This window comes from Microbacterium proteolyticum, assembly GCF_014192415.1.
Lineage (GTDB): Bacteria > Actinomycetota > Actinomycetes > Actinomycetales > Microbacteriaceae > Microbacterium > Microbacterium proteolyticum.
In genome coordinates this window covers 394,863-452,533 of record NZ_JACHXY010000001.1, presented here as the reverse complement: position 1 = coordinate 452,533, position 57,671 = coordinate 394,863, and the positions used below count along the sequence as shown (strand labels likewise).

Annotated in this window: 46 protein-coding genes (2 of these 46 cut by a window edge); 22 read left to right on the top strand and 24 right to left on the bottom strand. The window is 70.8% G+C overall.

What is annotated here, in order from left to right:
• The 4 genes in view from FHS07_RS02165 to FHS07_RS02150 are tightly spaced (at most 54 nt apart) and all read left to right on the top strand, a layout consistent with a single transcriptional unit that may run on beyond the window.
• Window positions 1–21: the end of an ABC transporter ATP-binding protein gene (locus tag FHS07_RS02165; RefSeq protein ID WP_183418270.1), read on the top strand. 1,188 nt of this gene lie to the left of the window's left edge; only the last 21 of its 1,209 coding nucleotides appear in the window; its start codon lies off the left edge, out of view; the stop codon is at window positions 19–21.
• Between the two features lie 54 nt (window positions 22–75).
• Complete coding sequence (locus tag FHS07_RS02160; RefSeq protein WP_183418269.1) at window positions 76–702, top strand: DapH/DapD/GlmU-related protein; 627 nt, start codon at window positions 76–78, stop codon at window positions 700–702.
• Window positions 695–1,792 (top strand): DegT/DnrJ/EryC1/StrS family aminotransferase, encoded by a 1,098-nt coding sequence (locus FHS07_RS02155; protein ID WP_343054579.1) that lies wholly within the window; start codon window positions 695–697, stop codon window positions 1,790–1,792. The genes FHS07_RS02160 and FHS07_RS02155 overlap by 8 nt, the downstream gene beginning before the upstream one ends.
• Complete coding sequence (locus tag FHS07_RS02150) at window positions 1,789–2,805, top strand: Gfo/Idh/MocA family oxidoreductase (protein ID WP_183418267.1); 1,017 nt, start codon at window positions 1,789–1,791, stop codon at window positions 2,803–2,805. The genes FHS07_RS02155 and FHS07_RS02150 overlap by 4 nt, the downstream gene beginning before the upstream one ends.
• 66 nt (window positions 2,806–2,871) lie before the next feature.
• Here FHS07_RS02150 and FHS07_RS02145 read toward each other — a convergent pair whose 3' ends face one another.
• From FHS07_RS02145 to FHS07_RS02105, 9 genes are all read right to left on the bottom strand, one after another.
• Window positions 2,872–3,834: a glycosyltransferase family 2 protein gene (locus FHS07_RS02145; RefSeq protein WP_183418266.1), complete on the bottom strand. Its 963-nt coding sequence runs from the start codon at window positions 3,832–3,834 to the stop codon at window positions 2,872–2,874.
• A complete protein-coding gene (locus tag FHS07_RS02140) occupies window positions 3,827–4,267 on the bottom strand; it encodes a GtrA family protein (RefSeq protein ID WP_183418265.1) in 441 nt (146 codons plus the stop codon). The genes FHS07_RS02145 and FHS07_RS02140 overlap by 8 nt, the downstream gene beginning before the upstream one ends.
• Before the next feature lie 5 nt (window positions 4,268–4,272).
• The gene (locus FHS07_RS02135; protein WP_183418264.1) at window positions 4,273–6,537 is read right to left on the bottom strand and encodes a glycosyltransferase family protein; all 2,265 of its coding nucleotides are present in this window, start codon (window positions 6,535–6,537) and stop codon (window positions 4,273–4,275) included.
• A gap of 83 nt (window positions 6,538–6,620) precedes the next feature.
• Entirely contained in the window at window positions 6,621–7,508 is an 888-nt protein-coding gene (locus FHS07_RS02130) for a glycosyltransferase family 2 protein (protein WP_183418263.1), read from the bottom strand.
• A complete protein-coding gene (locus FHS07_RS02125; RefSeq protein WP_183418262.1) occupies window positions 7,505–8,743 on the bottom strand; it encodes a lipopolysaccharide biosynthesis protein in 1,239 nt (412 codons plus the stop codon). The genes FHS07_RS02130 and FHS07_RS02125 overlap by 4 nt, the downstream gene beginning before the upstream one ends.
• Entirely contained in the window at window positions 8,736–9,869 is a 1,134-nt protein-coding gene (locus FHS07_RS02120; RefSeq protein WP_183418261.1) for a glycosyltransferase, read from the bottom strand. The genes FHS07_RS02125 and FHS07_RS02120 overlap by 8 nt, the downstream gene beginning before the upstream one ends.
• 4 nt (window positions 9,870–9,873) lie before the next feature.
• Window positions 9,874–11,070: a glycosyltransferase gene (locus FHS07_RS02115; RefSeq protein ID WP_183418260.1), complete on the bottom strand. Its 1,197-nt coding sequence runs from the start codon at window positions 11,068–11,070 to the stop codon at window positions 9,874–9,876.
• A complete protein-coding gene (locus tag FHS07_RS02110; protein ID WP_183418259.1) occupies window positions 11,067–12,263 on the bottom strand; it encodes a glycosyltransferase family 4 protein in 1,197 nt (398 codons plus the stop codon). The genes FHS07_RS02115 and FHS07_RS02110 overlap by 4 nt, the downstream gene beginning before the upstream one ends.
• Window positions 12,263–14,179, bottom strand: a complete 1,917-nt coding sequence (locus FHS07_RS02105) for a DUF6541 family protein (RefSeq protein ID WP_183418258.1) — start codon at window positions 14,177–14,179, stop codon at window positions 12,263–12,265. Before FHS07_RS02105 ends, FHS07_RS02110 begins: the two co-directional genes overlap by 1 nt.
• A 165-nt stretch (window positions 14,180–14,344) precedes the next feature.
• Here FHS07_RS02105 and glf point away from each other — a divergent pair, with 165 nt between their 5' ends.
• Together glf and FHS07_RS02095 are read left to right on the top strand one after the other, a co-directional pair.
• The gene (gene glf / locus FHS07_RS02100; RefSeq protein ID WP_183418257.1) at window positions 14,345–15,481 is read left to right on the top strand and encodes a UDP-galactopyranose mutase; all 1,137 of its coding nucleotides are present in this window, start codon (window positions 14,345–14,347) and stop codon (window positions 15,479–15,481) included.
• A gap of 7 nt (window positions 15,482–15,488) precedes the next feature.
• Entirely contained in the window at window positions 15,489–17,528 is a 2,040-nt protein-coding gene (locus FHS07_RS02095; RefSeq protein ID WP_183418256.1) for an SGNH hydrolase domain-containing protein, read from the top strand.
• A 122-nt stretch (window positions 17,529–17,650) separates the two neighbouring features.
• On the opposite strand, the gene FHS07_RS02090 is transcribed toward FHS07_RS02095, so the two are convergent.
• The 3 genes from FHS07_RS02090 to FHS07_RS02080 all read right to left on the bottom strand — a co-directional run bounded on the left by FHS07_RS02090 (window position 17,651) and on the right by FHS07_RS02080 (window position 22,025).
• On the bottom strand, window positions 17,651–18,616 hold the full coding sequence (locus FHS07_RS02090; RefSeq protein ID WP_183418255.1) for a glycosyltransferase: 966 nt from the start codon (window positions 18,614–18,616) through the stop codon (window positions 17,651–17,653).
• Entirely contained in the window at window positions 18,613–20,526 is a 1,914-nt protein-coding gene (locus FHS07_RS16605) for a glycosyltransferase (RefSeq protein ID WP_183418254.1), read from the bottom strand. The genes FHS07_RS02090 and FHS07_RS16605 overlap by 4 nt, the downstream gene beginning before the upstream one ends.
• A gap of 98 nt (window positions 20,527–20,624) precedes the next feature.
• Window positions 20,625–22,025, bottom strand: a complete 1,401-nt coding sequence (locus FHS07_RS02080; protein ID WP_183418253.1) for an O-antigen ligase family protein — start codon at window positions 22,023–22,025, stop codon at window positions 20,625–20,627.
• 62 nt (window positions 22,026–22,087) lie between these two features.
• On the opposite strand from FHS07_RS02080, the gene manA reads away from it, so the two are divergent.
• The 4 genes from manA to FHS07_RS02060 all read left to right on the top strand — a co-directional run bounded on the left by manA (window position 22,088) and on the right by FHS07_RS02060 (window position 28,043).
• Window positions 22,088–23,248 carry a mannose-6-phosphate isomerase, class I gene (gene manA / locus FHS07_RS02075; RefSeq protein WP_183418252.1) on the top strand — a complete coding sequence of 387 codons (1,161 nt, stop codon included), beginning with the start codon at window positions 22,088–22,090 and terminating at the stop codon, window positions 23,246–23,248.
• Between the two features lie 143 nt (window positions 23,249–23,391).
• Window positions 23,392–23,715, top strand: coding sequence for a WhiB family transcriptional regulator (locus FHS07_RS02070; protein WP_055958404.1), 324 nt, complete (start codon window positions 23,392–23,394; stop codon window positions 23,713–23,715).
• Between the two features lie 93 nt (window positions 23,716–23,808).
• Complete coding sequence (locus FHS07_RS02065; RefSeq protein WP_183418251.1) at window positions 23,809–26,655, top strand: glycosyltransferase; 2,847 nt, start codon at window positions 23,809–23,811, stop codon at window positions 26,653–26,655.
• Window positions 26,652–28,043, top strand: coding sequence for a DUF5719 family protein (locus FHS07_RS02060; RefSeq protein WP_183418250.1), 1,392 nt, complete (start codon window positions 26,652–26,654; stop codon window positions 28,041–28,043). Before FHS07_RS02065 ends, FHS07_RS02060 begins: the two co-directional genes overlap by 4 nt.
• Before the next feature lie 98 nt (window positions 28,044–28,141).
• On the opposite strand, the gene FHS07_RS02055 is transcribed toward FHS07_RS02060, so the two are convergent.
• Entirely contained in the window at window positions 28,142–28,576 is a 435-nt protein-coding gene (locus tag FHS07_RS02055; RefSeq protein ID WP_221189102.1) for a hypothetical protein, read from the bottom strand.
• A 180-nt stretch (window positions 28,577–28,756) separates the two neighbouring features.
• Between FHS07_RS02055 and FHS07_RS02050 the strand changes: the two genes are divergently transcribed.
• The gene (locus FHS07_RS02050; protein WP_055958394.1) at window positions 28,757–28,963 is read left to right on the top strand and encodes a DUF3499 family protein; all 207 of its coding nucleotides are present in this window, start codon (window positions 28,757–28,759) and stop codon (window positions 28,961–28,963) included.
• Window positions 28,964–28,994: 31 nt separating this feature from the next.
• Here FHS07_RS02050 and FHS07_RS02045 read toward each other — a convergent pair whose 3' ends face one another.
• Window positions 28,995–29,825: an RDD family protein gene (locus FHS07_RS02045; RefSeq protein ID WP_246383071.1), complete on the bottom strand. Its 831-nt coding sequence runs from the start codon at window positions 29,823–29,825 to the stop codon at window positions 28,995–28,997.
• 16 nt (window positions 29,826–29,841) lie between these two features.
• On the opposite strand from FHS07_RS02045, the gene FHS07_RS02040 reads away from it, so the two are divergent.
• The 3 genes from FHS07_RS02040 (at window position 29,842) to katG (ending at window position 33,626) form a co-directional block, all read left to right on the top strand.
• Window positions 29,842–30,837 carry a stage II sporulation protein M gene (locus FHS07_RS02040; RefSeq protein WP_183418249.1) on the top strand — a complete coding sequence of 332 codons (996 nt, stop codon included), beginning with the start codon at window positions 29,842–29,844 and terminating at the stop codon, window positions 30,835–30,837.
• A 72-nt stretch (window positions 30,838–30,909) separates the two neighbouring features.
• Window positions 30,910–31,371, top strand: coding sequence for a Fur family transcriptional regulator (locus FHS07_RS02035; RefSeq protein ID WP_183418248.1), 462 nt, complete (start codon window positions 30,910–30,912; stop codon window positions 31,369–31,371).
• On the top strand, window positions 31,368–33,626 hold the full coding sequence (gene katG / locus FHS07_RS02030) for a catalase/peroxidase HPI (RefSeq protein WP_183418247.1): 2,259 nt from the start codon (window positions 31,368–31,370) through the stop codon (window positions 33,624–33,626). The genes FHS07_RS02035 and katG overlap by 4 nt, the downstream gene beginning before the upstream one ends.
• Window positions 33,627–33,836: 210 nt before the next feature.
• On the opposite strand, the gene FHS07_RS02025 is transcribed toward katG, so the two are convergent.
• The 8 genes from FHS07_RS02025 to FHS07_RS01990 all read right to left on the bottom strand — a co-directional run bounded on the left by FHS07_RS02025 (window position 33,837) and on the right by FHS07_RS01990 (window position 44,362).
• Entirely contained in the window at window positions 33,837–34,796 is a 960-nt protein-coding gene (locus FHS07_RS02025; protein WP_183418246.1) for an NAD-dependent epimerase/dehydratase family protein, read from the bottom strand.
• Window positions 34,793–37,507, bottom strand: coding sequence for an alpha/beta fold hydrolase (locus tag FHS07_RS02020; protein ID WP_183418245.1), 2,715 nt, complete (start codon window positions 37,505–37,507; stop codon window positions 34,793–34,795). The genes FHS07_RS02025 and FHS07_RS02020 overlap by 4 nt, the downstream gene beginning before the upstream one ends.
• Window positions 37,504–38,526, bottom strand: coding sequence for a 3-oxoacyl-ACP synthase III (locus FHS07_RS02015; protein WP_183418244.1), 1,023 nt, complete (start codon window positions 38,524–38,526; stop codon window positions 37,504–37,506). The genes FHS07_RS02020 and FHS07_RS02015 overlap by 4 nt, the downstream gene beginning before the upstream one ends.
• Window positions 38,527–38,651: 125 nt before the next feature.
• Entirely contained in the window at window positions 38,652–39,953 is a 1,302-nt protein-coding gene (locus tag FHS07_RS02010) for a DUF58 domain-containing protein (RefSeq protein ID WP_183418243.1), read from the bottom strand.
• A complete protein-coding gene (locus FHS07_RS02005) occupies window positions 39,953–40,882 on the bottom strand; it encodes an AAA family ATPase (protein ID WP_183419365.1) in 930 nt (309 codons plus the stop codon). Before FHS07_RS02005 ends, FHS07_RS02010 begins: the two co-directional genes overlap by 1 nt.
• A 224-nt stretch (window positions 40,883–41,106) precedes the next feature.
• Window positions 41,107–42,261, bottom strand: coding sequence for a DUF4350 domain-containing protein (locus FHS07_RS02000; protein ID WP_343054578.1), 1,155 nt, complete (start codon window positions 42,259–42,261; stop codon window positions 41,107–41,109).
• A gap of 8 nt (window positions 42,262–42,269) precedes the next feature.
• The gene (locus tag FHS07_RS01995; RefSeq protein WP_183418241.1) at window positions 42,270–42,926 is read right to left on the bottom strand and encodes a DUF4129 domain-containing protein; all 657 of its coding nucleotides are present in this window, start codon (window positions 42,924–42,926) and stop codon (window positions 42,270–42,272) included.
• Entirely contained in the window at window positions 42,923–44,362 is a 1,440-nt protein-coding gene (locus tag FHS07_RS01990) for a DUF7847 domain-containing protein (protein WP_183418240.1), read from the bottom strand. The genes FHS07_RS01995 and FHS07_RS01990 overlap by 4 nt, the downstream gene beginning before the upstream one ends.
• Before the next feature lie 161 nt (window positions 44,363–44,523).
• Here FHS07_RS01990 and mtrA point away from each other — a divergent pair, with 161 nt between their 5' ends.
• From mtrA to hpf, 5 genes are all read left to right on the top strand, one after another.
• Window positions 44,524–45,204, top strand: a complete 681-nt coding sequence (mtrA, locus tag FHS07_RS01985) for an MtrAB system response regulator MtrA (protein ID WP_183418239.1) — start codon at window positions 44,524–44,526, stop codon at window positions 45,202–45,204.
• A gap of 7 nt (window positions 45,205–45,211) precedes the next feature.
• Entirely contained in the window at window positions 45,212–46,894 is a 1,683-nt protein-coding gene (gene mtrB, locus FHS07_RS01980; protein WP_183418238.1) for an MtrAB system histidine kinase MtrB, read from the top strand.
• Window positions 46,891–48,549, top strand: coding sequence for an LpqB family beta-propeller domain-containing protein (locus FHS07_RS01975; protein WP_183418237.1), 1,659 nt, complete (start codon window positions 46,891–46,893; stop codon window positions 48,547–48,549). The genes mtrB and FHS07_RS01975 overlap by 4 nt, the downstream gene beginning before the upstream one ends.
• A 79-nt stretch (window positions 48,550–48,628) precedes the next feature.
• Window positions 48,629–49,297 (top strand): ComF family protein, encoded by a 669-nt coding sequence (locus FHS07_RS01970; RefSeq protein ID WP_183418236.1) that lies wholly within the window; start codon window positions 48,629–48,631, stop codon window positions 49,295–49,297.
• Between the two features lie 93 nt (window positions 49,298–49,390).
• Window positions 49,391–50,056: a ribosome hibernation-promoting factor, HPF/YfiA family gene (gene hpf, locus FHS07_RS01965; RefSeq protein WP_183418235.1), complete on the top strand. Its 666-nt coding sequence runs from the start codon at window positions 49,391–49,393 to the stop codon at window positions 50,054–50,056.
• Window positions 50,057–50,133: 77 nt separating this feature from the next.
• On the opposite strand, the gene FHS07_RS01960 is transcribed toward hpf, so the two are convergent.
• Window positions 50,134–51,444 carry a coiled-coil domain-containing protein gene (locus tag FHS07_RS01960; RefSeq protein WP_183418234.1) on the bottom strand — a complete coding sequence of 437 codons (1,311 nt, stop codon included), beginning with the start codon at window positions 51,442–51,444 and terminating at the stop codon, window positions 50,134–50,136.
• Window positions 51,445–51,628: 184 nt separating this feature from the next.
• Between FHS07_RS01960 and secA the strand changes: the two genes are divergently transcribed.
• The gene (secA, locus tag FHS07_RS01955) at window positions 51,629–54,427 is read left to right on the top strand and encodes a preprotein translocase subunit SecA (protein WP_183418233.1); all 2,799 of its coding nucleotides are present in this window, start codon (window positions 51,629–51,631) and stop codon (window positions 54,425–54,427) included.
• A gap of 120 nt (window positions 54,428–54,547) precedes the next feature.
• Entirely contained in the window at window positions 54,548–55,774 is a 1,227-nt protein-coding gene (locus FHS07_RS01950; RefSeq protein ID WP_183418232.1) for a pyridoxal phosphate-dependent aminotransferase, read from the top strand.
• A 181-nt stretch (window positions 55,775–55,955) separates the two neighbouring features.
• Here the strand turns inward: FHS07_RS01950 and FHS07_RS01945 are convergent, their stop codons facing one another.
• Window positions 55,956–56,402 carry an Rv3235 family protein gene (locus FHS07_RS01945; protein ID WP_183418231.1) on the bottom strand — a complete coding sequence of 149 codons (447 nt, stop codon included), beginning with the start codon at window positions 56,400–56,402 and terminating at the stop codon, window positions 55,956–55,958.
• Window positions 56,403–57,004: 602 nt separating this feature from the next.
• Between FHS07_RS01945 and FHS07_RS01940 the strand changes: the two genes are divergently transcribed.
• Window positions 57,005–57,671: the beginning of a histidine kinase N-terminal domain-containing protein gene (locus tag FHS07_RS01940; protein ID WP_183418230.1), read on the top strand. It continues 830 nt past the right edge of the window; 667 of the gene's 1,497 nt are visible here — the first part of the coding sequence; the start codon lies at window positions 57,005–57,007; its stop codon lies off the right edge, out of view.

Genomic DNA, 57,671 nt, shown 5'->3' with positions numbered 1-57,671 from the left:
GCCGGTTCATCGTCGAACTGAGTTCTTCTCCGACCGCACCGAGGGGCGCACCACCCCGCGCTAGGCTGGATTCCCGTGGAACAAGAAACCTCCCCGCTCGCGTCGACGTCTGCGACACGGATCGACCCGTCGGCCGATGTGACAGGCGCGACCATCGGTGCGGGCTCGTCGGTTTGGCATCTTGCGCAGGTGCGAGAGGGAGCGGTCGTCGGCGAGAACTGCGTCATCGGTCGCGGCGTCTATGTCGGCTCGGGCGTCTCCGTGGGCGACGGGTGCAAGATCCAGAACTACGCCCTGGTTTACGAGCCCGCACGCCTGGAGCCGGGGGTCTTCGTCGGGCCCGCGGTCGTCTTCACCAACGACACGTACCCTCGGGCGGTCAACCCAGACGGCAGCCCGAAGTCGGCTTCGGACTGGACCCCGGTGGGCGTGACGGTCCGGGAGGGAGCGTCGATCGGCGCGCGGGCGATCTGCGTCGCCCCCGTCGTGGTCGGGCGGTGGGCGACCGTCGCCGCCGGCGCCGTCGTCACCAAGGACGTCCCCGATTTCGCGCTCGTCGCCGGAGTTCCGGCGCGACGCATCGGGTGGGTCGGCCCCGCCGGCCTGCCCCTCGAGGATCACGGCGACGCGTGGGTGTGCCCGCGCACCGGCGCCCGATTCGTCGAGTCCGATGGCGCACTCAAGGAGGAAACCCGTGCCTGACCTCATTCCCGCTGCCAAGCCCCTCATCGGCGACGACGAGCGGGCTGCCGTCGATCGTGTGCTGCGCAGCGGCATGATCGCCCAAGGCCCCGAGGTGGCAGCCTTCGAGCGCGAATTCGCCGAGCACTTCGTCGAGGGCCGTGAGACGGTCGCCGTGAACTCGGGGACGTCTGGTCTGCACCTGGGCTTGCTTGCCTGCGGTATCGGCCCGGGCGACGAGGTCATCGTGCCGTCGTTCACCTTCGCCGCCACCGGCAACTCGGTCGCCCTCACCGGAGCAACCCCCGTGTTCGCCGACATCGATCCGATCACTTTCACCCTCGACGTCTCCAGCGTCGAGGCGGCCATCACGCCGCGAACGCGCGCGATCATGCCCGTGCATCTCTACGGACACCCTGCCGACATGGTGGGACTTCATGCTCTCGCCGAGCGTCACGATCTGATGTTGTTCGAGGACGCCGCGCAGGCACACGGCGCTGCGTTGCACGGCCGTCCGGTCGGCACCTTCGGCTCCTTCACCATGTTCTCGCTCTATCCGACGAAGAACATGACCAGCGGTGAGGGCGGCATGGTGACGGCCGCGACATCCGAGATCGCCCGCTCGCTGCGCTTGCTGCGCAACCAGGGCATGGAGCGGCAGTACGAGAACGAGATCGTCGGCTTCAACGCCCGCATGACCGATCTGCACGCCGCTATCGGACGCGTGCAGCTGACCAAGGTCGATGCCTGGACGCAGAAGAGGCGAGAGAACGCGGCTTACCTCGACGCGCACCTCGTCGGTGTCATCACCCCGATCGTCGCCGAAGGTGCTCATCACGTGTACCACCAGTACACCGTCCGCATCCCGGAGGATCGCGCCGGCTTCGTGAAGGCCCTGCGGGAGGAGCATCAGGTGGGGAGCGGCGTCTACTACCCCATCCCCAATCACCGGCTGCCGTCACTGGCACGCTACGCGCCCGGGCTCGACCTGCCCGAAACAGAAAGCGCGGCGCGCGAGGTCGTTTCGCTGCCCGTGCACCCGTCATTGAGCCACGATGATCTCGCGCGCATCGTCGCCGCGGTCGAAGCCGTTGCCGGAGCGGGAGCGTGAGCGCCGTGCTGCGTGCCGGGCTCCTGGGACTGGGGATGATGGGGCGTCATCACGCTCGTCTGTTGCGCGAGATCGACGGCGTCCAGTTGGTCGCCGTGGCGGACCCGGCAGGAGACGCGCATGGTGTCGCGGGCGACCTCACGGTGCTGCCTGATGTCGAGGCCCTTGCATCCGCCGGGCTCGACATCGCGGTGGTGGCCGTCCCGACGCGCTTCCACGCCGCGGCGGCCGGAATCCTGGCGGATGCGGACGTGAACGTCCTCGTCGAGAAGCCCATCGCCGACAGTTCGAAAGAGGGACAGGCGCTCGCCGACCTCTTCGAGTCGCGCGGTCTGATAGGTGCCGTCGGACACGTCGAGCGCTTCAATCCCGCTCTGCAGCAGTTGCGCGCCCGGCTCGCGGACGGGGAGATCGGTCAGGTCTACCAGATCGCCACGCGCCGCCAGAGCACGTTCCCGGCCCGCATCGGCGACGTCGGCGTGGCGAAGGACCTCGCCACCCACGACATCGATCTCACCGCGTGGGTCGCGCAGTCGCGGTATGCCGCCGTGTCCGCCCAGACGGCGTTCCAGAGCGGTCGATCTTTCGAAGACATGATCGCCATCTCAGGACGTCTCACCGACGGCGCCGTGGTGAACCACCTCATCAACTGGCTGAGCCCGATGAAAGAGCGCGTCACCGTCGTCACCGGTGAGCGCGGAACCTTCATCGCCGACACCGCGACCGCAGACCTGACCCTCCATCGCAACGGCACCGCGGCACTGGAGTGGGAGTCGGTCTCCACGTTCCGGGGAGTCTCCGAAGGGGACGTCACGCGGTTCGCCTTCCCCAAGCGCGAGCCGCTGCGCGCGGAATTGGAGGCGTTCCGCGATGCGGTGAACGGCGAAGTCACGACGCTGTCCACGATGCGCGAGGCCGTGCACGTGCTGCGCGTCGTCGAGGCGTCGCTGCAGTCCGCAGGCGATGAGGGCCGTCTCGTTCGCACCGCGGAGACAGCCGCAACCCTCGTCTGATCAGTACGAACGAAGAGGCCTCCGAAGCGCGACAAGCGCCCGGAGGCCTCTTCATTCATTTCGACGTCACCGTGGGACGAAAGGCGCGTGTTCCGGTGTCGAGGGAGTGGCCTGGATGTCGAGCTGCAGAGCGCTGATGAGCAGCTGCGTTCCCAACATCAGCGGCAACGCCGCCAACATGACCGTGGCGGCCGTAGCGATGACTGAGCCCAGGATCTGGAAGAAGAGCCAGATCGTGACGACGAGTCCGAACCCGAGGAAGAGCAGTCCGAGGAACAGAAGCAGGGCGATGGGGGAGAACGACCACAGCACGTAGCGGTACCAGATGCGGTGCCAGAAACCGACCGTGAGGCGGTGGACGAGTTCCGGGACGACCTTTCGAAGCCGGATGCTGGACACCTCGTCGCCGTACACGGCCGGGATGGGGACGTCGACGGCGGACACCTGGAGGATGTTGAGGTGGATCAGCAGGTCGTTCTCGAAGCTGTATCGCTTGGCCACGCGTTCGAGGGGGACCCGCCGCAGTGCCTCGGAGCGGATCGCGGTGTATCCGTTCTGCGGGTCGAAAAGGTTCCAGTAACCCGACGAGAGCTTGGTGATGAAAGACAGGGCGATGTTGCCGAACACACGATATCCGGGCATTCCGGTGAAGGACTCGGGGGAGTAGAAGCGGTTCGCCTTCGCGAAGCCGTAACCGTCCTCCACGACCCTGTCGAGCAGGGCGGGGAGGTACTCCGGGTCCATCTGCGCGTCTCCGGCCATGATGACGTTGACGTCGCTGCCGAGCTCGAGCGCGGTGCGGTGGCCGGTGATGATCGCTCCTCCGACGCCCTGGTTGACCTCGTGGCGGATGAGCGTGACGCGGCCGTCGTCCGCACGATTGACGGCGCCGCTGGTGTCGTCGGGACTGCAGTCGTCGACGATGACGATGTGGTCGACGAACGCCGGCATGGTCTCGATGACCCGGGCGATCATCTTCTCTTCCTTGTACGCGGGGACGACCGCGGCGACGATTGCGCCTTTATACATGCGTTGGGGAACCTTTCGGACGGGCGAACACCCAATGGCGGTAGGCGAAGTAATTGCCCACGGTGGTGATGGCGACGGCGACGATCTTTCCCACCACCCACGACCACCCGATCGAGTCGGCGAGGGCGACGACCCCGGTGGTGAGGACGGTGTTGGCGGCCACGAGGAGGGCGTAACGGACGACGCTGGGGGCGACGGCGTCGCTCGCGCGGAAGGCGAAGAGACGCTGGAGCGTGTACGTCACCACGAAGCTGGCGAGGAACGCCGTGGGCGTTGCGATGGTGAGGGGGACACCCGCGACGTCGTAAAGCAGGAAGAGGAGTCCGAAGTCGAACGCGAACGACAATCCGCCCATGACGAGATAGCGGACGAGGCTCGACGACCAGAGACCGGAGAGGACACCGCCGCGTGACGAGGGAGTCTCCGAGGGCATGGATTCTATTCTGCCAGCCTCGTCGTGTCGTCAGAAACGCTGCCCAGACGCGTCCGGCGAGCTTCCAGCGCAGCGTCGAGGAGCGCGCGGGCGCGAGCGTCGAAGGAGTGCTCGGCACGGATGCGAGCCGCGATGGCTTCGAGTCGCGGTGGCGGGGGGAATGCGTCGTCCAGATCGCCGGAAAGGATGCCGATGAGCTCAGGGACGGTGCCCCACGTGCGCACGGCTCCCGCGAAGAGGTCGTCGATCCCCTCGACGCGGTCGCTGATCGCGCGACCGCCGGCTGCCACCACATCGAACAGGCGGTTGCCGACGAAGCCGCGCTTCTGCATGGCGGGCCAATGATCGTTGAGCACCACGTCCGCAGCCTCGTACAGCGCGGGGAGCTCCTGATTGGCGATCCCCGTCGCGCGGATGCGGGATGCCGGTATCCATCCGCGCCAGTCCGGTCCGATCACATCGACCGGAATGCCCGCGCGGATGGGCTCCACGATGGAGGGGCGAAGGATTCCGCGCGCCGTTCCGACGAAGAGGATCCCGCCGTTCCTTTCGCGACCGGTCGGACGGAAGCGGGTGGCATCCGTGCACTGGAGGAGAGGATCGATGCGTGTGCCGAATTCGGCGCCGGCGGTCCGGGCCCACGGAGCGGAGGCGGCGAAGACGCGGTCGAAGCCCTGGGTGTCGGCGGCGACGATTTCGTCGGGGTGGCTGATGATCCACAGCAGTGAGACGCCGTGAGGAGAGGCGTCGAGCGGCTCGGGACCGCGGAGGGCGACGGTGACGTCGTCGAGATGGCGCGTCGAGCGGTTGCGCGCGGCGTAGGAGTCGATCACGACCTCCTGGCCGAGGCGGCGCAGCGCCGCGGCGAGAGCGCGAGCGAAGTGGGTGTCGCCCCACCCCTCGGCGCGGGGACCGACCGGTGTCGCGGTGCGCAATGCCCACCTGAGAACCGGGACCGTGCTTCCGTCCGCGAGGAGGAACGACCGCCGCGGGCGCCGCAGGCGCGGCTGAGGCCCGTGTGTGACGCGTTCCCATCCCGCGCGCCGCACCAGGTCCTCGGCGTCGACATCGGCTTCGACGTCGGGACGCGCGAGAGACGGGGCGGTCACCATCGACCGAGTACGGGACTCGACGTCGAGCGCGACCACGGCGGAGCCGGTCAGCGCGGAGGCGGGATCCGCACCCACGAGCGCTGCGTCGATGTCGGCGCGGCGGGTCGCGAAGGTGGAACCTGCGAGTGCCGGCACCCCCAGTGACACCTCATCGCCGAACGGTGCGAGGTCCTCGATGGGGTGGCCGGCGAGAAAGCGTTCCCCTAGGACTGCTCCGACCGCGGCGAGTGTTCCGTCTCCGTCTCGCCATACCGGGCCGACGTGCGTGCGGGCGGGCGCTGACTCCACACGGGCGGCGAGGCGTTCGGCACCCTCGGCGGTGAGGGTCTCGTTCGGTCCGCGGACGACGACGACCTCGGCCAGGGAGGTGCGGACGAGCTCGTCGATCGCGCGGCTGGCGTCGTCGTGACGGCGCCGGCTGACGCGAACGCGCGGGGTCCCCGCCGACAGCAGAGACGCCAGCATCCAATCCTCGGTGCGGTCGTCCATGACGGCGATCGCGACGCCCTGACCGGGGGCGGCGGCGAAGGCGACTGCTTCCGCGAGGGACTCATCGAAGTCCCATTCCCCAGGACCGAGGGCGACGATCATCTCGCGCGCGAGCGGGATCCTTGCTGGCGCGGCCGCCACTTCTCCCCCTCGTCGAGCGTGGGCGGTCGCCTCGACGATGGCCTGCGCCAGCCTCGGCCAGGCGGCGGCGGACGGTGTGGCATCAGGGCCGAAGGGGAGGGAGTGCGTGTGGCGAGCGCGCCATGCGTGTCCGAGGGGCCCGCCAGGACTCTCCCACGCGTCGGGGTGCGCTTCGCCGTAGACGGCGGCGTTCCACAGGGGACTCACCTGGAGCCCGCGGGGGTCTGCCACAAGGTAGGCGTAGAGCGCCGGCACCCGCCAGGCCTCGGGGAGGTGGTCGCCGACCGCTGTGTCGACGAAGAGCGGCGAGAGCCGCAGGCCGCGTCGATAGCCCCCGCGGACGTAAAGCCGCACGGCGGCGGCTTCGCTCAGCGGGCGACCGACCTGGGCGCTCACATAGTCGAGGTCGACCACGCCTGCCCGGCGGATGACGCGAGCCCACCAGACCAGGTCGGCGCGGGCGACGAGGGGCCGAAGGAGCGGGAGGTCGCGCGCGGCACGCACGCGCGAACGAAGAGCCGACAGCACCATTCGACTATAGGCAGAGCACACTACCCGCGACATCCCGGTGTCACGCCGTAGAGACGGTCTGAATGCTCGGCTTGCCGATGTCAGCGCCGCACCGCGGTCGCGCGGGACCCGCCGAACGTGCGTCCGAGCACGCCTTCGAGACGTCCGAGAAGGGCTGCGGGCCCGTCAGCGAGGCCGTACTCCCCGCCGCGCCGCACCCCGACGAGAAGACCTGCGGCCACGAATCCCCACCGGTGCCACCACGGGAACGGGTGGAGTGCCAACACCCGGCCCACACCGCGTCCGTAGGCGCGCAGCTTCCAACGGCGTTCGCGGGGATCGAGGCCGGCGGTCTCGGCGATGCCGCCCACGGTGACGTCGGCGGCATCCGTCCAGACGAAATCAGTGCCGATGGAGGGTTCCCCATCGAGGGTCCGCATCAACAGGTCGGTCACCTCACCCGCCTGCCATGGGCTGGCGGCGCCCGTTCCGATCTCGACGTCGAACCCCCCGACGCGACGGAGGATGTCGAGGCGGATGACGAGGCTCATCTCGATGACCTGCCACACCGTCGAGGCGTCGAGCGGTGTACCGGGGGCGGGCAGCGAGAAACGCGGTCCGATCTCGGTCTCGACGGTGACGGCGCCCGCGGGAGCATCCCCCAACGCACGGCGGATCTTCTCGATGGCACCTTCCGGGAACCACGTCGTGTCGTTCGGGAACATCACCAGACTGTCGTCGTCGGCCGATGACAGCGCGTCGATGCCGGTGTTGCGGCCCAGAGAGGCCCCGCGCGCGGACGTGAGAACGCTCACCCGGTCGGCGTGGCCGGCGGTGGTCACCAGGTCTCGAACCGCATCTGCGTTCTCTTGCGCGACGATGATGAGACGGTCTCGGGGGCCGAGCTGGTCCGCGACGGAGCCCAGGAGGCGCTCCAACGCGGTGAGGCGCCCGAGCGTGGTCACCACGAACAGCATCGGGTGGGTCATGCGATCGTCTCCTCCGACAGTGCGCGCATGCGCGAAAGAGTGCGGGCCGAGAGCATGACGGTCGAGACGGTCTCTGTGAGGCCGTAGCCGATGGCCACTCCGAGGGGGCCGAGCGTGATTCCGCAGGCGATCATGAGGGGGATGCCGATGACGGTGGCCACGAGTGTGGCCCGCATCACCGCGGCCTGCTCGCCCGCCGGGAACAGGACGTGGCGTGTCATCGAGGTGCGCAACGAGTACATGGCGAACGCGAGGCCGAGCGCGAAGCAGACGCCGACGGGCGCTGCGGCGGCCTCGCCGAACATGACGGAACTGACGAGGGGGCCGAGCACTCCCAGCACGATCATGCCGAGCACCCCGAAGCCGCCGTGCATGCCGAGGGCGATGCGCAGCCGGCGCAGGCGTGCCGCGCCGGTCGCCTCGGCGGACCAGGACTGGAGAGCGTTCGCAAGGGTCAGTGGCAGGAACTGTCCGAGCTTGGACATCTTGTCTGCCGACGCGAATCCGGCGGCGGCGGTCCCCGTCGTCAGGACGTTGACCAACGGCGTCGGCACCGACGAATAGGCACCCAGCGCCGCGTCGTTCAGGGCGACGGGCGCACCCACCCGGAACAACCCGGGGATTTCGCGGCGCGGCGGCCACGGCGAGGGGTAGCGCCGAAGGAGGCGCAGCGAGAAGAGGGTCGTGCCCACGATCGTGACGAGGATGCCGGCGAGCGGATAGACCTCGACGGGCAGGCCCGAGATGATCGCCACCATCGACAGCACGGCCACGACGAGTCGCGGGAGGGCGTCGTAGAACAGGATCGATCGTGGGTCGCCCACACCGACCGAGAACCAGGTGAACGACAGGCCGATCAGCGCGCCCTGCAGCCCCATGAGCGCTGCCAGCAGGCCGTACCCGGGGGCGGCGACGAGAACGCAGACCAGCCACAGCAGCGGAAGGGCCAAGGCGGAGGTCAGAAGGCGCACCACGATCGCATCGCGGTAGAGGCGTCCGCGCCGGACGTCGTCGGGAGCGATCGCGATCAGAGCCGGCCCGACGGTCGTCCACCCGTAGGCGACGGCGATCGCCGCGAAGGTTCCGATGGACTCGCCGGCGATGGCGCTCGCCCACCCGTCGGGGCCGGCGGAGCGCGAAACGGCCGGAAGGACGAGCAGCGGCGAAACCGCCGCCACGGCGGGGATGAGCGTGAAGCCGAAGAGTCGGGATCGCAGCGAGGTCGGTTCAGCCATGGGTCGGCCCCTGGGCCGCAGCTCGTCGCAAGACGACCGACAGCGCGATGGCGGCCGACGTCCACGTGAATCGGGAGGCCCACGCGCGACCGAGTTCGCTGCGGGTGGCGCGCGTCGCATCATCGAGTGAGATGACCGCGGTGATGGCCGCAGCGAACGCGCCGGGCACGGTGGCATCCGCATATCGTGCGTGATCGCCGCCGACCTCGCGCAGTACCGCGGTGTCGTGGGCGACGACCGGAACGCCCGCGCCGAGGGCGTCGACGACCGGGAGTCCGAAGCCCTCGGTCAGCGAAGGACACGCGTAGGCAGACGCCACCTGGTACAGCGCCCTCAGCTGGTCATCATCCACCCACCCGGGCAGGACGACGTCGTCGCCAAGTCGGAGCCTCGCGACATCGGAGCGAAGCGGATCGTCGGCTCCGCCGCCGGCGATGACGGTCAGCGGGCGGTGAGAGACGGGGATCTCGGCGATGGCATTCAAGAGCCCCACGAAGTTCTTGTGCGGCATGCGGTTGCCGGTCGACAGCAGGAGGGGTCGCCCGGAACGGATGCCGAGAGGTGCCAGCAGCCGCCAGGGGTCGTCGACCGCCACGATCTCCGACCCTCCGTTGTGCACGACCGTGATGCGCTCGCGCGGGACGCCGAGATGGCGGGAGATCGCGTCCGCCGCGGTCGCGGACACGGTCACGACGGCGCGGGCGGTGCGGGCCGTGCGCGCCATCAGCCAGGCCGTCACGCCGCGGCTGAGGCGCGCGAGACCCTCGCCGCGGACCTCGTGATAGATCACGTCGTGCACCGAGACCACACGCGGCACCGCGCCCGCGGTCAGCGGGCCGAAGTTGGCGGGACTCCACACCAGGTCGGCGGCCACGGCCTTCGCCGCTCGTCCGACCGCGAGGATCTCTCCCGCCGCCCACGATGCCCGCCCGTCGCCGACCCACCGGACCGTGCGGACATCGCCGGGGAAGAAACGACGCACGCCCTCGGCGCCGGACGACCCCGTCAGCGCGACGAACTCGGCGTCCGGCATTTCCGAGGCGAGGCGGGGGAGCAGCTCACGGACGTACGTCTCCGTTCCGCCGCGACCTCCCGTGTATCCCAGAAGATCGACGAGGATCCGCACCGGCTCAACTCTCGATGACGGCTTCGGGGCGCTGTTCGCGCCGGGGCGTGGTCAGCACGCCCGAGAAGAAGCTCATCATCACCGTCTGGAAGCCGAGGATGATCAGCAGTGCGCTCGGAACGGCGATCCGCACCGCCTGAGCGGCGTTCTGAGTGCCGAAGTCGATGGCGCCCCACACGATCACCTGCACGATCCCGATGACCACGCCGAGGAAGAACAGTCCGACGCCGATCAGCAGGCCGCGCTCGGCCGACCACTTGGCCACGATCCGTCGGTATCTCTCACTCGTCGGGAGGAAACCTTCCTGCGTGGCGTAGAGCTTCGTCAACCAGAAGAAGAGGAGGGATTGGAACCCGATCACGCACAGCGCGCTGGCGTACACCATCGTCGTCACGTCGAAGCCGACGCCGCCGATGTTCACACCGCCGAACGCGAGCACTCCGACGATTAGAGCACCGAGGAAGAAGGCGACCAGGCCCGGGTAGACGAAGAGCCAGCGGGGGGCGAACAGCAGCAGGAATCGCAGGTGGCGCCAGCCGTCGTGCCAGCTGCGCAGGTGCGGCGGGCGGGAGCGCCCGTCTTTCTTGAGCGTGGTGGGCACCTCTTCGATGCGGTAGCGCGCGAGGGAGGCGCGCACGACCATCTCGGAAGCGAATTCCATACCGGTCGTCTGCAGGTCGAGCTCGCGGATGCGGGCGCGGTTGAAGCCGCGCAGGCCGCAGTGGAAGTCGCGGATGCCGGGACGGAAGAACAGCTCGCCGATGAACGACAGCACCGGGTTGCCGAGGTACTTGTGCAGCGGGGGCATGGCACCGGGCTCGATGCCGCCGCGGAAGCGGTTGCCCATCACGAGGTCGGCGCCGGCGCGGAGGCGTTCCACGAACGGCTCGAGGTTCTCGAAGTCGTAGCTGTCGTCGGCATCCGCCATGATGACGAACCGGCCGTGGGCGGTGTCGATGCCGTTGATGAGCGCGGCGCCGTACCCGCGGCGGGGGGCGTGCGAGACGCGCGCGCCGAGACGCTCGGCGATGGCCTGCGACCCGTCGGTGCTGCCGTTGTCGGAGATGAGGACTTCACCCCGGATGCCGCTGCGCCGCAGGAAGCCCTGCGCCTTGCGGATGCAGACCTCCAGTGTCTCGGCCTCGTTCAGGCAGGGCATGAGGATCGTCAGTTCGACGTCCGTGGGGGCGGGAGTGGTCACGGGCTGTCTTCTTTCGTCTTCACCGGGGTGGGGGTCGGCAGCGGCAGTGCCGAGAGGATCCCTTCCACGGTGCGGCGGATGGTGCGGGTGCCGACGGCGGTGTCGTACCACGCGCGCGAGGAGCGACGTAGGTCGTCACCGCCGTCGACGACGTCCCGGATGGCCCGGGCGAGGTCGGCGGGTCGGGTGGTGGGCGAGACGACGCCGTTGACGCCGTCGTCGATGAGTTCGGTGGCGGCGTTGCCCTCGTCGGCGACGAGGACGACCGGAGTGCCGTGGGCGTTGGCTTCGACGACGACGAGACCGTAGCCCTCGCGGCGGGACGGGTTGGCCAGGGCGACGGCTCCGTGCAGGAGCCGAGCGAGCTCGGCATCCGAGACGAATCCCGGGAAGTCTGTCCAGGACTCGCCACGGACGCGCCGGACCTCGGCCCGGACGGCGTCCGAACTCGGCCCGGTGCCCAGGATGACCAGGCGGAGGCCGGGGATCTGCTCCCGTGCGGCGGCGACGGCGGCGGGGAGCACCTCGACGCGCTTGTCGGGGATGTGCCGGCCGGCATACAGGACGTACGGCGGATCGGCCGCGGGGGCGGGCGGGGCGACCTCGACCGCCCCGTCGATCAGTCCGGGGCTCACCAGGGGCGGGCGCCGCAGCCCCTCGCGGCGCAGGCGGGTCGCCGACAGCTGCGAGTGACACGTCGCCAGCGGGGTGATCGCGATGGCGAGCCGCTGGAGGGCCCAGGCGATCGTGCCCGTGACGACGCCCGAATACTCGACCCACTGCGGGCGGTGCCAGACCTCGAGGTAGTCGACGACGAGCTTCGTCCGTGAGCCCAGCAGAGCGAGGCGGGCGGCGAAGACGTTGAAGATCGGAAGACCGCTGACGATGACCGCGGCATAACGGCGACGACGACGCAGAAGGGCGCCGAAGAGCGACCCGGCGTAGCGGAGGGCCGCCGGGATGCGTCGAACCCCGCCGGCGTCGTACAACGACAGGCGGGGGGTGATGGGCACGATCCGGAAGTGGTCCTGCGTCGGAGTCGGGCCGTCCCATTGCACGGACGTCAGGTAGTCGACGTCGAAGCCGAGGTCGCCCAGCACATCTGCCGAGGCGCGGTACTGACGTTCACCGCCGCCCGTCGTGAACGGGAACAGGCAGTCGTAGGCGACGGCGACCGTCGATGAGCGCTCCATCAGCATCCCTCGATGCGGAACAGGCGCGCGTCGGGGCCTTGGGAGTCGACGAGCACGAGATGTGCGCCGGGTGCGAGGTCCTGGATGCCGTCGTACGCCACGGCGCCGGAGGGGTCGATGACGTCCTGCCGGCCGAAGTCGAGGACATAGTCGACGCCGAGCTCATCGACCGTGTTGCACACGGCGGGATCCGAGTCGATGTCGCGGAGGTGGCCGTTGAGGAACAGCAACTCCGGAGAGGGGGAGCCGAAGACGTGCTTCTGCGTCACCTGCCGGTCCGCGAGCGCGAGCGCGAGAGACGTGCCGGTGCGCGGGCTTCCGATGATGAGGGCATCGGGAGGGGTCTCGTCATCGAGTCGCTCGAGGAGGTTGCGTTCGTCGGAGGAGAGGATGAGAGAACTGTCGGTATAGGCGTACGCCTCGTGCACCTGCCCGAGCGCAATGCGCACGTTCGAGCCCACCGCCACCGAGAAGATGGCGACGATGCCCACCGCGGCGGCCGCCACGCCGGTCCATCTCGGGAGTTTGCGCGAGGCCGACCATCCACGCAGAGCGTCGACGACGGCGAGGGCGCCGAGGGTCGCGAGGGGGATCGCGACGAGCGGGAGGAGGGCTGCGAGACGGTTGGAGTCGTTGTACCAGGGGTTGGTGAGGAACTGGCGCAGGGGGTGGTCGATGCGCAGACCGGAGGAGATGACGAACAGCAGCACAGCCGTTGCGAAGGGCGCCAGGACGGTGAGGTACCGAGGGCGCCGGGCAACCACGAGTGTTCCGACGATGAGCAGCGCGGAGACGAGTACCGTCGGTGTGTACCCGCGGGGGGAAGCGAGGAAGCCCTCTCCGAACGACTGGGCCATCTGCTGCCACGGGGACCAGCCGGAGTGCTCCGCACCCGTGCGGAAGATGACGACAGTCGCTACGACGGCGAGACCGGATGCCACGACGGCGATGAGCAGAGAGACCACGGCGGTGCGTGTGCGTCGGGCGACCGCACGAATGGCGAAGGAAGCCACGACGACGGCCGCGGCGAAGAACAGCACGCTCAGGAAGGCATTCGGGTGGCCCAGGAACGTGCCGCCTGCGAGCAGGCAGATCAAGAGTCCGGAGCGAACCAGCGCGGGCGCTCCGCGATCGTCGAGGGTCGTGACGACGACGGCGAGCGCGGCGGGCACCATCGCGTACCCGACGAGGTTGGGGTACAGCACGCCCCAGTTGAAGAAGAGGGCGGGGAAGGCGCCGAAGCTCGTCGACAGGGCGGCGGCCACGACGTAGGCCGTGCGCCGCTGGGCGAAGAACGCTCCGGCCAGCGCCAGCGTCGAGGCCGGCCAGAGGATGGACACGATCGCCAGGTTCGCCCCGTTGACCGCGACCGGGACGGCAGCCCCCGACAACTCGGCCCCGAGGGTGGTGAGAGCGTGCCACGCGTTCGGGTAGAAGCCGATGTCGGACGTCGCGCCGATCTGGAACGGCGAGGCGTTGCCGTTCTGCAGCGCGAGGCCGATGGCGTTCAAATGGACGATGTTGTCGAAGCGCTGAGCGATGTTGTCGGGCGAGCCGAACGCGCGGGCGAACAGGGCCACGTTGACCACGGCGGCCGCGCCGAGGGAGAGCAGTGCGGTGAGGCCCGACCGTCGTCCGGCCGGAGCGGCGTCGACGCCGGCGGCGCGGCGCAGCAGGAGCGCGATGCCCATCACGAGCAGCGTCACCACCGCGAGGGGCACGAGGTTCCACCTCAGACCGACGAGTGGCGCGAGCACGGTCGCGACGGCGGCGATCGTCGTCGAGATCGCCGGCGCGAGCAAGAGGCGCTGCGGGCTGCGCCAGCCCCAGCCGGCGATGACGACCGCGGCGCCGGGGATGATCAGAACGGCCGCGACCACGAGGTACGACGGAAGCACACTGATCCATTCACCCATGCAGTTTCGTCCCCGTCCGCGGCTTTTTCGACACGTCATCGTATCGGACGCGCACTGCGCGGCCGCTGAGCGCCGCCCCGGGCCTTCGCAGGCACCGTGGGTACAATCGAGGGCGCTCCCGGTGGGCCATCCCCTTCTCTCTGACGCGAAAGTCGTGTGCTCTGTATGGATCTCCTCATCGTCGGCTCCGGTTTCTTCGGTCTCACGATCGCCGAGCGCGCAGCCGCCGCCGGCCGCAAGGTGACCGTCATCGACCGCCGCCACCACATCGGTGGCAACGCCTACTCGGCCGACGAGCCCGAGACCGGCATCGAGGTGCACAAGTACGGGGCGCACCTGTTCCACACCTCCAACCCGACCGTGTGGGAGTACGTCAACCGCTTCACGCAGTTCACGAACTACGTGCACCGCGTCTACACGACGCACAAGAACGTGGTGTTCCCGCTGCCGATCAACCTCGGCACGATCAACCAGTTCTTCCAGGCGGCCTACACGCCCGACCAGGCGAAGGCCCTCGTGCACGAGCTCGCGGGGGAGTTCGACACCAAGGATGCCGCGAACCTCGAGGAGAAGGGCATCGCCCTCATCGGCCGCCCGCTGTACGAGGCGTTCATCCGCGACTACACCGCGAAGCAGTGGCAGACCGACCCGAAAGACCTGCCGGCCGAGGTCATCTCCCGTCTGCCCGTGCGGTACACGTACGACAACCGCTACTTCAACGACACGTGGGAGGGTCTGCCCGTCGACGGGTACACCGCGTGGCTGGAGCGGATGGCCGACCACCCGAACATCGAGGTGAAGCTGTCGACGGACTACTTCGACGAGTCGCAGCCGCTGAACAAGAAGGCGACCGTCGGCCAGGTACCCGTGGTCTACACCGGAGCGGTCGACCGGTACTTCGACTACGCCGAGGGCGAGCTGTCCTGGCGCACGCTCGACTTCGAGCAGGAGGTGCTGCCGATCGGCGACTTCCAGGGCACGAGCGTGATGAACTACGCCGATGCCGACGTGCCGTACACCCGTATCCATGAGTTCAAGCACTTCCACCCCGAGCGGGCCGACCGCTACCCGACCGACAAGACGGTCGTGGTGCGCGAGTACTCGCGTTTCGCCACGCGTGCCGACGAGCCCTACTACCCGGTGAACACCGCCGACGACCGCACCGGGCTGCTCGCGTACCGCGAGCTCGCCAAGGGCGAGCGCGACGTGCACTTCGGGGGGCGTCTGGGCACGTATCAGTACCTCGACATGCACATGGCCATCGGTGCCGCCCTGTCGATGTGGAACAACCAGCTCGCGTGATGCTCCCGTGCATCTGACCCTCGGGTCGCACACCCTGTCGGCGAGGGCTGACCGGGCGGACGAGGGGCGCTGGGCGTATCGGCCCGACGTCGACGGCCTGCGTGCCGTGGCCATCCTCCTGGTCGTTTCTTACCACGTGTGGTTCGGGAGGGTTTCGGGCGGGGTCGACGTCTTCCTGATGCTGTCGGCGTTCTTCCTGACGCGGGGCTTCGTCAGGCGGATGACGGGACCGACGCCCGTTCGCCCTGTGACGCACCTCCTGGGGGTCTTCCGCCGGCTGCTCCCCGCGGCATCCGTCACGCTCATCGGCGTTCTGGTCGTCGTCTGGGCCCTGTACCCCGAGACGTCGTGGCGCGGCGTGTGGGAGCAGACGTGGGCCTCGCTCACGTACACGCAGAACTGGCTGCTCGCCGCGGATGCCGTGGACTACTACGCCCGCTCCGAGGTGCCCAGTCCGCTCCAGCACTTCTGGTCGATGTCGGTGCAGGGGCAGGCCTTCGTCCTGTGGATCGCGCTGCTGGGCTTGTGTCAGCTCGTCGTCCGGCGGCGGGGCCTGTCGCCGGACCGGGTCGTCGGCGTGGTGTTCGGAGCCGTCTTCACCCTTTCGTTCATCTACTCGGTGGTGCGCACCGCGACCGCGCAGCAAGTGGCCTACTTCGACACCGGCGCGCGCCTCTGGGAGTTCGCGGCCGGTTCCCTGCTCGTCGTGGCACTTCCCCACCTGCGTCTGGGCGCGGTCTCTCGCGCCGTCCTCGGCTGGGCGGGGATGGTGGGGCTCCTCGTCTTGGGGATGGTGCTCGACGTCCGCGGGGGGTTCCCCGGATTCCTCGCTCTGTGGCCGGTGCTGTGCGCAGCCGCCATCGTCGCCTCCGGCACGGGCGAGAGCCGCCACGGACCCGCCCGGTTCCTGGCATCCCGTCCCCTCCGGGCCGTGGGCCGCGACGCCCACGCGCTCTACCTCGTGCACTGGCCGATCCTCGTGACGTTCCTCGTCGTCAACGACCGCACCGAGGTCGGACTCGTCGGCGGCCTCGGCATCGTCGTGCTCTCCCTCGTGCTCGCCCGCGCGCTGACGTGGGCCGTCGACCAGCCGGTCCGGTCCTGGCGCCGGGCGGACGCCTCGCCACTCGTGCCGGTCGCCGTGCTCACCACCGCCGCCGTCGCGGTCGCTCTGCCGGTCGGCGCCTGGCAGACGACGAGTTGGGTGCACGAAAGGGCCGTCGAAGCGCGCGCCCAGCTCACCAATCCCGGAGCCGCGGTCCTGCGCGACCCCGCCCTCGCGGAGATCCCGACCGATGCGACGCTCCTGCCGCTGCCGACGCTGCTCGAAGCCGAGTGGACCCAGCTCGAACGCGAATGCACGGGGGAGTGGGCCACAGGCGCCGAGGAGCTGCGCGGCACCTGTCACGAGACCGCGCACACCGCGCGGGCACGTCACACCGTGGTGGTCATCGGCGACTCGCACGCCCAGCAGATCACGGCCGCTCTGCTTCCCTGGGCCCAGGAGAACGGGTGGGGCGTCGTCCACCTCATCAAGGGCGGATGCTCGATGGGGCTCGACGAACCCGGCATGGACGAGTTGTGCGACTCCTGGCGGGAGGCGGCCGTCGGCCTCGTCGAACAGGTGAAACCCGACGCCGTCATGACGGTGGTCACGCGCTCCGACGCCGGCGAAGACGACGAGAAGGTGCGTGCGGGCATCCACCGCTTCGTCGACCGGATGAGCGACGCGGGAATCGAGGTGCTGGGCGTGCGGGACAATCCGCGCTTCGCCTTCGACATGTTCGGGTGCGTGGCCGACGCCGCCGATCCTCTCGACTGCGCCGTGCCCCGGTCCGCCTCCCTCGCCGACAGCAACCCCGCCGACGTGCTCGCCCGACCCGGGGTGCATCTCGTGGATCTCACGCCGTGGATCTGTCCCGACGACCTCTGCGTCGGCGTCATCGGCAATGTCGCGGTGTATCGCGACGACAACCACCTCACGCGGATCTATGCGCGCACGCTCGGTCGCTCGCTGGCGGAGCAACTCCCGGCGCAATGGGACTGACACCGCGCGCTCGCGCCGGCCGCTGAACGCGACCGGGTTGCCGGATCACGCCGTGACATAGGGCGCGCCAAGGTCGGGCGGGAGGCAGCGCCGTCGGGCGGCGGCCCGGGATGCGGTCGCGGTCAGGCGACAGGACGAGCCGGCTCCAGCGGAGGCATCGGCTGCCACGAGTCGTCCCGCGAGATCGCACGACCGTCACGCAGGCCGCGGAACAGGTGGCTGGTGCCGCTGATCTTGCGCTCCACGACGACGAGGCGGATGAGCTCCTTCACGAACGTCAAGGCCGTCCCCGCGGTGAAGGGCAGGGCGCGGTACTCGCCGAGCGCGCGGTAGTACTTCTGCAGGTATGCCCGATTCCGCATGATGTAGTAGCGGTACGCGTCGCTCGAGGCGTTCATGTGGCGGATGCCCATGTCCCACTGCTTGATCTCGCGGGTGCGGCGCAGCACGAACTCGTCGACGATGACCGATGGCGTCTCGCGCGAGGCGAGCCAGCCATAAAGCTGGTCGTCCCAGTAGATGAAGAAGCGGGGGTCGGGCAGACCGATCTTCGCCACGATGTCGCGGTGGATGAACATGCCCTCGAAGCAGCCCGAGTTCATCGGTTTGAAGCCCGAGTCGTCGAAGGCCGCGGGCGCGTAGGGGATCGGGATCGCCATCGATTCGGCGATGCGGTACTGCCAGTAGAACTCGCTGCCGTCGTAGTCGTACCGGCGTCCCTGGATGCTGCGGAACCGCGGGGCCCATTTCCCCATGCGCGCGAGACCGTCGGAGACGACCTCCACGTCGTCGTCCATCAGCCACATCCACTCGGAACCGAGGTCGTAGGCGACGCGCATGCCCTCGCTGAATCCGCCGGAGCCGCCGGTGTTGGTCTCGAGGCGACGGTAGACGAGCTCGGTGGGCAAACGGTCACGAAACGACTCCACGACGGCGGTGGTGTCGTCGGTCGAGGCGTTGTCGATGATCACCAGATGCCCCGGGGCGGGCGACATGCGCTCGATGCTCTCCAGCAGACGAGTCAGCAGATGCGTGCGGTTGTACGTGACGACGACGATCGTCGCGGTCGTGGCGTCGAACCTGCTCACGAGAGCTCCTCGAAGGTCGCGCGCCACTGCTGCTCGGAGACGAGGTCGGGCAGTGCGCTGCGGTACTGGCGGGACAGCCGCGGCCAGTCGCGTTGAAGGCGCCTGTGCAGACGCCAGCTGTCGACGAGCATGCGGCGGAACATCGCGCGGTCGCGCGTGTAGATGTTCTTGCCCGAGCCATCGGCGGCGCTGACCAGGGCGCTGTCGTAGAGGGGCACCCGCCACCAGTGTGCGTCGCCCTTGCCGAACTCGACCTCGGGTTGCGCGACGTTCTCGGGCCGCGGGGAGTGGATCCAGTGCGCGATGAGGGTGCGCAGGGTGAAGGTGCGCAGGGCCAGGCCCGTCGGGCTGTCGAACTCGTTCTTCTTCAGGCGCTTGAAGACCTGACGGCCGTGCCGCGACCGCAGCGGCACCCCCGAGTCCTTGTGTACGACCGTCTCGGGATGCTTCTTAGCCACGGTGCGCGCTTCGGGCATAGCCGTGGCGAGCCCCCGGCGCATGTGGTCGGGTCCTGACAGGATGTCCCGCAGAGCGCGGTGGCGGAGCTCGACGGGGTAGTACTGCATCATCATCAGGTGCTTCAGGTCGACGCGTCGACTGTGGCGGATGAGGGTGCCCCCCAGCGGCGAGCGGGAGTGCAGCAAGGCGGCCACGATGCGGTTGCGGGCGTGGAAGTAGGCCTGCCAGTCGATCGAGTCGTCCTTGCCGATCCACGACACGTGCCAGAGTGCGACACCGGGCATGGAGACGGTCGGGTAACCGGCATCCCGGGCCCGGACGCAGAACTCCGCGTCGTCCCACTTGATGAAGGCCGGCAGCGACAGACCGATCTCGCGCAGGATGCTGGTGGGGATGAGGCACATCCACCACCCGTTGTAGTCGGCGTCGAGCCGCATGTGCAGAAGCGGTGACTGACGGAGATTCGCGACGCTGAAGTCATGGGGGAGGCGCTCCTGGAACAGGGCCCGCCACATGAACGGCGCGTCGTCGACGACCTCGGCCCACGCGTGGAGCTTGGGGCGGTCGAGGAGATCGAACATGTGCGCGCCGACGATGGTGGGCACCGACGCGTAGCGTCCGAACACCACCGACCGACGGATGGACTCGGGTTCGATGCGCACATCGTCGTCGAGGAGCTGCACGAAGTCGCTGCCCTCGCGCGCGAGGGTCTCGACCATGCCCCGGGCGAAGCCGCCCGATCCGCCGAGGTTGGGCTGGCGGATGACCTGGAGCGTTTCACCGAGTCGTCCCGCCACGGCGGGGTAGGCATCTTGTGCTTCGACGAGATCGGTGCCCTGGTCGATGATGAACACACGGTCGACGACGTCGAGCACATCGGGGGCGTCGGCCAGCGCGCCGAGCGTCTCGACGCAATAATCGGGCTTGTTGTAGGTGGTGATGCCGATGCTCGCCTTGCCGCCGCGCACAGGTTCCTGCTCGGTCGTCCACTCGGCGCCGTCGAAGGTGGCGTCGGTGGTGTCGGCGGCGACGTCGAACCAGATCCATCCTCCGTCGCTGTACTGGTCGAGCACGAGATCGAACGAGCTGGCCGTCGCCTCGCCGCGCACCTCGCGGGTCTCGATGCGCTGCTTGGTGCCGCCGCCGTTCGAGCGGTAGATGAGGATCGTGGCATCCCCGCTGGTGCGCACCGTCAGGCGCACCTGCCGCACCGCGGTCCAGTGCTGCCAGTAGGAGGCGGGGAACGCGTTGAAGTAGGTGCCGAACGACACTCGACGCCCGGCGACGATGCGGGCGCGGTGGCGGTCGAGGATGTTCGCCAGCTGGGCGACGTTGGTGACCCGGACCGGTTCTTCGTCGATCGTCGACCACGTTTCGGGATCGACGTACAGGGGAAGGAGATCCGGATCGCGGTCGAGAGGAAGGACGGCGTTCTGCAGGGTGTACGTCACGAAGAAGTCTTTCGTCTAGGCGCAGCGGCCGCGGACGGCCAGCGGGAAGTCTACCCGGCGCGCTCCGGGCGACCCTGGACGCCGGTCGGTCACGCCGCTCAGGCGGACGGCCGCAACAGCTCGCCGCGCTCGATCGAGATGCTCTGCTCGCTGGGGCCTACGCCGACCAGCGGTGTCTGCTTGATCTTCGCGCCGAAGAGCACGACGAACATCCACCCCCACAGCAGCAGCGGACCCGATTCGGTCAGCCCCTGTACGACCAGCAGGGCTCCGATGAGGGTGGGCAGCAGCGTCAGGGGGGAGTGCGGGCGGTCGTCGCGCAGGTCCCAGCGGGGGCGATCGACGGCGAAGAACCACGAGCGCCAGACGTACGCGAAGAAGACGAGGGCGAGCAGTGCCACGCCGACTACACCGAGCTGCAGGTAGGCGTCGAGCCACATGCTGTGCGCCTGCACGACCGTCTGGTCGTGCTCGACGATCCAGCCGTCGATGAGCGGTTCCGTGGGGATCCACGGCGTCGAGAACCCCCAGCCGGCGAACGGGCGCTGATCGGCGCGCGTCAGCACGTCGGCCCAGATGCCCTCGCGTCCGAGCAGGTCCGCCCCTCGGCCGAGTACGCCGAAAACCGTCTCGCGTCCGAGCCACAGCGCGCCGCCGCCGCCCAGCCCGATCGCGGCGTACAGCAGGTACCAGCGTGTGCGCTCGCCGGGGCGGCGGGCGGTGCGCATGACGAGGACCGTGCCGAGGACGAGCGCCACGAAGGCGGCGGCGATGAACGCGGTCGCGGAGCCCGCGCGCACGAACAGGAAGGCGGCGAGAGCGGTCCACAGCACCAGCAGAACGCGGCGGGGGGCTCCGGCGGCGAGGCGCACGCCGAACACGATGATGGCCACGAGCATGGCGGCGGCGAGCAGGTCGGCGTTGCCGAACAGGCCCTGGACGCGCCCGCCGTCGAAGAGGTTGTCGCGCGACCAGTACAGCATCGGGTCCATGCGCGCGGACGGCACGACGAAACCGGGGAGGAGGGGTCCGCGCACCAGCAGCGACACCGCCACCTCGAAAAGCAGCGAGAGTCCCACGATCCACTTCGCCGCCGATGCGACCGCGCGGACGACGTCGCGCCACGTGAGCACCGCCCCCACGAACAGGCCCTGGAACGTCGTGATCACGAGCAGGAGCCACGTGAGGACGGATGCCGCGGGCCACGCGCTCCACGCGATCGACGCCGTCGCCCAGGCCACGTAGGCGAAAGCCAGCCAGGGCAGACGCCGGACGGCCATCGGCGGGCGGGTCACGACCCAGATGACGGCGGAGACGACGGCTGCGGCCACCGCGACCACGGCTGCCACGACGGGACCGGCGGCGTTGACGAGTCCCACACCGCCGAGGGCGAGCAGGATGACGAAGACGCACCACGCCCGCAGCAGCAGGTGCCCCGTCGTTTCACGCGGGGGCGCCGTCGGCAACGCCGACACGGGGTGATTCGTGTACATCGCCATGATGGGTTCAGGCTACCCGTCGGCATCCGGGGCGTGTTCGGTGCCCGCACTATGCTGACGCCGTGCTTGTTGCGATCTCGAACACGCCCCGCGACTACGCCTGGGGCAGCCCGACGCTGATTGCCGACCTGGAGGGACGCGAGCCCAGCGGCGCCCCCGAAGCCGAGGTCTGGTTCGGCGATCACCCGGGCTCGCCTGCCGTGGTGCACGACGGCACCGACCGCACCCTCGACGCGTGGCTGCCCGCCGTCGCCGACGAGCAGCACGTGCCCGCGAAGCTGCCGTACCTGCTGAAGATCCTCGCCGCAGGGGCCCCCCTGTCGATCCAGGTGCACCCCTCCAAGGAGCAGGCCGTCGAGGGATTCGCCCGCGAAGAAGCCGCGGGCGTCCCGCGCGACGCGGGGTCGCGCAACTACAAGGACGACAACCACAAGCCCGAGGTGATCGTCGCCCTGAGCGACACCTTCACCGCCCTCGCGGGCCTGCGCGACATCGAGCGCACCCGCGCCCTGGTCGATGCCCTCGGTGACGCGCCCGCCGTCGCGACGCTCCGTGCGCACCTGGGGGCGAACGACGCCGCCGAGGCGCTGCGAGCGACCATCGGCTGGCTGCTCGGCGAAGCCGATGCGACCGAGATCGCACAGATCGTGGATGCCGCGGCATCCACCGACTCGGTCACCTTCGCCGCCGAGCTGGAGCTGACCCGTTCGCTGCACACGGCGTACCCGGCCGATCCCGGGATCGTCGTCGCGCTTCTCATGAATCTCGTTCAGCTGCGCCGGGGCGAGGCGATCTTCGTTCCCGCCGGCGTCCTGCACGCCTACGTCGCGGGGTTGGGCGTGGAGATCATGGCCGCGAGCGACAACGTGCTGCGCGGCGGCCTGACGCCCAAGCACATCGACGTCGCCGAACTGCTCGCGCTCGTCGACTTCCGACCCGCCGACCCGCCCTTCCTGCGCCCCACGCCGGCCGGGGAGGCCGAGGTTTTCGCTCCTGGTATCGCGGACTTCGCGCTGGGGCACCTCGCCGAGGGTGCGGGGGCGCGTATCGACCTGCGCGGTGTCGCGATCGCCCTCGGCGTGGCGGGATCGACGACGCTGACCGGTGCGTCCGGTGCAGCGGTGACGCTCGCTCCCGGCGAGGCGGCGCTGATGACCCCCGACGAGTCGCCGCTGACGAGCGACGGCGCCGGCGAGGTCTTCGTCGCCATGCCGGGGGCGTGACCGCGACACGCCGCGGCGCGTCCTGAAGGTTCAGGCCGCCCTTGAGGGTTTACGATCCGCGACTTGACCAATCCGAATCACACGGGTGTAATTATCCCTACGTGCAGGCCGCGTCATGGGGCTCGAACGAGGGGGAGGATGATATGGCGACGTCGCAGTACCGGTCCGGTGTTCCGGACAACTGGTTCGTAGACCCGGTCGACCTCGGTGTTCCCGGCGTTCGCCGCGACATCGACACCACCGAGGAGAACACCCTCGCGTGGCAGACCGATGCGCTGTGCTCGCAGACCGACCCCGAGGCGTTCTTCCCCGAGAAGGGCGGATCGACCCGCGATGCCAAGCGCATCTGCACCTCGTGCGACGTCAAGAGCGAGTGCCTCGAGTACGCCCTGCAGAACGACGAGCGCTTCGGCATCTGGGGCGGACTCAGCGAGCGCGAGCGCCGCAAGCTCAAGCGTCGCGCCTGAGTCGCACGCGTATCCGCTGCACGCTGAGCGATCCGGTGGCCGACGGCGCGGCGTCCGCGATCGTGCGAAGGCGCACTTAGGCTGATCCGCGTCATGCCCGACCGTGTACACGCCATCCTCGTCGTGCGTCCCGAAGGACGCACGCCCACGGCGAACCATCTTCAGCGCACGCTCTCCGCCCTCGCTGCCCAGACCCGTCGCGTCGACGCCCTCACCATCGTGCTGTGCGGCTCCGATGCCGAGCTCACCCGCCTGGCCGCCGGGTCGGGAGCCGAGGGCGTGATCACCGCACCCGCCGGGACGTCGTTCGCCACGGCGACGGCGCTCGCGACCCCCCGTCTGACGGGCGACACGGTCTGGCTCCTGGCGCAGGACACCGCCCCCGATCCCGACGCGCTCGAACGCCTCGCGGGAGCCCTCGAACTCTCGCCGCCGGTGGTGGTGGCGGCCCCGAAGCTCGTCGACTGGGACGATCGCGACGTCATCCGCTCCCTGGGCGTGAGCATGAACCGTTACGGCGGCACCGTCGACCTCGTCGCCGGCGAGCTCGACCAGGGTCAGCGCGATCGCTCCTCCGACGTGCTCGGTGCCGACGTGCGCGGGCTCCTCGTGCGGCGCGACGCCTGGACCGCGCTCGGCGGACTCGATGCCGCCCTCGGTGGCGCCGACGAGGGCCTCGACCTGGGGGTCCGCGCACGATTGGGCGCGCGCCTGGTCGCCGTGGTCCCCGCCGCCCGGGTCGCCGTCGCCGGTGACGGCGTCGCGGCCATGGCCCGAGGCCGCCGACGCGCGCGTCGCCGCGCGTTCGCGACCCGCACGGCGCAACTGCACCGCCGGCTCGTGTACGCGCCGGCCCCCGCCGTCCCGCTGCACTGGCTGTCGTTCCTGCCCCTCGCCCTGTGGCGGACCTTCGTGCACCTGGTGACGAAGGTGCCGCACCGCGTGCTGCCCGAATGGGGGGCGACGCTGCTCGTGATGGCGCGGCCGGCCGCTGTCGCCCGTGCGCGGCGGCGGATCCGCGCGGTCCGGAGCGTCGGATGGTCTCGCATCGCCCCCTTGCGCGTCTCGCGCGCCGAGATGCGCGTGCGCTGGCAGGGCGACGTGGGCGACCCCGACGCCCCGGTCCGCAGCGAACTGAAATTCTTCGTGGGGGGCGGCGCGTGGGCCGTCCTCGGAGCGCTCGCCGTGTCGGTGGCGCTGTTCGCCCCCCTGCTGGCGTGGCCGGTGCTCGGCGGTGGCGCGCTCGCTCCTCTGCGGGCGAACGTCGCACAGTTGTGGCAAGACGCAGCCTGGGGGCAGCGCCCTCTCGGACTGGATGCCATCGGCCCCGCCGACCCGTTCTCCGCACTCGTGGCGCTGGTCGGAACCCTCTCGCCGGGCGATCCGTCGCGCGCCTTCGTCGTTCTGTGGGTTCTCGCGCTCCCGCTCGCGGTGCTCGGCGGGTGGTTCGCGGCCACGCGCGTCACGGAGTCGTCGTTGCTGCGCATCGTCGCGGCGATCGCGTGGGCGCTCGCTCCGACCTTCGTCGCCGCGCTCGTCGAGGGGCGCCCCGCCGGGGTGCTGGCGCACCTGTTGCTGCCGTGGCTGTTCTCCGCCGCGAGCGTCGCGCATCGCTCGTGGGCTCCGGCCGGGGCGGCCTCCGTCCTTCTCGTCGCAGTGCTCGCCTGTGCGCCGTCGCTGGCGCCCGCGGCGGTCGTGCTGTGGTGCGCCGCCCTCGTGGTCGTCGCCCTCGTCGCCGGCCGCGGCATCGCCCGCGTGGTCTGGCTCGTGATCCCCTCGGCGGTGATCTTCGCCCCGCTGGTGTGGACCCAGGTGCGGGCGGGCAACGCGTGGGGTCTGCTCGCCGACCCCGGCGTGCCGTTCGCGGGCGCGGAGGTCTCGCCCGATCCGATCGGCCGCGCGCTGCTGGCCGCGGGGTTCCCCACCTCCGACCCGGGCGGATGGGCGAGCCTGCTCGGTCACCCCGTGTGGTGGGTGGGACTGCTCGTGGCCCCCCTCGCGGTCCTCGCCGTGCTGTCGGTGCTCACGGCGCGCTGGATCACGGCATCCGGGCTCATCGTCATCACCGTCGCGGGGCTCGCCACCGCGTTCGCCGCTGTCGGGGTCGCGGTGTCGTTCGACGACTCCGCCGTCGCGGTGCCGATCTGGGCGGGTTCCGGCCTCAGCCTGGCCTGGGTGGGTCTGGTCGGCGCGGCCGTCGTCGCCCTGGACGCCGGCATCCCCGACCGTGTCCGGGCACTGCGTCCGATCGGTGCGCTCGCGGCGGTGCTGGCGCTCGCCGTGGCCGTCGCCCCGGCGCTCACCGCGCAACTCGCCGACGGTGCCACGCAACGCTCGGTGCTGACGAACGGACCCGTCTCGACCCTTCCCGCCTTCGTCGCCGCCGAGGGGCGCGGTTCGCTCGCCATCGGCACGCTCGTGCTCGACCCCCGCGATGACGGACTGCGCGTCGAGGTCGTCTGGGGCGGGAGCGCCACGCTGTCGGGCCAGAGCACGGTCGACGCCACACGCACCTCCGCCGATGACCAGCAACGCGAACTCGCCGCCCTCGCTGCCGACCTGGTCTCGCCGTCGACCGACGACGTCGTGTCGCGTCTGGCCGAGCGGGGGATCGGCTTCGTCCTGTTGTCATCGGCGCCGTCGGCCCAGAACGACGTCGTGCTCGGCGACCGGCTGAGCGCGGCCACCTCTCTCGACCAGCGCGATCTGCTCGATCCCGTGGGGGCGACCTCGCGTGGAGACCTCTGGCGCGTGAACACCGACGTCATCCCGCGCGCGCCGTTGGACGACCATCGGGCGACCCTTCAGCGGCTCGTGGCGCTGGGCTCGCTCGGCGTGCTGGTGATCGCGCTGCTCCTGGCCGTTCCCACCACCGCCTCGCGCCGCATCGCGCGGCGCACCCCGCGCATCGTCGGACCGACACCGGGAGGTTCGCGATGAGTGAGCGCCGTCTCGTCCGTTACGCCGCCACGAGCGCCCGGCTGGTCGCCGGCGCGGCTGTCGCCGCGGCAGCGGTCGTCGGCACGGTCGCCGCGATCGCGGTGCCCTGGCCGCAGTATGCGGCGCAACCGGTGCGCCTGCAGGCGACCCCGGCGCCCAGCGACACGGTGCTCGCCTGCGATGGTCCGCTGCTGGCGCTCGGGCGCAGCGCCGATGCCGCGGGCAGCCTCAGCGCCGCCGCCCCGTCGGAGATCGTGAGCGGACCCGCCGACGCCGGTGCGATCACGGGCGCTCTCGGCGGAGCGACGGGAGCCGCCGACGGCGACGCGCCCGTCCTGCGCGCGGCGCCGCGCGAGGGGGTCTTGACCTCGATCGCTGCGGCCACGTCGGCCACCGCCGCTTTCGACGACCTCGTCGGCTTCGCGGCGTCCGCGTGCCGCCCGCCGCTGGCGGAGTCGTGGCTGGTGGGTGGCGCGAGCACCACGGGCGCGAACGACCTCATCCAGCTGGCCAACCCCGGCAGCGTGCCGGCGACGGTGCAGCTGTCGGTGTACGGCTCGCAGGGCGTGTCCACGCCGCCGAGCGGACAGAACATCGTCATCGCGGCCGGCGAGCGTCGCATCGTGCCCCTGGCGGGACTGCTGCTGGGGGAGGAGAGTCCCGTCGTGCGGGTCGTCTCGTCCGGCGCTCCCGTGCACGCGGCGCTGCAGGCGAGTGTGACCCGGGTGCTGCTGCCCGGCGGTGTCGAGCAGGTGGCTCCGACCGCGCAGGCCGACACGCGCCTCGTCATGCCGGGCGCGCAGGTCATCGCGACCGCGGCGGGCCAGGCCGGCACCGTCCTGCGCCTGCTGGCGCCGGGTGGAGACGCCACCGCCACCGTCACCCTGGTTCCGGTTGATGCCGCGACCCCCGCCCCCGCCGCCTTCGACATTCCCCTGACGGCCGGACTCCCCACCTCCGTCGACCTCTCGGGCAACGCCGCGGGGGCCTACACGGTCGAGGTGTCGGCCACCGCCCCCGTGGTGGGCGCGACGTGGTCGACGACGGGCTTCGGGCAGGGCGCCGATTTCGCCTGGTACGCCGCGGCCCCCGAGATCGCCGACCCCAGCGTCGTCGCCGTGGCCCCCGGCTCGGGGGCGGCCGTGGTGCTCGCCGGTGGGACGAGCGACGCGAGCGTCACCCTCACCCCCGTCGAGGGCGGCGACCCCGTCGCGACCACCGTCGCCGCGGGCGCGAGCACGGCGCTGCCGGTCGCCGCGGGCGTGTATCGCCTCGAGACGACCGCGCCCGTGCACGCCGCCGTCACCTACGCCGGTACGTCGGCGCTGGCGTCGTACCCGCTCTGGCCCGCAGACGCGGCGGCGTCGGCGGTCACCGTTCTGCCCTGAGGGAAGGGTTCGGCCGGCCGGAGCCGCATCGCGGATGCCGCGGTGGCGCCGAGACGCGCGGGATCGCGGCCGTCCGTGTCATCCGAACTGCCGGTGGTTCAGGAGAAGCGGAACCGCTCCGGCCCGAGATCCCAGGGGTCGCGGTCGAGGTACTCGGCGGCCGCGCGGAACACGGCTCCCTCGATCACCATGCGACGGTGCAGATCGTCGTCCTGATGCGGGTGCCCCAGGCGTTCGATGGGCACCCGGTACAGGATGATGCGCTTCTGCTCCCGCAGAACCGTCCAGCGCGGGATGCCGTCGGCGGAGGCGGGAGGCATGATGCCGATCTCGAACGAGACCTCGCGCAGGTCGGTCCAGGCCGAGCGCAGGAACTCCGCCGCGGTGCTCACCGCGATGTCGAACCTCTCGACGCGCGTGTCGATCGGGGGCAGCGGGGGTCGCACCACCGGGCTGCGGTTCTCACGCCCGTGCCGCCCGTGACGCGACGGGCGGGCGACCGGCCGCGCTTCGCGGGATCGGCGACGCATCATGCGCCCCATCCTACGTTCGCGGGTGCGCGGAGGTGGGCACACCCGGGTGCGCGGGCGGGCTGGGCGGGCTCCGGTGCGCCGGGTGTGCGGGCTCCGGCGCGCCGGGTGGGACGGGAGTGGATGCCGGGCACCGGCGCGGCGCGGAGGCGGCGGGGGAGGTGCTGACTAGGCTGACCGGCGATGCGCGACAGACTCTGCTCGAAGGTGGGATGCGCCCGCGAGGCGATGAGCACCCTCACCTACGACTACGGCGACCAGATGGCGGCCCTCGGCCCGATGGGTCCCGCCGGCGACCCTCACGCGCACGATCTGTGTGCGATCCACGCCGATCGGCTGTCTGTGCCCAAGGGCTGGGTCGTCGTGCGGCACGAGACGCTGCGCACCTGACCCTCTCGCGTCGACGAGGCGCGTGCAGGGGTCAGGGCTGCTCGGTGAGCGCTGCAGCGCGCGAACTCTCGAGGACGAGCGCGCGGTACTCGCGGTCGCGCCGCACGGTGGACACTGCCCGGACGAACGTCTCGGCGTCCACCGCCGGGTGCGGTGAGACGAAGGGGCGCACGGCGTCGGCCAGTGATGCCGCGACGCGGGCGCGCGCGGCGGGCTCCAGGGCGTCGGCCCCGCGCACGAACTGCGACATGCGCGCGGCGAGACGATCGGGCAGCCGCGTGACGTCGGCGATCTCGGCCCACGGCTCCAGGCCCGGCGGCAGCCCGGGTGCCGCGGGCGGCAGGGGGCGCGTGCGGGTGCGTTCGCTCGCCGTGCCCGCCAGGAGGTCGCCGAGGCGTTGCGCGCGCGGGGTGAAGATGCCGACGACGGCTGCGATCGCGCCCAGGGTGAACCACAGCTCGAGCACTCCCACCAACGCGCGGATGAGGGCCTGCCGGAAGCCCGCGGCGCCGCCGTCGGTGCGCACGATGCGGGCCCCCACGACCAGGCGGCCGAGGCTGCGCCCGCGAGACAGCGTTTCGACCGTGGTGGGCAGCACCACCATGACGACCACGAGCAGCGCGATGACGCCTATGCCGATCGCCGACTCGGGCAGGGTGCCCGCCCCGATCATCCAGAGCAGGAGCAGCGCACAGCCCACCAGCACGACCGCGCCGACGACGAAGTCGATGACGGCTCCGACGGCGCGCAGGAAGAATCCGACGGGCTGCGTGTCGAGGGCGACGGCTTCGCCGGTGAGGGTTTCGTCCGCGTTCATGTGCACCACGGCGACCGCGGGGGCGGGGGTCGGAGGCAGAGCCATGCGTACAGTTGACCACATGGACCTCGACGCCCTCACGGCTGCTCGGCGGGAGGAGTGGGCCCGTCTCGACGAGCTCGGGCGCACGCGGCATCTGAGCGGCCCCGAGGTCGACGAACTCGTCACCCGCTACCGGGCGGCGTCGGCCGATCTCGCCGACATCAAGACCTCCGCGGGGCGGACGCCACAGGGCGATCACGTCTCGATCCTGCTGGCGCGCACCCGGCTCCGCTTGACCGGCGTCCGCGAGAACGTGCTCAAGCAGCTGCCCCGATTCTTCTTGTTGCAGCTGCCGGCGGCCCTGTACCGCGTGCGATGGATGACGCTGGCGGTGACGGTGTTCTTCCTCCTGGTGTCGACGCTGGTCGCCCTGTGGATCTCGGGCGATCCCGCCGCGATCGCCGCGCTCGGCGCGCAGAGCGATCTGCAGAACTACGCCGACGAGCAGTTCGTGGACTACTACCGCGAGAATCCGAACGCGATCTTCGCCGGGACCGTCTGGACCAACAACGCCTGGATCGCGGCGCAGTGCGTGATGTTCGGGGTGACCGGGGTGTGGCCGGTGATGGTGATCATGCAGAACGCCGTGGGCGTGGGCCAGTCGGCCGCGATCATGATCGCCTTCGACCGCGCCGACGTCTTCTTCCAGTTCATCCTTCCGCACGGCCTGCTGGAGCTCACCGCCATCTTCGTCGCGGGTGCGGCGGGGCTGCAGATCTTCTGGGCGTGGGTCGCACCCGGCCGTCGCACGCGCGGGGAGGCGCTCGCCGCTGCCGGTCGGTCGTTGGCGACGGTGGCGGTGGGCCTGGTCTTCGCCCTGGCGCTGTCGGGCGTCGTCGAGGGGTTCGTGACGCCGCGCGACTGGCCGTGGCCGATCAAGATCGCCATCGGCGCGGCGGCGCTGGGAGTCTTCCTCTTCTACATGCTGTGGGTGGGTCGCCGAGCCGCACGCGCCGGTGAGACGGGTGACGTCACCGAGTACGAGGCGGGGACGCCGACGCTGACGGCCGGGTGAACAACATCCGGCATCCCGATCGTTTGCCGGCGTGTCATTTTTGATTCACTCAAAAATAGATACGCTTGTCGCATGCTCGACAGTCGACCGGATGCCGCTGCGGATGCCCTCATCCGCAAGGCGGGCCTGCGGGTCACGGCGACGCGTGTCGCCGTGCTCGAGGCTCTGCGCGCGCATCCGCACGCCACGGCGGACACCGTGTTCGATGTGATTCGCGGCATCCTTCCCGGCACCAGCAAGCAGTCGGTGTACAACGCGCTCGGCGACTTCGCCGACGCCGGTCTCGCCCGCCGCATCGAACCCGCCGGTCACGCCGGCACGTTCGAACTGCGCGTGGGCGACAACCACCACCACGTGGTGTGCACCTCGTGCGGACGCATCGACGATGTGGACTGCATCGTGGGGTCCGCCCCCTGCCTGCACGTGCCGGAGGGAAGCGGGTATCTCATAGAGACCGCCGAGGTGACGTTCTGGGGCGTGTGCTCCGATTGTCGAGCGAAGTCCGAAGCCGAAAAACCGAGAGGATCCCGATGAGCGACACTCTGAACGGATGCCCCGTCTTCCCCGACGGCGCCGCCCCCGACGACAACCGACTGCCGGTGGGCGAAGCCCCCGCCGACAGCGAGCCCGCCGGTGCCCTGCCGCACCCGACCCAGGGTTCGGCCAACCGCGTGTGGTGGCCCGAGGCCCTGAATGTGAAGATCCTCGCCAAGAACAACGCGCTGCGCGACCCCCTCGACGAGGGCTTCGACTACCGCGCGGCCTTCGAGGCGCTGGATCTGGATGCCGTCAAGAGCGACATCCAGCAGGTCATGACGACCTCGCAGGACTGGTGGCCCGCCGACTTCGGCCACTACGGCCCTCTCATGATCCGCATGGCGTGGCACAGTGCCGGCACCTACCGTGTGACCGACGGCCGCGGCGGCTCCGGCGCGGGCATGCAGCGCTTCGCCCCGCTGAACAGCTGGCCCGACAACGTCAACCTCGACAAGGCCCGCCGTCTGCTCTGGCCGATCAAGAAGAAATACGGCCAGTCGATCTCGTGGGCCGACCTGATGATCCTCGCCGGCAACGTCGCGCTGGAAGGCATGGGCTTCCCGACGTTCGGCTTCGCCGGCGGCCGCACCGACGTGTGGGAGCCCGACGACGACGTGTACTGGGGCCCCGAGACCACCTGGCTCGGCGACGATCGCTACACCGGCAACCGTGAACTGGAACGTCCCCTCGCGGCCGTCCAGATGGGCCTGATCTACGTCAACCCCGAGGGACCCAACGGCACCCCCGACCCGCAGCTGTCGGCCCACGACATCCGTGAGACGTTCGGGCGCATGGCCATGAACGACGAGGAGACCGTCGCCCTCATCGCCGGCGGCCACACGTTCGGCAAGACGCACGGCGCGGCGAACGACTCGAACGTGGGCGTCAACCCCGAGGCCGCCGACATCAACGACCAGGGCCTGGGCTGGAAGAACAGCCACGGCACCGGCAAGGGCGACGACACGATCACCAGCGGTCTCGAGGTCACTTGGACCTACCACCCGACCCGCTGGGACAACGAGTTCTTCCACATCCTCTTCGCCTACGAGTGGGAGCTGTTCCAGAGCCCCGCCGGCGCGCACCAGTGGCGTCCCGTCAACGGCGGTGGCGCGGGCCTCGTGCCCGAGGCGCACTCCGACGGCCGCCGGGAGCCCCGCATGCTCACCAGCGACCTGGCCCTGCGCGTCGACCCGGCCTACGAGAAGATCTCGCGGCGCTTCGCCGAAGACCCGGCCGCGTTCCAGGATGCCTTCGCCCGCGCCTGGTTCAAGCTGACCCACCGCGACATGGGCCCGCGTGAGCGCTACCTCGGCTCCGAGGTGCCCGCAGAGGTGCTCACGTGGCAGGACCCGGTGCCCGCCGTCGACCACGCGCTGATCGACGCTGCCGACGCCGCGTCGCTGAAGCGGCAGATCCTCGACAGCGGCCTGACGGTGCAGCAGCTCGTCACGACGACCTGGGCCGCGGCATCCACCTTCCGCGGGAGCGACAAGCGCGGCGGCGTGAACGGCGCGCGCATCCGCCTCGAGCCGCAGAAGAGCTGGACGGTCAACAACCCCGAGCAGCTGGCATCCGTGCTCGAGGTGCTCGAGAAGATCAAGGCCGCCTTCGACGCACAGGCGCAGGACGGCAAGAAGGTCTCGATCGCCGACCTGCTCGTGCTCGCGGGAAATGCCGGTGTGGAGCAGGCCGCTCTCGCAGGCGGAGTCGACGTCGAGGTGCCTTTCACCCCCGGTCGCACCGACGCGTCGCAGGAGCAGACCGAGATCGCGTCGTTCCGCTGGCTCGAGCCGATCGCCGACGGCTTCCGCAACTACGCCTCGCGCGAGACGCGGCTGCCGGCGGAGTTCCTGCTGCTCGACAAGGCCAACCTGCTGACGCTCACCGCGCCCGAGATGACGGTGCTGGTCGGCGGGCTCCGCGCGATCGGGGCCAACTGGGACGGCAGCGACTGGGGCGTCTTCACCGACACCCCGGGCGCCCTGACCAACGACGTCTTCGCGAACCTGCTCGATCTGGGCACGACGTGGAAGCCGCTCGACAGCGGCAAGCACGCGTTCGAGGGCACTCGCGACGGGTCGGGGGAGCGCATCGGGATCGGCACGCGCGTCGACCTGGTGTTCTCGTCGAACTCCGAGCTGCGCGCGCTCGCCGAGGTCTACGCCTCCGACGACGCGAAGGAGAAGTTCGTGCGCGACTTCGTCGCCGCCTGGCGCAAGGTCACCGAACTCGACCGGTTCGACCTGGTCTGAGAGCGACCCGCCGCGGCTCGGTCGTCGCGGCATCCGGAAGGCCCGTCCCCCGTGTGGGGCGGGCCTTCCCGCGTTGCGGGTGGGCGGCGGTCGCTGTTTCCGTCACCGAGAAACGCGTTTCGCGGCGAGAAACAACGTGACGGGGCGTTTCTTCCCGCGGATCGCGTTTCTCGCAGGGGGTGGGGGGTGGGGGCGCCGCGAGGCCCGGGCTCAGGCGAGCGACAGGCGGCGCAGGCCCTCATCGAGCGACACCGAGGGCGTCCACCGCAGGTCACGGCGGATCTTGGTCTGGTCGAACCAGTGCGCCGTCGACAGCTGCTCGGCGAGGAAGCGGGTCATGGGCGGTTCGTCCTCGCCCGGACGGACGGCCCACACGCGCTCGACGAGGGCGCCGGCCACGCGAGCCAGCCCCGCGGGCACGCTGAACCTCGGCGGCGTGACGCCCGAGGCGCGGCAGATCCCGGCGAGCAGGTCGCCGACCGGGCGCGGTTCGCCATTGGTCAGCACGTACGCGCGTCCGCTGACGTCGTCGACACGGGCGAGCGCGGCGACGATTCCGGATGCCGCGTTGTCGACGTACGTGGAGTCGATGAGCGCCGTGCCGCCGTTCAGCAGGGGCAGACGGCCTCGGCGTGCGCGGTCGACGATGCGTGCGATGAGCTGGGTGTCGCCCGGGCCCCAGACCAGGTGCGGGCGGATCGCGACGAGCGCGGTACCCGCGTCCGCGCGGGAGAGCGCCAGCAGCTCGGCCTCGGCCTTGGTACGCGCGTATTCGCCGTGCGCGGCATCCGGATCGGCGGGCTCGGCGCCGACGCCCGCGAGCGCGTGGCCGGCGTGCGCGACCGACGGCGACGACACGTGCACGACGCGCGAGACACCGGCGGCGGCCGCGGCGTCGAGGAGCGTGCGCGTGCCCTCGACGTTGACCGCGCGGAACTGGGCCGGGTCTCCCGCGAGCGAGACCTTGGCCGCCAGGTGCACCACGCCGTCGACGCCGTCGAGGGCGGATGCCACGGCATCCGGATCCGTCACGGAACCGAGACGATCCTCGGCGCCGTCGACGCCCGAGGGGCGGCGCTGGAGGGTGCGGACGGAGTGCCCGGCGTCCTGCAGGGCGCGCACGACCGCCCCGCCGAGGAACCCGGACGCGCCGGTGGCGAGCACCCTCACGGCGCCGTCGGGTTCTCGCCGGCCAAGAGGCGCTCGGCCCACGCGGCGACGCGGGTGCGATCGATCTTCGAGTTGTGGCGGATGTCGGTGGGGAGGGTGGGAACCACCAGCACGGCCGCCAGCCGCTGGCGGGTCGCGGCGCGAACGGCGTCGGTCAGGGCGGGGGATGCGAGCCCGGGGCGTCGCACGCCGGCTTCGACGACCGCGACGACGACCTGACGGCCGACGGGCCCGACTCCCACGGCCGCCGCGCGTACGACGGCGCCGACGGTCTCGGCATCCTGCTCGATGCCGACCGGGGTCACGGGGCCTTCGGCGGTGGTGATGACGTGGGGGAGTCGCCCCTCGACCCAGAGGCGTCCGTCGGCGTCGAGGTGGCCGACGTCGCCGGTGCGGTGCCAGCGGTCGGGGAGTCCCCGACGCGCCTCGCGGTCGGTGAGGTAGAGGCGGAAATACCCCCGCTTGAGGTGAGGGGCGGAGATGACGATCTCGCCGGTCACTCCGGCGTCGGTCGTCGGCTCTCCGGCGGCCCGACCGTTCGGGTCGATCGCCGAGATGCGCACCTGGCCTGTGCCGAGCGGGCGTCCGACGCAGACCCCGCGATCACCCGCGGCGCGCTCGATCTCGGGCAGGGTGACGTCGGCGACGAGTAGGCACTCCGTCATGCCGTACGGGGTGTGCGCGACGGCGTTCGGCATGAGGCGCTGAGCCCGACGGAGCAGGTCGATGCCGACCGGGGCGCCGGTGGAGAGGAACGTCTCGACGCGCTCGAGCGCGGCGCGGTCATCGGCACCGAGGTCGGATGCCGTCGCGACGACGTTGGCGACGGCGGCGGGCGAGAGGAAGACCATACGCGCGTCCGACGCTCGCACGGCTGCCGCGACGGCGGCGGCGGTGAGGGTGCGGGGAGCGGAGACGTCCATGGCGGGTGTGGCGGAGCGCGTACCCAGCGCCGGGCCGAGCAGCGCGAACGGCGCGAAGCCGGTCACGAGACCCGTGTCGGCGGTGACGCCGAAGTGTGCGGCGAGGGTGTCGCGCAGGGCCGTCAGCTGCGCGTGCGTGTAGACGACGCCCTTGGCCGGCCCGGTCGAGCCGGACGTGAACAGCACGGCGGCATCGGCGTCGGGCGCGGGGGGTGCGGGCACGGCGCGACCCCGCCCGGCGCGGGCCAGGTCGGACAGGCTCGCGTCCACGCCCAGTGCACGCGAACCTGCGGCGGACAGGGCGGCGGCCGAGATGCGGCGGCCGGGCCAGCCGAGGGCGCGCGCGGCCGCGAGTCCCGCGACCTCGCCGATGACGATGTCGGGCACGGCACCGCGGACGGCACGCGACAGACCCCGGATGCCGAGACCGCGGTCGGCCACGACGACGACGGCGCCGATGCGCAGGCACGCGTACAGCGCGGCGGTGAGGGTGGGGCCGGGCTGCACGAGCAGCGAGACGCGGTCGCCCGCGCGGACGCCGAACGCGTCGAGGCCGGCGGCGATCTCGTCGACGCGGGCGGCGAGCTGACGCCAGCTCACGCGGAGCGGCCGGCCGCCGCGGGAGGTGCTCATGTCGATCACCGCGGTGTCGTCGTCGTCGCGACGGGCGTCGAGGGCGTCCCAGAGATAGCCGGCGGCCGCCTCCGCCGCGGGCGTGGCGGAGGTCGGAACGGCGGGGGTGTCGGCCGCGCCGTCGTTCGCGTCGGTGTCACGGGCCGACGGTGACGCGGCCGCGCCGGAGTCCTGCGCGGCGCGCGGGGTCTCGGCATCCACGACCTTCTCGTCGAGCCAGTCGAGCACGACTTCGGCGTAGGGCCGCTCTTCGGCGATGAGGTGCCCGGCGCCCTCGAAGCGATGCACGTCGGCGTGGGGCAGGCGCTCGGTGAGGTCGTCGAGGTGTCCCTCGCCGAACACGGGGTCCTTGGGGCCCCGCAGCAGGAGCGCCGGCACGTCCAGTCGCCGCAGCCCTGCCGACATGCGACGCAGAGCGGGGGTGCTCTCGTCGGCCGAGGTGGCGGGGATGTCCGCGACGAACCCGCCGATCCCGCGTCGGCGGGCGACGGTGGCATAGGGCGCCCGGAAGGCGGAGCGCACGGCCGGATCGAGATCGGCGAGCGCGAGCGTGGTGTCGAGGAACGCGGTCGTCCCCGTCGTTCCGGCGGCGAGCAGTCCACGGGCGGTGGCCACGCGCAACGCGAAGGGCAGCGGCGCTCCATCGGGGTGATGCACGGCGGTGTTCAGGGCGATCACGGCGGCAAGGCGGTCGCGATTCTCGACGGCCCAGCCGAGCGAGACGGGCCCGCCCCAGTCGTGCCCGATCGTCACGACCGGACCCGGGATGCCGAGCTCGTCGACGAGCGCGCCGAGATCGGCGATGCGCTGGGCGAGCGTCCGTCGCAGACCCGAGCGCTCCGAGAAGCCCATCTCGAGCTGATCGACGGCGACCACCCGCCACGCCGTGCGGCCGGCCTCGGCGCGCTGCAGCGAGGTGCTCACCAGTGCACGCCAGAGGTACGACCAGGTGGGGTTACCGTGGACGGCGACGATCGTGCCGACGGGGGCGATGCCGCGCTCGGCGAGGGCGTCGCCGGTGTCGAGCACGTGCCAGGTGCGGGTGGCGCGCGCATCGGCGGCGACGCCGTCGACGGCGACCAGGCGGGACAGAGCCGGGTCGAGACCGGGCAGACCCACCGGGGGCAGGGTCGCGCCGGGGGTGGTGACCCTCACCAGGCCAGCTCCAGCATGCCGGTGTTCAGCCCGGAGCCCACTCCCATCAGCAGGACGCGGTCGCCCCGGCGCAGCGTCTTCTGCTCGGCGGCAAGGGTGATGGGGATGGAGGCCGGTCCCACATTGCCCAGGGTGGGGTACGTGACCGGCACGCGAGTGCGGTCGAGCTTGGCGGCGCGGACGATCGCGGAGGTGTGGACCGACGACACCTGGTGCGTGACGTAGCGATCCATGCCGGTCCAGTCGAACTCGCCCTTGGCTTCTTTCCACGCCGACACGACGAGGTCGAGTCCGCCCTTCAGCAGCGCCTTGGCGTCGGTGAACATGCCGTCGACGCTGCCGACGCAGAGGTCGTAGAACTGGGTGGCGGCGCGCGTCACTCCGCCGACGATGCGGTGACCCTCGGGGTGGTCGCTCGCGCGACCGAGCACGGCGGCCGCGGCCCCCGAACCGAGCGTCAGCGAGGCGAACTCCTGCATGAAGGCGTCACGGTCGAGGTCTTCGCGCACGAGGCGGTTGATGGTGTTGACCTGGATCTCGTCGGCGTCCTCGCCGTTGACGATCAGGGCGTACTTGACCTGGCCGGACTGGATCATGCCGGCGGCGAGGCTCATGCCGTTGATGAAGCCGAGGCAGGCGTTGGCGACGTCGAAGTTGATCGCCGAGCTCGGCAGACCGAGACCGTGGTGAAGGCGCACGGCCACCGACGGCTCGAGGTGCTTGCGGGTCACGGAGGTGTTGATGATCAGGCCGATCTCGCCGGGATCGACACCGGCCTCGACGAGGGCCTGTTTGCCCGCGGCGATCGTCGCCTCGTCGGAGGACTCGCCCTCGGCCCAGTTGCGGCGCTCGGTGACACCCGCGACGCGGCGCAGGAGTCCGGGCTTGAGCTTGAGACGCTCGAGCGCCGGGGCCAGCCTCGCCTCGATGTCGTCGGACGTCGTCACGCGGCTGGGCAGGACGCTCGCCACCGAAACAAGGGCCACATCATCGAAGTGCGTAGTGGCATTACCTGGCAAGAGAGCTCCCGCATCCTGTGCGTTGACGGCGCAGCCGGGCACGGAGGGGACGCGCGGACGGCTCGAAGATTACCCCTCAGGATAAGCCGGGACGTATGTCTGGGGCTGCATGGGGGCTGAACGTGCTACAGCCGGCCCGCCGCCTTGAGCGCGAGGTAGCGGTCGGCGACGAGGGGAGGCAGGTCCTCGGCCGACGCCGACACCGCGTCACCGCCCGCGCGCATCACCGCGTCACGGACGCGCTCCGCGTCGTGCCGGGCACGCTCGACGGCCGCGGCGGCGTATACGTCCGCGGCATCCCGGTGCGGCGGTACCTCGCCCGGACCGTCGGTCGCCGTCGCCACCAACAGCCGCGACCGTGAGGCGACGGCGGGCAGCGACGCGAGGAATGCGCGCGCGGCCTCGGGATCGTCGGCCGCGGTCAGCAGCACGACCATCGCCGGGCGCACCGACAGTCCGCGCATCTGAGCGAAGGCGGCATCCCAGTCGGTGTCGATGAGCTGGGGGTCGACCGGGCACATGGCATCCACCAGAGCGGGAAGCAGCTGCGAACCGTCGATCCGCGTGACGCGCGCGCGGGTGACGCGGTCGAACATGAGCAGGTGCACGTGGTCGCCGGCGCGCGTCGCGAGGACCGAGAGCAGCAGGGCGGCCTCCATCGCGGCGTCCAGGCGCACGCCGTCGCCGACCCGCGCGGCGGCCGTGCGCCCGGTGTCGATGACGATGACGACGTGACGGTCGCGTTCCGGTCTCCACGTGCGCAGCATCGTCGTTCCCGCGCGGGCGGTGGCCCGCCAGTCGATGGAGCGGACGTCGTCGCCGCGGACGTACTCGCGGAGGCTGTCGAACTCGGTGCCTTGTCCTCGCACCTGCAGGGTGGTGTTGCCGTCGAGTTCCCGCAGCCGGGCGAGACGCGAGGGGAGGTGCCGCCGAGAGGTGAACGGGGGCAGCACCCGCAGGCGCGCGGGGGCGTCGATCACGGCCTGACGGCCGGCGAGGCCGAGCGGACCCACCGAACGTACGACGACGAACGCGCTGCGCAGCTCTCCCCGGCGACGCGGAAGCAGCGAGAGGGGAGCTCCCCGTCGCTCACCCGGGGGGACGGTGAGGCTCTGCCGCCCCGGGGCCGCACCGGCCGTCGGCTGCCACGCGTCGCGCACCCGCGCTCTCAGCAGGCGGGTGCCGAGATTGCGCACCCGCAGTTCCCCCGTGACGGGTTCGTCGCGCAGGGCCCGCTCCGGCAGGGTCCGCGTGATCTCCACGCGACGCGCGTCGGCGGCAACGGCGATGTCGACGGCGGCCAGCACGGCGCTGAGCACCACCCACCCGCCCGCGGCGGTCCACGCCGGCACCCCCGCGCTGCTCAGCAGCACGAGAGGAACGACGCCGAGGGCGACGAGCAGGGCGAGGCGGCCGGTGACGAACATCAGATGGGGACGCGGGTCTGCTGCAGGACGGAGGTGAGGATGGCATCCACCGAGACGCCCTCGATCTCGGCTTCCGGGCGCAGGCGGATGCGGTGGCGCCAGACGGGCACGAGCATCGTCTGCACATGGTCGGGCGTGATCGCGGGGTACCCGCCGAGCCACGCCCAGGCCTTGGCCGCGGCCAGCAGTCCCGTCGTCGCGCGCGGGCTGACACCCAGCAGCACCGAGGGGCTCTGGCGGGTGGCGCGCGCGAGGTCGACGACGTAGCCGAGCAGGTCGTCGTCGACGGCGACGGATGCCGCGGCGCGCTGCGCCGCCAGGATCTCGTCGGCCGTGACCACCGCATGCACCCCGGCGTCCTCCAGGCGACGGGGGTCGAAGCCACCCGCGTGGCGACGCAGCACGTCGACCTCGGCGTCGCGCCCGGGTAGGTCGACGACGAGCTTGAGCAGGAACCGGTCGAGCTGCGCCTCGGGCAGCGTGTACGTGCCCTCGTGCTCGATGGGGTTCTGGGTCGCCGCGACCAGGAAGGGGTCGGGGAGGGCGCGGCTCTCGCCGTCGGACGACACCTGCCGCTCCTCCATCGCCTCCAGCAGGGCAGCCTGGGTCTTGGGGGGCGTGCGGTTGATCTCGTCGGCCAGCAGAACGTGGGTGAAGACGGGACCGGGGCGGAAATCGAACCCGCCGGCCCGGGGGTCGTACACGAGCGACCCCGTGACGTCTCCCGGCATGAGGTCGGGGGTGAACTGCACGCGACGCGTGTCGAGACCCAGGGCGCGGCTGAAGGAGCGCACGAGCAGCGTCTTGGCAACCCCGGGGACGCCCTCGAGGAGCACATGGCCGCGCGAGAGCAGGGCGATGAGGAGTCCGGTGACCGTGCCGTCCTGTCCGACGACGGCCTTGCCCACCTCGAGGCGCACGCGGTGCATGGACTCGCGGAGCGCGGCGTGGTCGTCGGCGGCCCGGGCCTGAGCCCGCGTGGTGGTGGGGGCGGCGCCGGGCGCAGAGGCCGTGCCGGCGGCGGGCGTGCGTTCCGGTTCGGAGATCGTCGCGGGCGCGGCGGCGCGCGGATCGCTCGACGCGCGAGCGTCGGGACCGGGGACCGCGTCCGGGTGCGAGGGGGCGGGCCAGGCCGGATTCTCGGGGCTGTCGGTCATCGTGTGGTCCCTTCGGTTCGGACGGCGGCGCGCACGCTCGCCTCGAGGTCGCGGAGTCGGTCGGCCGCCGCGACGAGGTCGCGGTCGGTGCGGGGTTGATCGTCGATGAGGATGCCGTGCACCCGCGCGCGATCGGCGCCCAGGCGTGCGGCGACCGCGTCGGCGATGCGACCGGGGTCGCTGCGCGCGGAGAGCCCGAGCAGACGCTCCAGACGCCCCCGCGTCGCCCGCCGCAGCTCGTCGAGGGCGTGCGGCGCATCGCGCGCCACGGCGTAGAGGCGGGCGCGCCCCTCGGTGGTCTCGTTCGCCCGCACGGTCACCGGGAGTCGCTCCCTCACGAGGGGACCGAAGCGGCGTCCGCGCCAGATCGCCGCGATGAGGGCGGCGACGATGAGCAACAGGATGCCGGGGGTGACCCAGGGCGGAGTCAGCTCGCTGAGCGTCGGGACGTCGGCCGCGCGGTCGGCGTCGGCGGGGGAGGGCAGGTACCAGACGAGCGTGTCGCTCTGGCCGAGTACGGCGAGGGCGAGGGCTGCGTTGCCGTCTCGGGGGAGGGTCGCGTTCGTCAACGTCGCCAGCGCGTCGAGCGCGGTGATCGTCCGGCCCGTGGTCTCGACGGTGAGGAGCCCGAACTCGCCGTCGACGGGGAAGCAACTGGTGACCCCCTCGCCCGGCGTCATCAGTTCGCCGACCCGTGCGCTCCCGGCGTTCGCCGCGGCGGGCAGGGAGCAGTCCGCGGCCACCGCCTCGTCGTCGGCGAAGCCGCCGAGTCCCGAACCGTTCAGCAGGACGTCGAGTGCGCGCGTGCGCGGCTCGAGCAGGACGACATCTCGCGCTCGATCGGTCAGATCCCGCAGCGCATCGTCGGACAGCATGGGGGCGTCGCGCATCGCGAGCGTCGCCTCGCCGTCGGCCAACGCCCGCTCGGCGGCCGGGCGATCGCGCGCGACGATCACGCGTACGCCCTGCTGCTCCAGGACGCGCACGACGGCGCGGGCGCCGTCGGACCCGGCGGACTCGGGGTCGAGGGCGGCGCGTTGGGCGTACCCGCCGTAGACCAGGGTGCCGCCGACGAGCGCGACCAGGAGCAGGCCCACGGCCAAGGCCGCCCAGCCGAGGGCTCCGCGCCGTCGGGATCGGACGGGGGCCACCGCGACGCTCACGGTGCGGCCGCCGGGGTGGGGCGCGCGCGCACGGCCTGGTCGTCGAGATCGGCGATGGCTCGGTAGCGATCGGCGGAGCCGGGTCGGCGCAGGTACCGCACGTCGTCGAAGATCTCGGCCGCCTCGTCGAGGGGTCCGGCAAGGGTCGGGAGGGCGCCGGCCGCCTCGCGGCAGAACGCGCGAACCGTCGCGCCGGGCGGCGGGTCGACGAGACCGCGCTCGGTGAGACCTCGGGCGAAGGCGCGGAAGCGCAGCACGATCGCCTCGTCCCAGTCGGCGCGTGCGGCGGCCCGGGCGGCGTCGGCACGCAGATCGTCGGCCGATCGGGTGTCGTCCTCGTCGAACAGGGCGTGAGCGGGCCGCGTCGCGCGGGACACGAGGCGGGGTCGTCCCCAGATGAGGACGGCGACCACGATCAGGGCGGCGATGACGATCGCGAGGACGATGAGCGCGGACGGACCCCACCCGGAGGTGTCGGGCACGCGCAGCAGGTCGCCGAGGAAGCGACCCACCGCCTGGGCGATACGGTCGACGACGTTGGGCTCGGCTGCCTCGTACGCCGGATCGGCCAGCTCCCGTTCCGCCCACTCCCGCGCCTCATCGGGGTCGGGCAGCAGCGGGAACGCTGCCGCGAGCGCGGCGGGGAATCTCACGCGTCGCCGTTCGATCCGGGTGCGACCCAGGTGGTGGGTGTCGCCCCCGCGGGGTCGGACCGCGTGCGCGGCGTTTCGACGTGAGCGGGGCGATCGGTCGCGGCGGAGGCGGCCGGGTCGCCCCCGGCGGGCGCATCGTCGCGCGATCGCTGCTCGTGACCCGGCTGACCGGCCGGCAGTGTGTACTCCGGCTGACCGGACGGCGATGTGTACCCCCGCTGACCGGCCGGCGCCGCGTACCCCGGCTGTGCGGCCGGCCCGCCGTAGCCGGGCTGCCCACCTGGCGTCGCGTACCCCGGCTGCGTGCCGTGCATGCCGTACCCCGACTGTCCGCCCGGCAGGCCGTACCCCGTTTGCACGCCGGCAGCCCCGTACGGCACCGGTGCGGGACGAGCGACGACCCGTCCCACGCCGACCAGATAGGGGTCGTCGAGCTCTGTCGCTCCCGCGTCGCGCGCTTCGACGTAGGTCTGCAGGTCGTGGTCGAGGGCTTCCCCGCGCATGCGGGCGTTGACGTACACGAGCGCCGCCGAGGTGGACTGCACCACGAGCGCGATGCACTGCACGAGCAGGATGCCGAACTGGCCGATGACCTGCACGACGATCAGGCCGACGACCGCGCCGGTGTCGGTCTCGCCGGTCGGGGCGATGATGGCCGGCACGAGGCTTCCGATGAGGCTGAAGGGGATCGAGATGATCTGGGCGACGATGCTGAACGCGACCGAGATCACGATGAACACGCCGAGCGTGGACCAGAAGCGCCCGCGCGTCAGCCGCCACGATCGAGCGATCGCGCGGAACACCGGCGCGCGCTCGAGGATGATCGCCGACGGCACCAGGTAGAGCTTGGCGGCGAGCCAGAGCGACACCACGACCAGTCCGAGCACCGCCAGCACACCGAGGAGGATGCCGAGCCACAGCACCGACATGACCAGCAGCGCGACGATGCCGGCCAGCACACCGATCGCGACGACGGTGGCGAGGACGGTGAGGGCGCTGTACCCGATCAGACGCCACACGACGGGCTTGACGCGCGCCCATACGGCCTTGAGCGACGGCTTCTCGGCGACGACGGCGTGCGCGACCTCGGCGACGACGACGCCCTGCACGACGACGCTCAGTGCGCCCGTCGCCACGCCCAGGACGAGGGCGGTGGCGCTGGTGACCACCACCGAGCCAGCGAGGATGGCGTCGAAATCGTCACTGCCCGGGGCGACGGTGTCGAGGCGCGTGAAGCTCGCGACCGCGGCGGCGGCGACGGCCGCGGTCAGCACGATGTAGGCCACGGCCTGGGTGACGAGCGCGAAACCCAAGAGGACTTTCGGGTTGTGGCGCAGGGCGACGAAGGAGCGGCCGAGGATCGTGCCGAACCCGTACGGGTGCAACGGCACGATGCCGGGGCGGGATGCCGGAGTCCAGGCCGGGTACGCGGTCACTGTTGCGCCTCCTCGTCACATGGCGGTCCGTTCATCGTGTCACACACCCCCGACACGCTCGCCTCTCGTGCAGGCAGGTCGACTACTCTCGATGGGACATGCCCCCACAGGGGCGTCCTGCCCGTTTCCGAGCGGGTCCGAGCTGGAAGACGTACACCCGAATGACTTCACGGATCCTCGTTGTCGACGACGACACCGCGCTGGCCGAGATGATCGGCATCGTGCTGCGCACCGAGGGATTCGACACCGCCTTCTGCGCCGACGGTGCGCAGGCCGTGGACGCCTGGCGCACCGAGCGCCCCGACCTCATCCTCCTCGACCTCATGCTCCCCGGGGTGGACGGCATCGAGATCTGCACGCGTGTGCGCGCAGAATCCGGCGTCCCGATCATCATGCTCACCGCACGCACCGACACCTCCGACGTCGTCAAGGGGCTCGAGTCGGGCGCCGACGACTACATCATGAAGCCCTTCAACCCGAAGGAGCTCGTCGCCCGGATCCGCACACGCCTTCGGCCGGTCCAGGCGGCGGTCGACGAGACCCTGCGCATCGGCGATCTGACCGTCGACGTCGCCGCCCACGAAGTGCGCCGGGGCGATGCGCCCATCGCGCTGACCCCGCTGGAGTTCGAACTGCTCGTCGCGCTCGCCGAGAAGCCGCAGCAGGTCTTCTCGCGCGAGATGCTTCTCGAACAGGTGTGGGGCTACCACTACAAGGCCGATACACGTCTGGTGAACGTGCACGTGCAGCGTCTACGCGCCAAGATCGAGGCCGACCCCGACAATCCGCGGATCGTGACCACCGTGCGCGGCGTGGGATACCGCGCCGGCGCGGTGGCCTGAGCACCTCATGACGGGGGCGGTCCGCACCCTCCCGCCTCGCCCGCGCGGCCTCCGCGACTGGCGTCTCGCCCGTGATCGTCTGCGCACGCTCTGGCGCCGATCGCTGCGCTTTCGCACCATCGTCATCACCGTCACGCTGACGGCGGCGACGATCCTCGCCACCTGTCTGGCGATGGCGCTGGTCATCCAGAACGAGCTCTTCACCGCACGAAAAGACCAGGTGCTCCTCGAAGCGCAGCGCGCCACCGCCGCGGCGCAGGCGACGCTCGATGCCGCGGTGGACTCCACCGACCCGGCCGCGGCGCAGACTCTGATGAACGGCATCGCGACGCGCCTGTCGCAGCAGTCCTCCAGCGACCTCATCGCGCTGTACCGCATCGGCCCGCCCTCACCGCTCGCTCCTCAGCCCTTCATCTCACCGGCGTTCGAGTCGAGTCTCGTCACCGAGGCGCTGCGCACGCAGGTGCAGTCGAGCCCCGACCTGCAGTGGTGGCAGTCGGTCGCGCTGCCCTCCGACGGCGGCCGCGAGGTCCCCGGCATCCTGGTCGGACACCAACTGCGTTTCCCCGCCTCGGACGGCGTCGATTCGTACGAGCTCTACATGGGGTACGACCTCGTCAGCGCCTCGCAGACGCTCTCCTTCGTGCAGGTGCTGCTGTGGGTGGTGGGACTCGTCCTGGTCGTGCTGATCGGGGCGATCGCCTGGTTCGTCCTGCGGTCGGTGACCACCCCGATCGCGGATGCCGCCGAGACCAGCGCGAAGCTCGCAGCGGGGGATCTGGGTGTGCGGCTGCCGGTGCGCGGCGAAGACGAGCTGGCGACGTTGAACCGCTCCTTCAACGCCATGGCCGACAGCATCGAGTCGCAGATCAAGGAGCTCGCCGATCTCTCGCTCGTGCAGCAGCGTTTCGTCTCCGACGTCTCGCACGAACTGCGCACGCCTCTGACCACCATCAAGCTCGCCGCCGACATGATCAACGACCAGCGCGAGGAGTTCGACCCGGTGACCGGCCGCGCCGCGGAGCTGCTGCACGCGCAGGTGCAGCGATTCGAGGTGCTGCTGACCGACCTGCTCGAGATCAGCCGGTACGACGCGGGGTCGGTGCAGCTCGAGCTCGAGCCGACCAGTCTCGCCCACCTCGCCGAAGACGTCATCCTCTCGATGGAGCAGCTGGCCGAAGGGCACGGTTCCGATGTGCGCCTGGTCGCCCCCGGGGGCTACACCCCGGTCGACATGGACGCCCGTCGTGTGCGCCGCATCGTGCGGAACCTGCTGGGCAACGCGATCGAGCACGGCGAGGGACGGCCGATCGTCGTCTCGGTCGACAGCGATCGGGATGCCATCGCTCTCGGCGTGCGCGACTTCGGCCTCGGCATGCGCGCCGAGGACGTCGAGCGCGTCTTCGACCGCTTCTGGCGCGCCGACCCGTCACGGGTGCGCACCATCGGCGGCACGGGGCTCGGTCTGTCCATCGCGCTCGGTGACGCGCGCCTGCACGGCGGCACCCTGGCGGTGTGGTCCGAGGCCGGTCGAGGATCGAACTTCGTGCTGACCCTGCCGCGCACGGGCAGGCCCGTGACCGGCTCGCCGTTGCCGCTCGAACCCGACGATGAGCAGGGGGGCGCCCTCGAGGCGCTCGGCCTCACGCAGCCCATCTCGACCCGTCCCGGAGTCAGGAGGCCGTCATGAGGCGCGCCCTCGCCCTCGTCAGCCTCGCGCTCGTGCTCGTGCTCACGGCGTGCACGGGTCTGCCCACCACCGGCTACGTCAACCCGGGCCGGGGGCCGCAGGCCGACGACACCCAGGCCTTCGCGTTCGTCCCCGACGGCCCGCAGGAAGATGCCACGCCCAGTGAGATCGTCGAGGGATTCCTCCGCGCCGGTTCCGGTCCCGCCGACGACTGGGCCACCGCGAAGCTCTTCCTGGCCGCGGGGACGCAGTGGGACCCGCGGGCCCGCGTGACGATCGACCGCCTGGCCGACCGTCGTGCCACGGCCGCCGCCGACGGCACGTCGGTCGCGGTGTCGGTGGTGGCGACGGCCGGGGTGGATGCCGACGGCGCCTACGCCCCCGCGGCGTCGGGTACGGCCGAGACGCTGTCGTTCACCCTCGCGCGCGTCGACGATCAATGGCGCATCACCGCCGCCCCCGACGGCGTCGTGCTGTACGAAGAGGTGTTCCCGACCGTCTACCAACCGGCATCCATCGCGTACTTCGACCCCACGTACAGCTTCATCGTGCCCGACGTGCGCTGGTTCCCCCGCGCCCTGGTCGCCAGCCGGGTGGCCACCGCGCTCGTCGACGGGCAGCCCAGCGCGTGGCTTGCGGGTGCGGTGGAATCGGCGTTCCCCGACGAACTGTCGCTCGTGGGGCGCTCGGTCACCCTCTCGCAGAGCGGCGTGGCGCAGGTGCAGTTGCCGAGGGCGGTGCTGAGCCTCGACCGCACGCGGCTCGACCGCATGCAGACCCAGCTCGCCCGCAGCCTCGCGACGGCCGGTATCAGCGACGTGCAGATGACGGTCGAGGGCACCCCCATCACGGCCACCGAGGTGCCGGTGCGCGTCACACGAGTCGATCCCTCTCCGGCGGTGCTGACCTCGATCGGGCAATTCGGTTCGCTCGCGGGCGATACGGTCGAGCCGATCGACGGCCTCTCCGACGCGGTCGAATCGCTGGTGCCCTCCGCGATCGAGCTCGAAGCCGATCGCAGCCTCGCCGCGATCCGGACGCAGCAAGGGACGGTCGCGAGCGCGCTGGCCGACGGGCGGACCTTCCTCCTCGATGACCGTCCGGGCCTCATCGCCCCCTCGATCGACGCCGAGGGGGCCATCTGGAGCGTTCCCGCCGCGTCACCCACGCAGTTGCGGGCCATCACCGCCGAGGGCGTGCCGCGCGACGTCGGCAACGCTTGGCCGGATGCCGCAGAGATCACCGCCATGCAGATCTCGCGCGATGGCACGCGCATCGCCGCCGTCGTGACGGTCTCGGGTACGCGCGAGGTGTGGGTCGCCGGCATCGAGCGCACCAACGGCGACATCGAGCTCGGCCCGCCTCACGTGCTGTCGTTCTCGCAGCCAGGAGCCTTCGACCTCGCGTGGCTCGACGACACCACCATCGGCGTCCTCTCCAGCGTCGACGGCGTCAGCACCCTGCACGAGTTCGGCGTGGGCGGGCGCGGTACCGACTCGGTCGCGCCCGAGGGCACCCGCACGTTGGCGGCCGGCAGCACGAGCGTCCGCGTGCTCGACGACCAGGGGCGTCTGTTCAGTCGCCGCGGGAGTTCGTGGACGCTCGTGGCGTCCGGCATCCGTGTTCTGGCGGCCCAGCAGGGCACTACTTCCTGACGCTCCTCCCCAGGGGGCCGGCGTCCACCGACCTCGCATCCGTCGGTCGCGCCGGAGCCGGGCGCGGGAGGCTGGCGGCATGAACCTCTCCGTTTCGATCGCCTCTGCGCTGCGCGATGCCCTGACGTTCTGGCTGCCTCTCGCCTGCGCGGGGTGCGGTGACCTCGACGTGTCGTTGTGCGGAGGATGTCGTGTCCAGCTGGCTCCGCGGCTGTCAGGGCGCGAGCGTGAGCCCGATCTCGCCGTCGTCTGCGGCCTGCCGTTCGAGGGCGTCGCCGCGCGCGTGATCCGGGCGTTCAAAGAGGAGGGGCGCACGGCGCTGGCGCGCGACCTCGCCCCCGCGTTGGCCGCCGCGCTCGCGGCATTCGTCCCACCGGGGGCGCTGATCACGACCGTGCCCTCTTCCCGCGCGGCGTTCCGACGACGCGGATACCGCCCGGTCGAAGTGCTGGTGCGGCGGGCGGGCCGGCGCCCCCAGCGCCTTCTGCGGCTGCGCCGAGCGCCCGCCGATCAGCGCGGACTCGGCGATCGCGCGCGTCGCGAGAACGTCCGCGATGTGTTCGCGGTCCGCGTCGTCTTGAGCGGGCCGGTGGTGGTGGTCGACGATGTGGTCACGACGGGTGCGACGTTGGCTGAAGCGGTTCGTGCCCTGCGCGCGGCGGGGGCCACGGATGTGCGGGCCGTGGCGCTTGCGGACACGCCGCGCCGCAGGACATCGAAAGGTGAATGGGAGGTGATTGACACGTGACATGGCGGTGGCCTCCCACTAGCGTGGGGATGACTGAAGGCGACGGATGTTCCGCCCTTAGACCGGGCGGAACCCGGAACAAGGAGGTCACGGATGGACACCAACATCGTCGGCGTGGGGGTCGGTATCACCGATCGTTTCCGCACCGTGGTTGAAGAGAAGGTCGGCCGCATCGAGCACCTGGCGCCGCGTGCGCAGGCGCTCGAGGTCAAGGTCACCCACCGTTCGTATCGCAACGGACGCATGGAAGACGACACGGTCGAGCTCACCCTCGACGGCAAAGGACCGGTGGTCCGGGCCGAGGCCACGGATGTCGACAAGTTCGCCGCCCTCGACCTCGCGGTCGACAAGATCTCCGAGCAGGTACGTCGCGCCAAAGACAAGCGCGTCGACGCCCGAAACCACCCCCGCGGTGCCCGGTTCGAGAAGGGCACCGGCGAGTTGGCCGGCATCGATGTCGAGCCCGCCTCCGTCGAGGTACTGCGCGCCGTGGCCACCGGATCGATTCCGGTGCAGAACGAGGGCGCCGTCGACGAAGAGGATTACTCGCCCGTCGTCATCCGTCAGAAGGAGTTCGGGCCCGAGTGGATGACGGTCGAGGACGCCGTCGACCGCATGGAGCTCGTCGGCCACGACTTCTTCCTGTTCATCGACGCCCGCACCGATCACCCCAGCGTGGTGTACCGCCGCAAGGGATGGGACTACGGGGTGATCGCGCTCGCGACACAGGCATCGCCGGTGGCGCAAGCCGCATCCTGATCCGATTCTCGACGAAGCCCCCGACTCCAGAGCCGGGGGTTTCGTCGTGTCCTTCGTGCCCGCGCGACGAGGGCGGCTCAGCCGTCGAAGATGTCGCCGAGCAGCGACCCGATCACGAGGCCACCGAGCATGCCGCCGACCATGTTTCCGCCGCCCATGCCCCCGCCGCCTCGCCCGTATCCGCCGCCGCGGCCGTTGCCGCCCCAGTCATCGGGCCGGGACTGTTCGATGTCGCGTTGTGCGATCTGCAGCGATTCGGATGCCAGCGCCCCGGCGCGTCGCGCGGTGGCCAGCACCGTCTCCCGATCGTCTTCGGCGACGGGGCCCAGGGGCAGGCCGGCGCGCAAGCGTTCCGCCTCGACGAAGCGCGTGCGCGCGTCGGCGCCGATCCACCCCCGATGTCCGGTGATGAGGCCGCGGGCGACGGCGAGCTGACGGTCGGCGTCGTCGATGGCGTGATCCACCTGCTGTTGCGAGAGAACGGGGCGGGCGGCGCGCTCCCGGGCCTGATCGAGGTCGGCGTTCGCCTGGCGCAGAGACGACAGCGCCGCAAAGGGATCGTTGCGGCTCCCGGATGCCGGTAGCGCGCTCAGCGCGCCCTGCAGGGTCGACATGGCGGCGATGACGGCGGGGGTCTGCGCCTCACGACGCGCCTCGACGAGATCGTTGCGGGAGTCGTCGACGACGGCGGCGAGGGTGGACTCGGCGCGCAGCGCCTCGATCTCGAAGGTATCCACGGCATCCAGAAGGGACTCGGCGCGGCGGACGGCCTCGGTGGCAGCCTCCAGCGCGACCGACGCCTGCTCGCGCTGGCCGGCCTCGCGGCGCCGCTCGGACACGGATGCGGTGTGCACGGCGAAGTCGAGAAGCTGCTCGATCTCTTCGGGATTGCCACCGATCTGCGCGAGCGCCGAATCGCTGTAGCGGCGTGAGAGCCGTTCGACCACGTCGCGGGCGTTCGGGATGCGCTCCTGAAGCCGCTCGCGGTCGGCGCGGACACGGGCGAGCGTCTCGGGTGCGCGGCGCACGGCATCGATCTTGGGCTGGAGCACCTGCGTGCGTTCCTCGAGCAGGTCTTCCGCCCACTGCGACAGTTGGATGACGCGCGCGTTGCGCGTGCGCAGCTCTTCCTTGGTGTCGGGGATCTCGTCGTGGTTGAGCTGGTGCAACTGGAAGGCCTCGGCGAGGTGGGTGCGCACGGAGTCGAGGGCGGCGGCGAGGTCTTCGGTGGCCTTGTCGCCGAGCTCGGCCCGCGCGAAATCGAGCTCGTCGGAGGTGAGACGCACCCGCTCGTCGGCGGCGACGATCGCCAGCTCCGCTCGCCGAGCCAGATCCGCGTCGGCCGCGTCTTGCTCTTCGCGCTTCCTCTTACCCCAGAAACCCGCCATATGTCGATCCTAAGCGGCGGGTTCGCGCCCGTCGCCGTGTGTTCGCTGCGGGCGCGCAACCCGGCCGGGGGATTGCGGCTCCTTCGCAGGTCACGAACCGATAACACGGATACCATGGGCCACGTATGCCTGTTCGCAGGCCGGCGTCCGTACGGGCGTCGCACCCGACAGATGGAGATTCTTCGTGGCAAATCCGCTCGAGAGACTGCTGCGCGCCGGCGAAGGCCGCGTCCTTCGTCGCCTTCAGGGCGTCGTCAAGGCGACCGGGGCGCTCGAAGAGGACTACGAGCAGCTCACCGACGACGAGCTGCGCAACGAGACCGTCGAGCTCCGCGCCCGTTTCACGGCCGGCGAGACGCTCGACCAGCTTATGCCCGAGGCGTTCGCCGCCGTCCGCGAGGCGGCCAAGCGCACCCTCGGTCAGCGCCCGTACGACGTGCAGATCATGGGCGGCGCCGCCCTGCATCTGGGCAACATCGCCGAGATGAAGACCGGTGAGGGAAAGACGCTGACCGCGGCCCTTCCGGCGTACCTCAACGCCATCGCAGGCGAGGGCGTGCACGTCATCACCGTGAACGACTTCCTCGCCAGCTACCAGTCGGAGCTCATGGGCCGTGTCTACCGCGCGCTCGGAATGACAACCGGCACCGTCGTCTCGGGTCAGACGCCCGAGGTGCGCCGGCAGCAGTACGAGGCCGACATCACCTACGGCACGAACAACGAGTTCGGCTTCGACTATCTGCGCGACAACATGGCGTGGCGCAAGGAGGACCTCGTGCAGCGCGGTCACTTCTACGCCATCGTCGACGAGGTCGACTCGATCCTCATCGACGAGGCGCGCACCCCGCTGATCATCTCGGGTCCGGCATCCGGTGAGGCCAACCGCTGGTTCGCCGAATTCGCCAAGCTCGCCCGCACCCTCGAGGCGGGCGTCGACTACGAGGTCGACGAGAAGAAGCGCACGATCGGCGTGCTCGAGCCCGGTATCGAGAAGGTCGAGGACTACCTCGGCATCGACAACCTCTACGAGTCGGCCAACACGCCGCTGATCTCGTTCCTGAACAACTCGATCAAGTCGATCGCGCTGTTCAAGCGCGACACCGACTACGTCGTCATGAACGACGAGGTCATGATCGTCGACGAGCACACCGGTCGCATCCTGGTCGGACGCCGCTACAACGAGGGCATCCACCAGGCCATCGAGGCGAAGGAGGGCGTGCCGGTCAAGGCCGAGAACCAGACCCTCGCGACCGTCACCCTGCAGAACTACTTCCGCCTCTACGACAAGCTCTCGGGCATGACCGGTACCGCCGAGACCGAAGCGGCCGAGTTCATGTCGACGTACAAGCTCGGCGTGGTCCCCATCCCGACCAACCGGCCCATGGTCCGCAAAGACCAGTCCGACCTCGTCTACAAGAACGAGACGGCCAAGTTCGCACAGGTCGTCGAAGACATCGTCGAGCGCCACGAGAAGGGTCAGCCCGTCCTGGTCGGCACGACGAGCGTGGAGAAGAGCGAATACCTCTCGCGCCTTCTGGCGAAGAAGGGCGTTCGTCACGAGGTGCTCAACGCCAAGAACCACGCACGCGAGGCCGAGATCGTCGCCCGCGCCGGACGCCTCGGCGCCGTGACGGTGGCCACCAACATGGCCGGTCGCGGAACCGACATCATGCTCGGTGGAAACGCCGAGTTCCTCGCCGTGCAGGAGATGAAGGCGAGGAACCTCGACCCCGTCGAGACCCCCGACGCCTACGAATCCGAGTGGGACACGGTGTACCAGTCCATGCGCGACACCGTCGCCGAAGAGGCCGCGAAGGTCACCGAGGCCGGTGGTCTCTACGTGCTCGGCACCGAGCGCCACGAGTCGCGTCGCATCGACAACCAGCTGCGCGGTCGTTCGGGACGTCAGGGCGACCCGGGCGAGAGCCGGTTCTACCTGTCCCTCACCGACGATCTCATGCGCCTGTTCCAGTCGGGGGCCGCGGAGGCGATCCTTGCGCGCACCAACTTCCCCGACGACGTCGCGATCGAGTCGGGTCTGGTGTCGCGCGCGATCAAGAGCGCTCAGTCGCAGGTCGAGGCGCGCAACGCCGAGATGCGCAAGAACGTCCTGAAGTACGACGACGTGCTGAACCGTCAGCGCGAGGCCATCTACGCCGATCGCCGCCACATGCTCCAGGGCGATGACATCGCCGACCGCGTGCAGCACTTCATCGAAGACGCCATCACCGCCGTGATCGACGACCACACCGGCTCGGGCCACACCGAGTCGTGGGACTTCGACGCGCTCTGGACCGAGCTGAAGACGATGTACCCGGTGAGCGTGACGATCGACGAGGTCGTCGCCGAGGCCGGCGGCAGCAAGGGGCGCATCACGCCCGACGGGCTCAAGCGCGAGATCATCTCCGACGCCCGGATCGCGTACGAGAACCGCCAGCAGCAGCTCGGCGAGCAGGCGCTCCGCGAGCTCGAGCGCCGGGTGGTGCTGCAGGTCCTCGACCGTCGGTGGCGCGAGCACCTCTACGAGATGGATTACCTCAAAGACGGCATCGGCCTGCGCGCCATGGCCCAGCGCGATCCGCTGATCGAGTATCAGCGCGAGGGCTACCAGATGTTCCAGTCGATGATGGGGCAGATCAAGGAGGAGTCCGTCGGCTTCCTCTACAACCTCGAGGTCGAGGTCCGCAAGGTCGAGGGGGACGAGGCGCAGGTCGAGGCCAAGGGCCTCACGCCGACCCCGGTCGAGACGCAGCGCTTGGAGTACTCGGCCGCGAACGATGCGGGCGAGGTCGAGGTGCGAAACGACCGCGGCCAGGTGCAGCAGGCGGCGACCAACCGTCTGCGTCAGGCCGCGCAGCCCGCGGCAACCGCACCGGAGCCGGTGCCCACCGGCGCTCGCGGTGCTTTCGGGCAGCGCACCGACGCCGTCGACGAGTCCGCCGCATCCAACCGCGCAGACCGTCGCGCGGCGAAGAAGAAGTAACGAACGAACGCCGGATGCCGTGCCCCGATCGCCGGGGCACGGCATCCGCCGTTCGCGGTGACCGACGCGTGGTCCACTCGGTGTCGATTGGCCCGCCGGGGCCGGGGATATCCTGAACCGATGAGCCCGCTACGCCCTCTCGATCAGTCGTCGAAGTTGAAAGACGTCCTCTACGAGATCCGGGGGGAGGCCCTCGTCGAGGCCGACCGACTCGAGGCCGAGGGGCACTCGATCCTCAAGCTGAACACCGGCAATCCGGCGATCTTCGGGTTCGAGGCACCGCACCAGATCGTGCGCGACATGATCGCGTCGGTGCCCAACGCCCACGGCTACAGCGACAGTCGCGGCATCCTGTCCGCTCGCCGCGCGGTGGTGTCGCGCTACGAGCAGGAGCCCGGGTTCCCCGCGCTCGACCCCGATCACGTGTTCCTCGGCAACGGTGTGTCCGAGCTGATCACGATGACCATGCAGGCGCTTCTCGACGAGGGCGACGAGGTGTTGATCCCGGCCCCCGACTACCCGCTGTGGACGGCGATGACGAGTCTCGGCGGCGGCACGCCCGTTCACTACCTGTGCGACGAGTCGCGTGAGTGGCAGCCCGACCTGGAGGACATCCGGTCGAAGATCACGCCGCGCACGAAGGCGATCGTGGTGATCAACCCCAACAACCCCACCGGGGCGGTCTACTCGCGCGAGATGCTCGAGGGGATCGCGGCGATCGCCCGCGAGAACTCGCTGCTGATCCTGGCCGACGAGATCTACGACCGCATCCTCTTCGACGACGCCGTGCACATCCCGATGGCGACGATCGCACCCGACCTGCTGTGCCTCACCTTCAACGGCCTGTCCAAGACGTATCGCGTCGCGGGCTACCGGTCGGGATGGCTGGCGATCACCGGCCCGAAGGACCACGCGCAGGGTTTCCTGCACGGCATCAACCTGCTGGCATCCACGCGTCTGTGCCCCAACGTGCCGGCGCAGTTCGCGGTGCAGGCGGCGCTGTCGGGGGTGCAATCCATCGACGCTCTCATCGCCCCGTCCGGTCGTCTGCACGAGCAGAGGGATGCCGCGTGGCAGGGCCTGGAAGCCATTCCCGGCGTTTCGTGCGTGATGCCCCGCGGTGCGCTCTACGCCTTCCCACGCTTCGACCCCGAGGTGTACGAGATCCCCGACGACGGCAAGTTCGTGCACGACTTCCTGCTCGCCGAGCACGTGCTGCTGGTGCAGGGGTCGGGGTTCAACTGGCCCGCGACCGATCACGTGCGCATCGTGACGCTGCCCGAGGCGCGCGTCATCTCGGATGCCATCGAGCGACTCGGCAACTTCCTGTCGTCGTGGCGGCCCTGACCGGTCAGTGCGTCCGCGGTGTCGACCGCTGACCCGGTGAAAGGTGCGAGCCGAGATCGACGGCCAACGCTGCGTGCGGGTCACGGCTGCGCATGCGGCGGGCTCGAGCAGACGCGCCGGTCCCGGTCCCGCTCCCGTCGGCATCGCGGGGCGGTGACGGTCGGCCCTTCATGCCCGGCGCTCACAGCAGGCCCAGCGACGTGACGCGCCACCGACCGTCGAGGCCCTCGAGACGAAGGGCGATGGCGCGGGTCCGCAGTCGCGTCGATGCGGTCACGGTGGCCTCGACGACGTGATCGGCGGGGGAGAAGAGGTGCACGCTCTGGATGATGTGCGTCGCCCGCGGTGCGGGTATTCCGCGGGCGCTGCGCGCGCGGGCGGCCAAGCCGGCTCGAACGACCACCGTGCGATACACGTCTTCCGACAGCCACCGGGCGAGCTGGTCGACCTCCCGTACTCCGGCGAGCACCTCGAGGACACCGCGGACGATGTTGAGCGTGAAGGTCTTCGCGGACGGCAGCTCAGTGGCCGAGGTCCTCTGCCGGCCGAAGAACTCCTCCGTCCGGGAGGCGGCTGCGAGCGAGCGTCGCGTCGGGGTCGAGACGGTGTGGACGTGGGGCTGTGTCATGGTTCCCTCCGAGGATGTGGTGCGTGACGCGAGCGGGGGGTGACGCCGAGAGTAGGGCAGCGATGGCGCGCGGGACGGAGCGATCGGGGCGGCTGTGGAGGGATACGGGGTGGGTTCACGGTGGTGAGAAGGTGCCGCTGCACGGATGACGAGTGGGACGTCGACGCGCGACTCCGACGCTGCGGTGGTCCGAGGTCCGAATGCCGAGGATCCGCGTGAAGACGGGCGGTCGGCGGCGTCGCGTCCCGGCCTCGCTGCGATGGCGGCACGCGCCCGGATTCAGGGCCGGGTTGCCGGCGCGGCGCTGGTTTCGGGGGCGCCGGGAAGGGGCTCACCGACTGTGGAGGAGGCGGCGCACGGGACCGGAAATCAACTTGCGAGAGCCTCCCGCTCACGATGTCCACCGTTCGGGGGAGGCGCCTCACTCACCCGCCCGCGGGAGGAGCGAGCACCCGGCTCCCCGGGTGTCGTCCGCGCGTCCGTCTCCGGGTTCGCCCCGCCGGGGTCTCGGGCTCGCCGGGCGCTCACCCGACGGCTCATGCGCGCTCCTTCCTGCATCTCGTGAAAGCAGCGGTGTCGACCCTCTCCCGTAGGGTGGAAGGGTGTCGACACTCAGTGAACTCGTCTACGCCCAGGGCCGCTTCAGCGAGGCCGACGTGGAGTGGCTGCACCGCCTGGCCGGCGACGGACAACTGCTCGCCGATCTGGCCTTCGCCGACATCGTGATCTGGGTTCCCACCCCCGACGACTCGTTCGTCGCCGTCGCGCACACGCGCCCCGGGGGAGCTGCGACTCTGTTCTACCGCGACATCGTCGGAGATCGCGTGCGGCCACAATGGCGTACGCAGGTGCGAGACGCCTTCCAGAGCGGGCGCATCGTCGACTCGGCATCCCCTGACTGGTTCGAAGAGACGCCCACGCGTGTGCGCGCGGTGCCGATCGTGCGGGAGCTTTCGCGCGAGGGCGCGGCGGTCACCACCGTCGGCGTGCTGACCCGCCACACCAACCTCGGCGAGACGCGCACGCCGTCGCGTCAGCAGATCACCTTCAACGACTGCGCCGACGACGTGTTCCGCATGATCGCATCTGCCGAGTTCCCCGATCTCGCCGCCCCGACGGCTCCTCGTCGCGGCGCCCCTCGCGCCTCCGACGGGCTCATCCGTCTCGACGTCGACGGGATCACGACCTTCGCGAGCCCCAACGCGCTCTCGGCGTTCAACCGCATGGGCTTCGACGACGAACTCGAGGGTGAGTCGCTGGCCGAGGTGA

What these genes read in the sequence shown, in the direction of transcription:
- FHS07_RS02145 (WP_183418266.1), bottom strand. Translation starts at nt 3,834, where the DNA reads ATGTATAAAGGCGCAATCGTCGCCGCGGTCGTCCCCGCGTACAAGGAA.
- FHS07_RS02140 (WP_183418265.1), bottom strand. Translation starts at nt 4,267, where the DNA reads ATGCCCTCGGAGACTCCCTCGTCACGCGGCGGTGTCCTCTCCGGTCTC.
- FHS07_RS02130 (WP_183418263.1), bottom strand. Translation starts at nt 7,508, where the DNA reads ATGACCCACCCGATGCTGTTCGTGGTGACCACGCTCGGGCGCCTCACC.
- FHS07_RS02125 (WP_183418262.1), bottom strand. Translation starts at nt 8,743, where the DNA reads ATGGCTGAACCGACCTCGCTGCGATCCCGACTCTTCGGCTTCACGCTC.
- FHS07_RS02110 (WP_183418259.1), bottom strand. Translation starts at nt 12,263, where the DNA reads ATGGAGCGCTCATCGACGGTCGCCGTCGCCTACGACTGCCTGTTCCCG.
- FHS07_RS02105 (WP_183418258.1), bottom strand. Translation starts at nt 14,179, where the DNA reads ATGGGTGAATGGATCAGTGTGCTTCCGTCGTACCTCGTGGTCGCGGCC.
- glf (WP_183418257.1), top strand. Translation starts at nt 14,345, where the DNA reads ATGGATCTCCTCATCGTCGGCTCCGGTTTCTTCGGTCTCACGATCGCC.
- FHS07_RS02080 (WP_183418253.1), bottom strand. Translation starts at nt 22,025, where the DNA reads ATGGCGATGTACACGAATCACCCCGTGTCGGCGTTGCCGACGGCGCCC.
- FHS07_RS02070 (WP_055958404.1), top strand. Translation starts at nt 23,392, where the DNA reads ATGGCGACGTCGCAGTACCGGTCCGGTGTTCCGGACAACTGGTTCGTA.
- FHS07_RS02065 (WP_183418251.1), top strand. Translation starts at nt 23,809, where the DNA reads ATGCCCGACCGTGTACACGCCATCCTCGTCGTGCGTCCCGAAGGACGC.
- FHS07_RS02060 (WP_183418250.1), top strand. Translation starts at nt 26,652, where the DNA reads ATGAGTGAGCGCCGTCTCGTCCGTTACGCCGCCACGAGCGCCCGGCTG.
- FHS07_RS02055 (WP_221189102.1), bottom strand. Translation starts at nt 28,576, where the DNA reads ATGATGCGTCGCCGATCCCGCGAAGCGCGGCCGGTCGCCCGCCCGTCG.
- FHS07_RS02050 (WP_055958394.1), top strand. Translation starts at nt 28,757, where the DNA reads ATGCGCGACAGACTCTGCTCGAAGGTGGGATGCGCCCGCGAGGCGATG.
- FHS07_RS02045 (WP_246383071.1), bottom strand. Translation starts at nt 29,825, where the DNA reads ATGGCTCTGCCTCCGACCCCCGCCCCCGCGGTCGCCGTGGTGCACATG.
- FHS07_RS02040 (WP_183418249.1), top strand. Translation starts at nt 29,842, where the DNA reads ATGGACCTCGACGCCCTCACGGCTGCTCGGCGGGAGGAGTGGGCCCGT.
- FHS07_RS02035 (WP_183418248.1), top strand. Translation starts at nt 30,910, where the DNA reads ATGCTCGACAGTCGACCGGATGCCGCTGCGGATGCCCTCATCCGCAAG.
- katG (WP_183418247.1), top strand. Translation starts at nt 31,368, where the DNA reads ATGAGCGACACTCTGAACGGATGCCCCGTCTTCCCCGACGGCGCCGCC.
- FHS07_RS02010 (WP_183418243.1), bottom strand. Translation starts at nt 39,953, where the DNA reads ATGTTCGTCACCGGCCGCCTCGCCCTGCTCGTCGCCCTCGGCGTCGTT.
- FHS07_RS02005 (WP_183419365.1), bottom strand. Translation starts at nt 40,882, where the DNA reads ATGCACCGCGTGCGCCTCGAGGTGGGCAAGGCCGTCGTCGGACAGGAC.
- mtrA (WP_183418239.1), top strand. Translation starts at nt 44,524, where the DNA reads ATGACTTCACGGATCCTCGTTGTCGACGACGACACCGCGCTGGCCGAG.
- mtrB (WP_183418238.1), top strand. Translation starts at nt 45,212, where the DNA reads ATGACGGGGGCGGTCCGCACCCTCCCGCCTCGCCCGCGCGGCCTCCGC.
- FHS07_RS01975 (WP_183418237.1), top strand. Translation starts at nt 46,891, where the DNA reads ATGAGGCGCGCCCTCGCCCTCGTCAGCCTCGCGCTCGTGCTCGTGCTC.
- FHS07_RS01970 (WP_183418236.1), top strand. Translation starts at nt 48,629, where the DNA reads ATGAACCTCTCCGTTTCGATCGCCTCTGCGCTGCGCGATGCCCTGACG.
- hpf (WP_183418235.1), top strand. Translation starts at nt 49,391, where the DNA reads ATGGACACCAACATCGTCGGCGTGGGGGTCGGTATCACCGATCGTTTC.
- FHS07_RS01960 (WP_183418234.1), bottom strand. Translation starts at nt 51,444, where the DNA reads ATGGCGGGTTTCTGGGGTAAGAGGAAGCGCGAAGAGCAAGACGCGGCC.
- FHS07_RS01950 (WP_183418232.1), top strand. Translation starts at nt 54,548, where the DNA reads ATGAGCCCGCTACGCCCTCTCGATCAGTCGTCGAAGTTGAAAGACGTC.
- FHS07_RS01945 (WP_183418231.1), bottom strand. Translation starts at nt 56,402, where the DNA reads ATGACACAGCCCCACGTCCACACCGTCTCGACCCCGACGCGACGCTCG.